The 46,771-nt window shown below is 72.1% G+C and carries 34 protein-coding genes and 1 pseudogene; 5 read left to right on the top strand and 30 right to left on the bottom strand.

Annotated elements, in window-relative coordinates:
- The 25 genes from ACTJKJ_RS26585 to ACTJKJ_RS26465 form a co-directional block, all read right to left on the bottom strand.
- A partial coding sequence (locus tag ACTJKJ_RS26585) for an NAD(P)/FAD-dependent oxidoreductase (RefSeq protein WP_440823125.1) occupies positions 1-656 on the bottom strand: 656 nt, incomplete at its 3' end.
- 16 nt (positions 657-672) lie between these two features.
- Complete coding sequence (gene dsbD / locus ACTJKJ_RS26580) at positions 673-2,604, bottom strand: protein-disulfide reductase DsbD (protein WP_440823123.1); 1,932 nt, start codon at positions 2,602-2,604, stop codon at positions 673-675.
- Positions 2,601-3,680 carry an FAD:protein FMN transferase gene (locus ACTJKJ_RS26575; RefSeq protein WP_440823121.1) on the bottom strand — a complete coding sequence of 360 codons (1,080 nt, stop codon included), beginning with the start codon at positions 3,678-3,680 and terminating at the stop codon, positions 2,601-2,603. Before ACTJKJ_RS26575 ends, dsbD begins: the two co-directional genes overlap by 4 nt.
- A 10-nt stretch (positions 3,681-3,690) precedes the next feature.
- Positions 3,691-4,917 carry a DUF3570 domain-containing protein gene (locus ACTJKJ_RS26570; protein WP_440823119.1) on the bottom strand — a complete coding sequence of 409 codons (1,227 nt, stop codon included), beginning with the start codon at positions 4,915-4,917 and terminating at the stop codon, positions 3,691-3,693.
- A complete protein-coding gene (locus ACTJKJ_RS26565) occupies positions 4,904-5,164 on the bottom strand; it encodes a DUF4266 domain-containing protein (protein WP_091734254.1) in 261 nt (86 codons plus the stop codon). The genes ACTJKJ_RS26570 and ACTJKJ_RS26565 overlap by 14 nt, the downstream gene beginning before the upstream one ends.
- A 133-nt stretch (positions 5,165-5,297) precedes the next feature.
- Positions 5,298-5,858, bottom strand: a complete 561-nt coding sequence (locus ACTJKJ_RS26560) for a TlpA family protein disulfide reductase (RefSeq protein WP_440823117.1) — start codon at positions 5,856-5,858, stop codon at positions 5,298-5,300.
- A gap of 41 nt (positions 5,859-5,899) precedes the next feature.
- Positions 5,900-8,011 (bottom strand): choice-of-anchor D domain-containing protein, encoded by a 2,112-nt coding sequence (locus ACTJKJ_RS26555; protein WP_440823127.1) that lies wholly within the window; start codon positions 8,009-8,011, stop codon positions 5,900-5,902.
- Between the two features lie 16 nt (positions 8,012-8,027).
- Positions 8,028-8,426, bottom strand: a complete 399-nt coding sequence (locus tag ACTJKJ_RS26550; RefSeq protein ID WP_440823115.1) for a CPBP family glutamic-type intramembrane protease — start codon at positions 8,424-8,426, stop codon at positions 8,028-8,030.
- A 205-nt stretch (positions 8,427-8,631) separates the two neighbouring features.
- On the bottom strand, positions 8,632-9,198 hold the full coding sequence (locus tag ACTJKJ_RS26545; RefSeq protein WP_183480014.1) for an eCIS core domain-containing protein: 567 nt from the start codon (positions 9,196-9,198) through the stop codon (positions 8,632-8,634).
- Between the two features lie 115 nt (positions 9,199-9,313).
- Positions 9,314-12,106 carry a hypothetical protein gene (locus ACTJKJ_RS26540; protein WP_440823113.1) on the bottom strand — a complete coding sequence of 931 codons (2,793 nt, stop codon included), beginning with the start codon at positions 12,104-12,106 and terminating at the stop codon, positions 9,314-9,316.
- Between the two features lie 5 nt (positions 12,107-12,111).
- On the bottom strand, positions 12,112-13,551 hold the full coding sequence (locus ACTJKJ_RS26535) for an ATP-binding protein (RefSeq protein WP_440823111.1): 1,440 nt from the start codon (positions 13,549-13,551) through the stop codon (positions 12,112-12,114).
- A complete protein-coding gene (locus ACTJKJ_RS26530) occupies positions 13,535-15,493 on the bottom strand; it encodes a contractile injection system tape measure protein (RefSeq protein WP_440823109.1) in 1,959 nt (652 codons plus the stop codon). Before ACTJKJ_RS26530 ends, ACTJKJ_RS26535 begins: the two co-directional genes overlap by 17 nt.
- Positions 15,486-18,221: a hypothetical protein gene (locus ACTJKJ_RS26525; RefSeq protein WP_440823107.1), complete on the bottom strand. Its 2,736-nt coding sequence runs from the start codon at positions 18,219-18,221 to the stop codon at positions 15,486-15,488. Before ACTJKJ_RS26525 ends, ACTJKJ_RS26530 begins: the two co-directional genes overlap by 8 nt.
- Positions 18,218-19,018: a hypothetical protein gene (locus ACTJKJ_RS26520; protein ID WP_440823106.1), complete on the bottom strand. Its 801-nt coding sequence runs from the start codon at positions 19,016-19,018 to the stop codon at positions 18,218-18,220. Before ACTJKJ_RS26520 ends, ACTJKJ_RS26525 begins: the two co-directional genes overlap by 4 nt.
- A complete protein-coding gene (locus ACTJKJ_RS26515; RefSeq protein WP_440823104.1) occupies positions 19,015-22,944 on the bottom strand; it encodes a hypothetical protein in 3,930 nt (1,309 codons plus the stop codon). The genes ACTJKJ_RS26520 and ACTJKJ_RS26515 overlap by 4 nt, the downstream gene beginning before the upstream one ends.
- A complete protein-coding gene (locus ACTJKJ_RS26510) occupies positions 22,941-23,366 on the bottom strand; it encodes a GPW/gp25 family protein (protein WP_091734236.1) in 426 nt (141 codons plus the stop codon). The genes ACTJKJ_RS26515 and ACTJKJ_RS26510 overlap by 4 nt, the downstream gene beginning before the upstream one ends.
- Before the next feature lie 70 nt (positions 23,367-23,436).
- On the bottom strand, positions 23,437-23,736 hold the full coding sequence (locus ACTJKJ_RS26505) for a PAAR domain-containing protein (RefSeq protein WP_099864373.1): 300 nt from the start codon (positions 23,734-23,736) through the stop codon (positions 23,437-23,439).
- A gap of 13 nt (positions 23,737-23,749) precedes the next feature.
- On the bottom strand, positions 23,750-25,543 hold the full coding sequence (vgrG, locus tag ACTJKJ_RS26500; protein ID WP_440823101.1) for a type VI secretion system tip protein VgrG: 1,794 nt from the start codon (positions 25,541-25,543) through the stop codon (positions 23,750-23,752).
- A gap of 1 nt (position 25,544) precedes the next feature.
- Positions 25,545-26,282 carry a CIS tube protein gene (locus ACTJKJ_RS26495; protein ID WP_183480000.1) on the bottom strand — a complete coding sequence of 246 codons (738 nt, stop codon included), beginning with the start codon at positions 26,280-26,282 and terminating at the stop codon, positions 25,545-25,547.
- 1 nt (position 26,283) lies between these two features.
- Positions 26,284-26,451 carry a DUF5908 family protein gene (locus tag ACTJKJ_RS26490; protein WP_183479998.1) on the bottom strand — a complete coding sequence of 56 codons (168 nt, stop codon included), beginning with the start codon at positions 26,449-26,451 and terminating at the stop codon, positions 26,284-26,286.
- A gap of 51 nt (positions 26,452-26,502) precedes the next feature.
- On the bottom strand, positions 26,503-27,015 hold the full coding sequence (locus ACTJKJ_RS26485; protein WP_440823098.1) for a phage tail protein: 513 nt from the start codon (positions 27,013-27,015) through the stop codon (positions 26,503-26,505).
- Positions 27,016-27,026: 11 nt separating this feature from the next.
- Positions 27,027-27,485 (bottom strand): phage tail protein, encoded by a 459-nt coding sequence (locus ACTJKJ_RS26480; protein ID WP_091734226.1) that lies wholly within the window; start codon positions 27,483-27,485, stop codon positions 27,027-27,029.
- Positions 27,486-27,559: 74 nt separating this feature from the next.
- On the bottom strand, positions 27,560-29,179 hold the full coding sequence (locus ACTJKJ_RS26475; RefSeq protein WP_440823096.1) for a phage tail sheath family protein: 1,620 nt from the start codon (positions 29,177-29,179) through the stop codon (positions 27,560-27,562).
- Between the two features lie 18 nt (positions 29,180-29,197).
- Positions 29,198-30,046 (bottom strand): hypothetical protein, encoded by an 849-nt coding sequence (locus ACTJKJ_RS26470; RefSeq protein WP_440823094.1) that lies wholly within the window; start codon positions 30,044-30,046, stop codon positions 29,198-29,200.
- A 17-nt stretch (positions 30,047-30,063) separates the two neighbouring features.
- The gene (locus tag ACTJKJ_RS26465; RefSeq protein ID WP_183491854.1) at positions 30,064-30,642 is read right to left on the bottom strand and encodes a DUF4255 domain-containing protein; all 579 of its coding nucleotides are present in this window, start codon (positions 30,640-30,642) and stop codon (positions 30,064-30,066) included.
- A gap of 322 nt (positions 30,643-30,964) precedes the next feature.
- Here ACTJKJ_RS26465 and ACTJKJ_RS26460 point away from each other — a divergent pair, with 322 nt between their 5' ends.
- Both ACTJKJ_RS26460 and ACTJKJ_RS26455 read left to right on the top strand, forming a co-directional pair.
- The gene (locus ACTJKJ_RS26460; protein WP_440823091.1) at positions 30,965-34,459 is read left to right on the top strand and encodes an nSTAND1 domain-containing NTPase; all 3,495 of its coding nucleotides are present in this window, start codon (positions 30,965-30,967) and stop codon (positions 34,457-34,459) included.
- The gene (locus tag ACTJKJ_RS26455; RefSeq protein WP_440823089.1) at positions 34,456-34,935 is read left to right on the top strand and encodes a hypothetical protein; all 480 of its coding nucleotides are present in this window, start codon (positions 34,456-34,458) and stop codon (positions 34,933-34,935) included. Before ACTJKJ_RS26460 ends, ACTJKJ_RS26455 begins: the two co-directional genes overlap by 4 nt.
- Before the next feature lie 14 nt (positions 34,936-34,949).
- Here the strand turns inward: ACTJKJ_RS26455 and ACTJKJ_RS26450 are convergent, their stop codons facing one another.
- The 5 genes from ACTJKJ_RS26450 to ACTJKJ_RS26430 form a co-directional block, all read right to left on the bottom strand.
- Positions 34,950-35,795, bottom strand: a complete 846-nt coding sequence (locus ACTJKJ_RS26450; RefSeq protein WP_440823087.1) for a hypothetical protein — start codon at positions 35,793-35,795, stop codon at positions 34,950-34,952.
- On the bottom strand, positions 35,786-36,472 hold the full coding sequence (locus ACTJKJ_RS26445; protein WP_183491851.1) for a response regulator: 687 nt from the start codon (positions 36,470-36,472) through the stop codon (positions 35,786-35,788). Before ACTJKJ_RS26445 ends, ACTJKJ_RS26450 begins: the two co-directional genes overlap by 10 nt.
- A 77-nt stretch (positions 36,473-36,549) precedes the next feature.
- Complete coding sequence (locus tag ACTJKJ_RS26440) at positions 36,550-37,482, bottom strand: sensor histidine kinase (RefSeq protein WP_440823085.1); 933 nt, start codon at positions 37,480-37,482, stop codon at positions 36,550-36,552.
- Positions 37,483-37,632: 150 nt separating this feature from the next.
- Positions 37,633-38,244: a hypothetical protein gene (locus tag ACTJKJ_RS26435; protein WP_440823083.1), complete on the bottom strand. Its 612-nt coding sequence runs from the start codon at positions 38,242-38,244 to the stop codon at positions 37,633-37,635.
- On the bottom strand, positions 38,241-39,242 hold the full coding sequence (locus ACTJKJ_RS26430; protein ID WP_440823081.1) for a DUF2272 domain-containing protein: 1,002 nt from the start codon (positions 39,240-39,242) through the stop codon (positions 38,241-38,243). Before ACTJKJ_RS26430 ends, ACTJKJ_RS26435 begins: the two co-directional genes overlap by 4 nt.
- Before the next feature lie 259 nt (positions 39,243-39,501).
- Here ACTJKJ_RS26430 and ACTJKJ_RS26425 point away from each other — a divergent pair, with 259 nt between their 5' ends.
- The 3 genes and pseudogenes from ACTJKJ_RS26425 to ACTJKJ_RS26415 form a co-directional block, all read left to right on the top strand.
- Positions 39,502-42,027: an RHS repeat domain-containing protein gene (locus ACTJKJ_RS26425; protein WP_440823079.1), complete on the top strand. Its 2,526-nt coding sequence runs from the start codon at positions 39,502-39,504 to the stop codon at positions 42,025-42,027.
- A 77-nt stretch (positions 42,028-42,104) separates the two neighbouring features.
- Positions 42,105-44,582, top strand: coding sequence for an RHS repeat domain-containing protein (locus ACTJKJ_RS26420; protein WP_440823077.1), 2,478 nt, complete (start codon positions 42,105-42,107; stop codon positions 44,580-44,582).
- 2 nt (positions 44,583-44,584) lie between these two features.
- Positions 44,585-46,771, top strand: a pseudogene (locus ACTJKJ_RS26415) (hypothetical protein); the annotation flags it as partial.

The following is a 46,771-nucleotide window of genomic DNA, read 5'->3' as shown; positions in this document are numbered from 1 at the left end:
ACGCCGCTGGCGTCGCCCAGCACCTCGTCCAGCGTGTGGAACAGGTGCAGCTCGATCTTGCCGGCCTGGACCTTGTCCATCAGCTTGTCGACCAGGATGGGCTCGGCGCGGAACTTGTCGCGGCGGTGGATCAGGTGGACCTTGCTGGCGATGTTGGACAGGTACAGCGCTTCCTCGACCGCGGTGTTGCCGCCGCCGACCACGCAGACCTCCTGCTCGCGATAGAAGAAGCCGTCGCAGGTCGCACAGGCGCTGACGCCGCGGCCCATGAAGGACTCCTCGGACGGCAGGCCCAGGTACTGCGCCGAGGCGCCAGTGGCCAGGATCACCGTGTCGGCGGTGTAGACGGCGCTGTCGCCGGTCAGCGTGAAGGGGCGCTTGGAGAAGTCGACGCTGTTGATGTGGTCGAAGACGATCTCGGTCTGGAAGCGCTCGGCATGCTGCTGGAAGCGCTGCATCAGCTCGGGGCCTTGCACGCCCATCACGTCGGCGGGCCAGTTGTCGACCTCGGTGGTGGTCATCAACTGACCCCCTTGCGCCATGCCGGTGACCAGCAGCGGCTTGAGGTTGGCGCGGGCCGCATACAGGGCGGCGGTGTAGCCGGCGGGGCCGGAGCCCAGGATGAGGAGGGCGGTGTGGCGGGTGGCGGTGCTCATGGGGTGTCCTGTCGATTCACAGCTTGGCGCGGTCCAGGCGCTGGGCGAATTCATCGGCCGGCAGGAAGCCGATCGTGCGCGCGGCAGCGAGTTCGCGGCCCTGGGCGTCGAAGAACAGGATCCCCGGCGGCCCGAACAGCTGGAAGCGCTTGAGCAGGGCCTTGGCGTCCGCGCTGTTGGCGGTGACATCGGCCTGCAGCAGGCGCGCCTGGCGCAGCCGGGCGGCGATCGCGGGATCGGCGAAGGTCAGGTGCTCCATCTCCTTGCAGGCGACGCACCAGTCGGCATAGAAGTCCAGCATCACCGGCCGGTCCGTCGAGGCCAGCGCCGCGTCCAGCTGCGCGACGGTGGTGATGCGCTCGAACGTGGGCGTGGCGGCGGCGGCCTCCGCGCTGGCCATCGGCAGCGCGGACCCGGTGCCGCGCGCCAGGTGGCGCAGCGGCTGCAGCACGCTGTCACCGCCCGAGAGCGCGCCGCCGATCATCGCGATGGACCACAGCGCCACCAGCGCGCCGCCCGCCTTCAGCGCGCGGGGCTTGCCGGCCTCGAACGCGCCCAGGCAGATCGCCAGGATCAGCGCCGCGGCACCGATCAGGAACATCAGCGCGCCGGTCGGCAGGACCGGCGACACCAGCCACAGCGCGACCGCGATCAGCACCACGCCGAAGAAGGTCTTGACGTGCTCCATCCAGCGGCCGGCGCGCGGCAGCAGCGTGCCGGCGGACAGGCCCAGCAGCAGCAGCGGGACGCTCATGCCGCAGGCCAGCGCGAACAGCGCCGAGCCGCCCAGCACCACGTCGCGGGTCTGGCTGATGTAGACCAGCGCGCCGGCCAGCGGCGCCGCGACGCAGGGGCCCACCAGCAGCGCCGACAGCCCGCCCATCAGGAACACGCCGATGTGGCGGCCACCCTTGAGCTGGTTGGACGCGTTGTTGACCTTGTCCTGGATGAAGCCGGGCATCTGGAATTCCCAGACGCCGAACATCGACAGCGCCAGCACCGACAGCAGCAGCGCGAAGGACCCCAGCACCCACGGGTTCTGCAGCGCGGCGGCGAAGCCCGACCCCAGCAGCCCGGCGACGACGCCGGCCGCGGTGTAGACCATCGCCATGCCCATCGAGTAGGCCAGCGCCAGCGTGAAGCCGCGGGCGCGAGAGACCGGCGCGCCCTGGCCGACGATGATCGACGACAGGATGGGCAGCATCGGCAGCACGCAGGGCGTGAAGGACAGCAGCAGGCCACCGAGCAGGAACATGCCGATGACGCGCAGCAGGCTGCCCGACTGCAGCGCGGCGGCGCTGCGGTCGACGGGCGCGTCCGCCGAGGTGGCTGCGGTGGCGGCCGCGGTGGCCGGTGCGGCTCCGGTCGCCGTCGCCGTCGTGGCGCCGGACGGCGCGGGCGACGCCGAAGCGGCGGGTGCGGCTGACGTGGACGACTCATCGACCGGCGCCGTCAGCGCATCGGGTTGCGACTCCCAGCGGGCCGTCACCGCGCCATCGCCGCCGCGCGTCAGGTGCACCAGCGCCTGCTGCGGCGGATAGCAGAGGCCGCGGTCGGCGCAGCCCTGGAAGCGCACCGTCAGCGACGCGGGCAGCGCGCCGGCGGGCAGCGGCTGCGCGATGCGGACCGCGCCGGCCCACAGCGTCATCGTCTTGTTGAAGTTGGGATCGAACTCGGCCTTGCCCTCGGGCAGGCGCGGCGCGGGCAGCGCCGTGCCCTCGGCCTCGATCGCGAAGCGCTCGCGGTAGAGGTGGTAGCCGGGAGGGACGTCGAACTGGACCAGCAGCGGGCCGCGTCCGGCGTCGTCGACACGCGCCTGGCCGGGGAAGGCCTGCACGACGTCGAGGAAGGGCGGCTGATCGGTGGCGGCGCGGGCGCTGCCCGGCGCGGCGAGGACCAGCGTGATCGCGGTCGCGGCGCCGGCGAGGAAGGAGGCGAGGAATCTCATGACGGCGTGGAGGAAGTGGTGGAAGGGAGGGAAGTGGCGTGCAGGGCCGGCGCGGACGCGGTCGATGGCGGCGTCGCCAGGCCCGCGGCCGGGGTGTGGAGGAGCTGCTCCGGATCGTGGGTGTGGCGGTGGCCGTCGGCATCGATCAGCAGGAAGCCCACGCCCGGCGTGCTCAGCCGCGTGGCGGCCGGCGCGCCGATCAGCATCGCCATCGTGGCCAGGGCGCCGGAGGCGATGCACAGCGGCGCGACCACGCTGACGGCCTGCCAGTGGCGCACCGGCTGGCCGGTGCGCGGATCGAGGATGTGGCAGCAGCGCCGGCCGTCGGCGGCGATGAAGAAGCGCTCGTAATCGCCGCTGGTGGCCAGGGCGCCACTGCCCAGCGCGATGCGCGCGCAGACCTCGTGCTCGCGCCGCGGATGCCGGATGGCGAAGACCCAGGGCTGGCCGTCCGGACGCGGACCGAGCACGCGCAGGTCGCCGCCCAGGTTCACGAAGCCATGGCGGAAGCCGAGCTCGCGCAGCACGGCGACGGCGCGGTCGGCGGCATATTCCTTGCCGATGCCGCCGAAGTCGATCTCCATGCCGGCCTGCGGCAGCGCGATGGCGCGGCCGTCCCACTGCACGCGGTGCCAGCCGATGCGCGCGAGCTGCAGGGCCAGCGCGTCGGGCGAGGGCTCGCGGCCGGCCTTGAAGTCCCAGGCGCGGCGCAGGCAGCCGCTGGTGAGGTCGAAGAGGCCGTCGCTCTGTCGATGCAGCTCGGCGGCGAAGTCGAGCAGGTGGGCGGTCTCCGCGTCGACGGTCACGCCGCCGCGGCCCGCGCGCGCGTTGATCGCCGAGATCACGCTGTCGTCGCGGTAGCGCGAGTACTTGCGCTCGATGCGGCGGACCTCGGCCTCGGCGAAGGCGCAGGCGTCGGCGGCCTGCGCCGGCGGGACGCCGGCCAGCACGATCTCGTTGGGCGAGGCCATCGCCGTGAAGGCGTGGCGATGCTCCTGTTCGGCAGGGCCGTCCGGCGGCAGGGGAGCCGCCGGGGCAGCCGCCGAGGGCAGCGAGGTCGTGGCGTCGCGCAGCATCGTCGTGGCCTCAGAACTTGTGCGAGAGGCCGATCTGCAGCCAGTCGGCCTGGAAGCGGTCCAGACCCGGCGAGCCGCTGCCGCCCAGGCGCCAGGCGGCGCGCTGCTCGTAGTGCTCGAGGCTGACGTCGGCGGTCCAGCGCGGCGCGAACTCGTAGGCGACCTTGAGCCCGGCGGTGATCGCGCCGAAGGCCGACAGGCGCTGGTCGCCGGACAGGTACTGCGGCGAGGTGGCGGTGTAGCCGGGCGGGAAGGGCGCGCCGAGCGCGGGGTCGTAGAGCGGGTCGTAATAGAACTTGGCCGCGCGCTGCGTCGTGTAGCGCAGCATCGGCGTCAGCGTCCAGCCGCCGGCGAGCGGCTGCACCCAGGCGGCCTCGACCGTGTTGGCGCGCACGCCGAAGCTGTCGGCGTAATAGCGCCAGCTGCTGCGCAGCGTCGCGCGCCAGTCGCTGAAGTGATGGTTCCAGCGCGCCATCACCGTGTACTGCTCGCGCCGGTCCGGGCGGCGGTCCGGGAACTTGTAGGGGTCCGAGTACATGCCGTGGCCCCAGCTCGCGCCCAGGCTCAGCTGCACCAGGTCCACCGCGGTCCAGGCCTGGGTCACGCCGGCGGTCAGCTGCGTGGTGTTGCGGCCGCGGCTGAGCGTCGGGTCGTTGGAGGAGCCGATCCAGTCGTCGCCGAAGGCGGCGCCGATGTTCCAGGTGGTGTTGTTGTCCTCGCTGGAGCGCCGGTAGTCGGCCGAGACCGTGCGCGAGCGGTAGTCGTGCTCGGTCGAGTAGGCCGCGCCGACGGACCACGCGTCGCGGTCGTTGTAGCGCGTGACGCGGATGTCGCCGGCCTTGCGTTCCTCGTCCAGCCGCGAGGCGCCCGAGACGGCGCTGTGGAAGCGCGGCGAAGCGCCGGAGACGCTGTCGGTCACCAGCGAGCCCTCGACCGACCAGCGGCCGGCCACCGGCACCATCAGGTAGACCGACGGCGCGGTCACCTTGATGCGGTCGAAGCCGGGCTGGCGGTCACGGTAGGACAGCAGCTTGACGGCGACCTCGGCCTGTTCGGGCGCGGTTTCGGCCTGCGCCGCCGGCTGCAGTCCCGGCAGCAGCAGCGCCGCGGCGAGCACGCCGCCCCAGGCGCCGGCGCGGGCCGCGGTCGTGTCGGCAGCGGGGCCGCCGGCATCGCGCGTCGCGGGCGCGTCGACGGCTCCCGTGGCAGGGGCGCGTTCGAACTCAATTGCAGCCACAACCGCCTCCTCCCACGCCATTGCCGCCGGAGGCGTTTTCCTTGCTGGTGTAGATGTGCTGGGCGAAACGGTCGCCGAGCACGTCGCCGCCCATCGTCATCTCGGGGCGGGCGAGCGCGCCCTTCTCCCAGGGCTTGGGGGGCTGGATCGCGCAGCCGGTGGTCGCGAACGCGAGCAGCGTCGCGCCGGCGACCAGGGCGGCCGTCGCGAGCGGGGCGCGGCGGCGGGGCGTCGGAGGCAGGGACATCGTGGGACTCCAGGGTGAAAGCAAGGGGGAGCGGCGGAGCGCGGGTGGGCCGCGCCGGCGGGTGTCGGGGCGCGGCGCCGGGTGGCGCCATCGCGCGATCAGGACGCTCGGGAAGCTCGGGCGCTCAGGGCATTCATGGCGCCTTCTGCGCCTTCAACGCCGCGGCGATGCGGGCCTCGAGCTCGGCCTTGTCCTCGGCGCGGAAGCCGGCGTGCTCCATCAGCACGCGGCCGTCGGGGCCCAGCACCACCGAGCTCGGCATCGCCCGCACGCCGACGCGCTGCGCGGAACCGCCCTTCGGATCGAAGGCCAGCGCGACCTTGGCGGGCACCTCCTTGAGGAAGGCCTGGGCGTCGTCGCGGCGGGCGTCGAGGTTGACCGCCACGATGCGCAGGCCCTGCGCGCCGTACTTGGCCTGCATCTCGTTCATCCACGGGAAGGACTCGCGGCAGGGGCCGCACCACGAGGCCCAGAAGTCGACGTAGGTGAGCTTGGCCTTGCCGTCGTACAGCGGCACCGGCGCGCCGTCGGCGCCGGGGACGCTCGCGACCGGCAGCGCCTGGCCCACGTCGGCGGCGTGGACCGGCGACAGCGTCATGAAGAGCGCGGCGCCGAGCGAGGCGATCGTGGTGAGGGCGCGCGACGACGCGCCGCGGCGCGCGGCATCGTGGGAGGAAGTTGGGCGAGTGGACATCGGGGCTCCAGGGCGTTGAGGGTGGGAGAGCGCGGCCGTGTTCAGCGGCGTGCGCGACGGCGCCACAGGATCAGTCCGGACAGTCCGGCCATCAGCAGCAGCAGCGGATCCGCCGCGCCGGTGCCGGCGCCGATCGTGCAACCGCCGCCACCGCTGTTGGACATCGCCGTGTTGCCGGCCGAGCCGCTGAGCGCGACGGTGGCCGTGGCGGGCGACATGTCGCCCNGCAGCGTCAGCGTGGCGGTGTCGGTGGCCGCGGCGTCGGAGGCCGCCGCGCCCGCGCCAAGCCAGCGCACGGTCACCTGGCAGTTCGCGCCGGGCGCGACGGTGAACGGCGCCGCGCCGCAGCTGCCGGTGCCGCTCGTGTCGATCGAGAAACGCGCCGTGCTGATCGCCAGCGAGGCGATGTGCAGCGCCGCGTTGCCGCTGTTGGTCAGCGTCAGCGGACGGCCGGCGGTGTCGGCCGCGCTCAGGTCGATCGAGGTCGCCGACAGCTGCAGCGCCGGTTGCGGCGCGCCTTGGCCGGTGCCGCTGAGCGCCAGCGCGGCGGGCAGCGTCGCGTTGTCGGCGACGACGTTGGCCGTGGCGGCGCGGGCACCGACGGCGCGCGGGCTGAAGCCGATCGCCAGGTCGCAGCTCGCGCCCACGGCCAGCGAAGCGCCGGCGACGCAGGTGGAGGCGGTGTCGACGCGGTAGTCCGCGGCGGCGGCGCCGGCCAGGCTGAAGCTGCCCAGCGTCGCGGCGGCGGTGCCGGTGTTGCTCAGCGTGAAGTGCTTGAGGCCGCCGTCGGCGCCGACGGTGACGGTGCCGAAGTCGGCGCCGGCCGCCGGGCTCCAGCCCAGGATCGCCGTGTTGGCGAGCGCGCCGGTGCCGGCCAGCGCCACGCTCTGCGGCGAGCCGGCGGCGTTGCTGGTCAGGCTCAGCGCGCCGGTGGCCGCGCCGGCGGCGGTCGGCGTGAAGGTGACCGACACGGTGCAGGTGCCGGCGGCGGGAATGCTGGCGCCGCAGCTGTGGGTGGCCGCGAACGGACCGCTGGCCGCGATCGCGCTGAAGCTCAGCGCGGCGCTGCCGGTGTTGGTGACGGTGAGGGTCTGCGCGGCGGTCGTGGTGCCGACCGTGGCCGTGCCGAAGCTCAGCGAGCTCGCCGAGAGGCTGGACACCGGCGCGGCGGCGATCTGGCCGGTGCCGCTCAGCGCGAGGTTCACGTTGGCGGCGGCGCCGCCAGCGGCCGGCGCGGTGGCGGCCACGGCGATCGAGGCGGAACGGGCGCCCGCGGCGGCCGGCGAGAAGGTCGCGGTGACGGTGCAGGTCGCGCCGACGGCCAGCGGCGTGCCGACGGCGCAGCTGCCGCCTCGCGTGAAGTCGCCAGCGTTGGCGCCGCTGACGCCGATGCTGCCGAAGTCCAGCGAGGCGGTGCCGGTGTTGGTCAGCGTGACGGTGCGCGCGGCGGAGGCGACGCCCACGGTCTGCGTGCCGAAGTCGACGCTGCTGGCGTCGGCGGACAGGCCGGCCTGCAGCGCGCCGTTGGCAGTGCCGCTGAGGGCGATCGGGATCGCCGTCGAAATGCCGTTGTGGGTGATCGTCAAGGCGCCGCTGCGCGCGCCGGCGGCGGTCGGCTTGAAGACGACGCCGACGGTGCAGCTGGTGCCGGCGGGGACGCTGGTGCCGCAGCTGCCGCCCTGGACGGCGAAGTCGCCGCTGGCGACGGCGGTGAGGCTGCTCAACGCGGCCAGACGGCTGGCGCTGATGGTGACGGTGGAGACGGCGCTGGTCTGGCCGACGGTGGTCTGCGCGAAGCTGATCGAGGCCGGCGAGTTGCCCAGGTAGGCGGCGATGTCGGCCAGGTCCGTGGCGCTGACGTTGCCGGAGACGGCCGCGGTCATCGCCGGGATGGTGTTGATCGCGTTCTGGATCATCGCGGGGTTGTTGCGCCCGCGGTCGACGACGGCGGTGGAGGCCACGGTGTGGCAGGCCGCGCAGACCTGCGAGAACCGGGTCTGGCCGGCGACCGGGTCGGCGGCGAAGGCGGGCGCCGCCAGCAGCGCGCCGGCGATGACGGCGAGCGTGGAGAACGCGGCGGAAGCTGGCGAAGCGGCAGAGGCGGCGACAGCGGAGCGGGCGCCGGGGAGGGCGCGGGAGCGGGGCAGGGTCATCATGGCGCGAGCCTCGTCAGGAGGTGGAGAGAAGCGGAAGGACCACGGGCGCCGCGAGCAGCAGCCAGCAGGCGTTGAAGAGCACATGCCAGGCGATGCAGCGTGGCAGCGAGCGATGGCGGCGATAGCCGTGGCCGATCCACCAGGCCGGTGCGGCGGTGGCCAGCGCGAGCAGCAGTGCGGGGAGCGTCGGCCAGGGGCCGGGCGCCGCGGCGACGAGCAGGGCGAGCGCGTGCGCGGCGCCGAAGGCGAGCGCCGTCAGCGTGACCGCATGACGGCGCGCCGCGAGGGCGCGGGAGTCGGCGAGCAGGTCCTGCAGGCCGAGCCGGAAGAGGATCTCCTCCAGACACGGCGCCAGCAGCAGCTGCCGCAGCAGCGTCTCCCAGGGGGGCAGTGCGAGGAGGAAGGTCGGCATGGACACAGGCGGAAGTCGGTGACGTTCTGCGTGTGTTCCGGGGGGCTCGAAAAAGGTTGTCGTAAAAAAATGAATCAGACGGCCGAGCGCCGCCATGCGGGCGACGCCGCAGTTCGCGTCGGCGCTCGCTGCGCGCTCGACGGCGTCAGCCGCGCGTCACGCCGCGCGGCGACCCGCGGAGTGGCCCGCCGGGACCAGCGGCGCGTCACCCGCCGTGTCGCAGCGCCTCGTCGCCCATGCGGTCCGCTTCGGCCTCCAGGCCGGCGTCGTCGTTGATGTCGACGCCGGCCATCTGCATCGTCGGCTGCACGCGGCCCTCGCGCTGCTGCACGACGTGCCAGGCCTCGTGCGGCAGGTGATGGTCCTGGCCGGGGCCGAGGTGGATGTCGTTCCCCTGCGCGTAGGCCAGCGCGTTGAGCTGCGCCGGTTGCGCCGAGTTGCGATGCACCCGCACGTCCGACAGGTCGGTGCCCGACAGCGCTTCGATGCCGGCCTTGAGGCCGTCCGGCATGCCGGTGCGGTTCTCCTGCCGCTGTACCGGCGCGGCCTTCGCCTGCGCGGTGCCCGCTTCGTCTTCCTCCAGCGCGTCGGTCGCGCGCTGCGCCACCGGCCCGAAGGTCGCGTCGATCCGCTGGCGCTGCGCCAGTTGCCGGGGCGATGCGTCGATGGCCTCCGACAGCTCGCCGCCTTCCATTCCGGCGCGCCGCTGCGCCGTCGTCGTCGCCGCGGGCACCTGCTCCCGCGTGCCGCTGTCCGTGGTCGAGTCCTTCATCGTCTGCTCCCCTTGAGGTGATCGATGCGCCGCCGGACGGCGCGCCTGGCGTGGTCGGCGTTTCCCGCGTTTCCCGTGTTTCCCGCGCTGCCGGCGCCCGCGGTGTCCGTCGCGCTCACGGCGGCTCCACCCGCGGCTTGAAGGTGACGACGAGTCCGCCCACCACCAGGATGAGGATGATCGCGACCAGCAGCGTGTTGCCCTTGCGCAGCTCGTTGAGCGACGGGTCGCAGGAGAAGATCGCGAAGGCCACCGCCAGCGTGGCGATCGCGCCGGCCCACAGCCCCATCAGGATGACGCGGCCCATCCGTCGCACCCGGCAGTTCCAGCCGTAGACCAGCAGCGCCGTGCCGACCAGCACCATCAGCGCCTCCAGCGCCAGCCGCAGCGGCATGCGCATCGGGCAGACGATGCGGCAGAAGCCGGTGTCCTGGTCCAGGAAGGACCAGAAGCGATGGTCCAGCGCCGTCAGCACGCTCTCGCCGGCGCCCATGCCCACGACCGGCAGCGGCCACAGCGCGACGCCGCCGAAGGACCAGCCGATGTAGACCAGGTCGCGGTCCAGCGACTCCTGCTCCTCTGGCGCCAGCGCCTCGGGCTTGCCGCCCGGGTGCAGCAGCACCGGCACCACGCTGCCCAGCACCGCCATGCGGTCCTGGCCGGCCAGCTCGTCATTGAAGTCGGTGCGCGAGCGCAGCTGCATCTTGCCGATGTCGGAGCCGGTGCCCAGCGGTGCGAGGAAACTCACCGTGATGTCGCTGGTGCCGACGTAGTCCGGCGAGGACTTGTAGGTCGCCGCCGCCGCGCTGCGTTCCTTGCGGCCGCTGTCGTCGCCGACGCCGCGCTGGCGCTCCGCCGCCTTCATGATGGCCAGCAGGTTCCTGAAGCGGAACGCGGTCGACGTCTCCCCCAGCAGGTGCTGCGGAATCACCAGGTTGAGGTGGAAGGCGCGCGTGCCGCGGGCCTGCATGGTCTCGGTCAGGCGATGCAGGTAGGCGAGCAGGAACTGCTCGAAGCGCGGGTCCGCGGCCTCGTCGTCGGTGGGTTCGAAGAACACGGTCAGGCCGTCGTAGACATGCGCCTCCTCGCGCCAGCCCGGCGGCAGCAGCGTCTCCAGCCCACCCTGCAGGTCGCCGTGGCGCAGGTCCAGCATCTCGCCGACCTGCGCCGCGGTGGTGTCCAGCACCGTCTTGCGCTCCTCGTCGGTGAGGCGCATCAGCGCGCGGAAGTCGCGGCGGTAGAGCACCAGGTCCAGGCCGACGCCGTGCTGGTCCACCCGCCGCGCGAAGCCGCCGCCGGGGCTGTCCCAGCCTGTCGGCCGCAGGTACTCGCCGTTGTTGCGCAGCAGGACGCCCATGTACTGCAGCCGGGTGAACTTGTCGAAGCGCACCGGGATGGGCGCGTCGGTCTCGCCGCCCATCCAGTAGGGCAGGAAACCGAAGACGTCGTTCTCGATGTCCTGCAGGCTGCAGCCGCAGCCATCGGGCTTGAGCCGCAGCGGCCGCGCCTGAGACAGCGGATGCTCGGTGCCGGCGACGTCGGTGATCTCCTCCAGCAGATGCGGCGGCATCAGCATGTCCAGGAAGGTCATCACCGGCAGGCTGCCGGGGGCGAGCGTCGAGGTGGGCGTGGTGGGCGGGGTGGGCTTGGCCGCCTTCGTCGCCTTCACCGTGGCGGCACTGCCGCTCGCCGCGAGGTGCGGTCGATCGGTCTCGGCGAGGTCCTCCCGGCGCGGGCAGCGACGGATCGCGTCCTTGTGCTGCTCCAGGGCCAACGCGTTGACGTGGCGCAGGAAGTATTCGCACTGCCGTGCCCGCAGCGAGTCCTGGAACACCGCGCGCGTCGGATGCTCGACGTCCTGCAGCGGCGTCAGCATCTCGCGCAGTTGGTCCAGCGTCGGGCCGAGCACCGGCGGCTTCACCGCCAGCGGGCGGGGCGCGGAGGCCTCGTTCCCGACGGCGGTCCCGTCGGCGGCGTCGGCCGCGTTGGCGGCATTGGCCGCGGTCATCAGCGACTCGCCCATCGAGGCCTCGGCGTTCTTGAAGATCGTCTCGAGCTTCGCGGCCGTCAGCACATAGGTCAACGGCAGCGGCGGATCGCGCGGCACGGTGAGGTTGGTCTGGTCCTCGGTCACCGACTTCAGCGTGTTGTCCGGCCGGCTCTTGGCAGGACGCGCCGCAGCGGCCGCCGGCTTGGTCGCCGGTGGCGCGGCAGGCGTCGCCGCGGCCGGCTTCGGATCGACGACGCGCAGCACGTACATCGCCTGGTCCAGGTGCGGCGGCCGCGAGGCGTCGCGCACCGTCAGCAGGAAGCGGAAGGTGCCGGTGGCAGTGGGCGTGCCGGCCAGCACGCCGTCCTCCTCCAGGAACATGCCCGGCGGCAGCGCGCCGTCCACGCTGAATCGATAGGGCGCGCGGCCGCCGCGCACCACGTCGCGGGCCTTGTAGGGCTGGTGGAGCCGGGCGTTGGGCAGCGGCACCGTCTGGTAGACCAGCCACATCAGGTCGTCGCGCGCCGGCGCCGAGGCCATCGCCGGGCTTGGCGCCGAGGCCTTCGCCGCTGGCGCGTCCGGCATGGTCGTCGCCGTCCAGGGGAGCACGGGGCGCTCGGGCAGCGGTCGTGGCGTCGCGACGTAGTGCGTCGCGTCGGAGGCCGATCCACCGGCCGGAGCCTGCGCCGCCGCGTGCAGGATCACGAGCCCCGCCGCGAGCAGCGAGCCGCCGACGAACCAGCGCAGCCGCGCGCAATGGCGGCAGGCCGCGCCCGCGGCCGGCGCGGTGCGTGTCGCGTCGACCGCCGCGTCGACCCTCGCGCCGAGGCCCGCGTCACCGGCGGCCTCGGCCCATTCATCGGTCGCGCGCCACGCGCGCGGGAGTCGCGGGATTCTGAAGAAGGAGCGTGTCCCCATGGCGGCTACACCGTGCGTCCTTCCTTGCGCAGTTCCTTGGCGATGCCCTTGCGCAGGTCGGCGGCCAGGATGCGTTCGCGTCCCGCCTGCATCGCGTTGATCGCGCCGAAGCGCACCACGTTGGCGATCGCGCCGCCGGCCAGTTCGTGCCGCTCGGCGAGCTCGCGCAGGTCCACCCCGGCGTCCAGCCGGCCGGTGTGCCGCACCATGCCTTCCCACAGCCGCAGGCGCTGCTCGGCATCGGGCATCGGGAAGTACACCGCCGACTGGAAGCGCCGCGCGAAGGCGTCGTCGATGTTGCCCTTGAGGTTGCTGGCCAGGATCACCGTCCCGGGGAAGTCCTCCACCCGTTGCAGCAGGTAGGAGACCTCCTGGTTGGCGTGGCGGTCGTTGCTGCTGGAGGTCGCGGTCCGCTTGCCGAAGAGCGCGTCGGCCTCGTCGAAGAACAGGATCCAGCGCCGGTGCTGCGCCTGGTCGAAGACCTGGGCCAGGTTCTTCTCCGTCTCGCCGATGTACTTGGACACCACCATCGACAGGTCGATGCGGTAGACGTCCGCCTGCACCTGCCGGCCGATCAGCGTCGCCGTCAGCGTCTTGCCGGTGCCGGGCGGCCCGAAGAACAGGCAGCGGTAGCCGGGCTTGAGCGACTTCTCCAGGCGCCAGTCGCGCATCAGCGCCTCGCCGTGGCGGGCCCAGGTCGTGATGGCCTGCACCTCGTCCATCACCTCGGCGTCCAGCACCAGGTCGTCCCAGTCCAGCCGCGTCTCGATCAGCTTGGCGGGGAACTGCGCGCTGTAGTCGGGCTTGCGCGCCTCGCCGGTGCACAGCAGGTCCAGCGTGTCGGCGCCGGCCACCAGCGCCGCGCCGTACCAGGGCTCGCCCGGCGATTCGTGCACCAGCCTCACCAGGCCGAGCCGGCGCAGCGGCGCGGCCTCGTCCAGCATGCGGCGCAGCTCGAAGCGCCGCGCCAGGTCCTCGCCGGCGACCAGGAAGGCCGCCGTCTCCACCGTCGGCAGGAATCCGCCGTGGTGCCGGCCCTTCCAGCCGCCGAATTCGCAGAAGCCGCGGTCCAGGTTGCGGTTGCTGACGAACAGCAGGTCCAGCAGCTGCGGCCGCAGGTGCGGCGCCAGCGCCAGCGCCAGCACCAGCCGCTCCGCCGGCCCGAGCCCGCCCTGGCGGATCAGGCGCGCGAGGTCGTGGTCGTCGGCCGCGCCGTCGCGGGGCAGGGCGGGAGGATCGGGCAAGGGCGCCATCGTGGCGGTCGCTCCGATTGCGCCGGTCGCGCCGTTCGCGGCGGTCGGGAGCAACGTCGCGCCCGCGGCCTCCTCGTGGCCGAAATGCCCGGCCAGCCGCAGCTGCAGCGCGCGGTCCAGCCAGCGCAGCTCGGCCTCCAGGGCCCGCGCGTTGATGGCCGCGCTTGGCGACGGGTCAGCGCCAGTCCACATGAATCACCCTTTCCATCCACGGATGCCGCAGCGTCGCGTAACCCCATGGCAGTTGATCGATCAGCATGTCGAAGGGCCCGGGCTCGACCGCGAGCTGCCAGGCGTCGTCGCGGCGCTCCAGGCGCGCGGCGCGGCGCAGGAAGGTGTCGCGCAGCCCGGCCGGCGAGGTCGACCCCAGGATCCGCCAGTGCTGGATCACCGCGCCGAGCAGGCCGTCGATCGCCGTGCGCTCGGCCTCGGTGAGCGTGATCTCGCGCGGCAGCGGCGCGTCCAGCGGCACGCCGCACAGCAGCTTGTTGAGCACCAGCGCCGGCTCGGGCGCCGCGGCCTCGCCGGTGGCGAGCGCCTGCAGCAGCAGCGCGGCGCGGGCGGCGGCCTCGGGCCCGGCGAAGGCCCGGTCGTCGGCCAGCGCCAGCATCGAGAACAGCCGCGGCAGGTAGGGCGACAGCAGCACGAGTCCGGCGTTGTCGACGGCGATCACTTCCGGCAGCGGCTCGGCGGTGGCGGTCGGGGGGGAGGCGGCTTGAGTCGCCGCCCCGGACGCACCGGCCGTGGCCGTGGCCGCGGGCGGCGCGGCCTTGCGCCAGGGCAGGCGCAGCGCGCCGAGTGCCGCGGCGAGCACCGCGGTGGCCTGGCGCACGACGCGGTCGTACCAGCGCACCGGCGGCTCGGTGCCGGCGCCGGCATGGCGCGTCAGGTCCTCGCGCACCTGCGTCTCGTAGCGGATCGCGTCGAAGCTCGCGGACGAATGCCGGGCGGCGTGGCCCAGCGTCGCCTGCCACAGGCGACGCCGCCGAGCCGCGACGACCGTCGCCGTGGCGGTCGCTGTCGTCGTCGCCCCGGCCGCCATCGTCCCGGCCGCGGTCCTCGCGGCCATCGTGCTCAAGGCGATCGAGGCGCTCGGCGAGCTCCCGTTCGCAGTTATCGCCGCGATGTCGCCGGCCGCCACGGCGGCGATCCAGTCGGTGACGGCGCGCACTTCGGGCTCGGTCATCCACAGAGCGAGCAGTCGCGGCAGCAGCGCTTCCGGCAACGCCTGCGACAGGCGCTCGCGCAGCGTCACCGTCTCAGCCGCGCGCTGCAATGTCGCGCGCAGCCAGTCCCGGTCCTCGCGCAGCAGCGGTGCCCAGGCATGGGCGACGCTCTGCAGCGGATCGCTGCCGGCCGTGGCGTTGCCGTCCGCGTCGAGCGCCGCGAGCAGTTGGGCCCGCAGCAGCATCAGCGCCGCCGGGCGTGGCGCGACCGCGTGGTCCATCGCCTGGCCGAGCACCGATTCCCACAGCGCGGCGAGCGTGCGCGGCGCGCGGCCGTCGCGACGCGCCTGGGCCACGATGGCCAGCAGCCGCGCCGCGGCGGCGGGCTCGCCGGGCATGCAGGCGTGGACCAGCGCGGCCAGCGTGTCCTCGTCGAATTGCGCGGCCAGTCGCCGCAGCAGCGCGGCGCGGTCCGGCGCGGCGCGCAGTCCCGCGGCGAGGGCGGCCGGGTCCTCGCGCAGCGCGTCGCGCATCAGCGCGGCGGGGTCGTCGCCGCGGCCCTGCCAGGGCAGGCGGCCGTGGCGCAGGAAGTGCAGCAGCGCGTCCAGCCGCGCCTGGGGCCGCGTGCGGACCCGCAGACCGGTCGCGCGGCCGCTGGCGCTGACGCCGCCCGGCGCGCGCAGCTCCTCCAGCACGCGGCGCAGGCGCTCGCGCAGCAGGCGCGGTGCCTCGGCCTCCCAGTCGGCGGCGGGCAACTCGCCCAGGTCGATCTCCAGTTCATCCAGCCGCCACTGCTCGTCCGGCGGGCAGCAGGCATCGAAGACCTCGTCGATCACGCGCAGCAGCGGTCCCTGGGCGCAGGCGACCAGGCGGGTCTCCGCGTCGCCGGGCGCGATGCCCGCGCCGAAGCCGGCGTCGACCGTCAGGCGCTCGACGAGGTGCGCGGTGGTAGCGGGCGAGTCACGCATGGCCTTGCACCACCGGACCGTCGCTGTCACTGTCGCCGCTGCCGCTGCCGCTGCCGCTGCCGCTACTCCCGTTGCCGTTGCCGTTGCCGCGCGCGGTGGCGGGCTTTTCATCTGGCGACAGCGGCAGGCACTCGATCACGCGGCAGGCCGCTTCGTCCGCGAGCGCCTGCGCCGATGCCGCCTCGGGCGACGCGACCCAGGCCATGCGCGCCTCCAGCCAGGCGGCATGAGCCTCCTCGAAGCGCTGCATCGGCGCCGCGTCCAGCCACAGGCAGCGCAGCGTCAGGTGAGCGGGGCAGCTGATGCGCAAGGTCTCCTCCGCGAAGTTCCGGAACGCCGGCTGCGAGCAGCGCTGCGTCCAGCCGGGCAGCACCACCGTCACGCGCAGCCGGTGGAAGTCCTCCGGCAGGTCCAGCCGCGCATGCGCCGGGCCGCCCGGCTGCGTCGGTCGCAGCAGCAGGTGCTCGACCACGTGCAGGCCTTCGCTTTCCTGGTCCAGGTGGCGCAGGTACAGGCGCAGGCTCGCCGCGCCGCGTCGCGCGGCGTCGGCATCCGGAAACTCGCCCAGCAACCACCAGCGGCCGTGCTCGTCAGGACCCAGCGCGAGCCGGCGCGGGCCATGCTCGCCGCTGCCGCTGCCGCTGCCGCTGCCGCTGCCGCCGACACCGTCGACACCGCCGCCCGTTCCCGGCAACAGGCGGTAGCGCGCGCCGTGCTGCCCGGCGCGCAGCAGGCCGGTCGGCAGCGGCAGCCGCAGCCAGGGCATGCGCTGCAGGTCCGCCAGCACCTGCGCCCGGTCGGCCGGCTGCACCGCCTGCCCGGCCGCCGGCGCCAGGCGCACCGCGTCCTCGTCCGCGTCGAGCAGCCAGGGCTGGTGCGCCGGCCCCGGCTGCTCGACGAGCGTGAAGCGCTGCTCGCGCAGCACGCGCGTCAGCGGCCGGTCGTGCCACAGGCGGAAACCCAGCAGCAGGCTGGCCCGGCGCTGCAGGCCGCCGCAGTTGTCCGGCGCGTCCCAGGACGGACGCCCCGGGTCGAACCCGCCGGCGCGGTCGCGCGTCAGCGTCACGATGTCGCGCAGCCAGGTGGCCTTGTTCTCGAGCAGCAGCGTCTCCGCCTCCTCGGGCCCGAGGTGGCCCAGGAACTGCCGCATCGAGTTCTGCGTGTAGGTCTCGCCATGCAGCGCGAGCAGGTGGTCCAGCGCCCGGTTCTTGCGCTTCGCGGAGCGGTCGAAGGGCCGGTAGACCGTGTCCATCACCGCCTGCGGCGGCTGCCGGTAGAGCCGGTCGATCGCCGGCACCGCGTCCGGCCCGATCAGCTGCGACCACAACCCCTGGCGCGCGCCCGGCGCCACCGAGAACAGCGCCCGCAGGTGCTGCAGCTGGGCCAGGCCCTGCGCGATCGCCTGCTCCTGCATCACCAGGTAGGCCTTGAGCTGCTTCGCGCGCGCCTGCCGCTGCGGCGGCGCGGAGGCCGGGACGCCGTAGCGGCCCAGGCCATAGATCGCCGGCAGGTGGTCCTGCACCGACACGTAGCTGTCCAGCCGCCGGTGCACGCCCAGCGGCAGCAGCGCCGCCGCGCGCGTCGCATGCCCGGCCTGGCCGCGGGCCTGGTGCGCGCGGCCGGCGGCGCGCAGGTCCTCCAGCCGCCGGCGCAGGTCGTTCCAGGCCACCGGCACCGCATTGCCGCGCCGGCGCACGGTGATCGTCGAGGGCTGGTCGCGGTCGGGCAGCCGCAGCGCCAGCGCCCAGTCCTCGCCGCGCCACTCGACCGAGCCCGCCATCGCCTCGCGCCCTTCGGCGCGCAGTGCGATCACGCGCGCGTCGACCACGCCCGGCACCGCCAGCACGACGGCGGTGAGGTCGGACAGGAACAGCCGCTCGGCCGCGTGGCCGGCCTCGGACGGCGGCGCGTCCTCGATGAAGCCGTGGCGCGGCGCCGGACCGGTGTAGATGTCCTCCAGCGACCGTCCCTCGCGCAGCAGCTCGTCCAGCGTGCGCGAGACGGCCGCCCGCGCGATGTGGCGCGCGCAGCGGTCGTAGACCTCGGCCAGGATGTCCACGCTGTCGCGCGGCCCGGCGATGTCGATGTCGGCATGCAGCTCGCAGGGCACGTCGCGCAGGCGCACGATGTCCGGCGCCAGGTCTTCGCCGAGGTTGCGACGGGCGAAGTAGGCCGCGCGCGCCGCCGCGATGCGGTCCGCGGCCAGCGACGGCGCCGCGCCGGGCGCGCCGCCGCCGTCCTGCGACAGCTTCAGCCGCAGCCGGTACATCCCGCTGTCCGCGTCCGGCATCAGCGTCGCGTCGTCCAGCCCGGGCACGGCGTCGAGCAGGTGGCGCCGATGGTCCGCCGGCGTCGTCGGCCGGCAGGGAAAGACCTCGGCCGGCGGATGCAGCGACAGGCCGGCGTAGTCGATCGTGCCGTCGGGCCCGGTCAGGTGGTCGGCCACCGGGAAGCCGGCGCGGTAGACCAGGTCGGTGAGGCCGAAGCACAGCTGCTCCAGCAGCGTGATGCCGGGGTCGTGGAGGTTGTGGTCGGTCCACACGCCGCCGCCGAGCGCCTGCAGCCACTCCAGGCCGCGGGCGCGCAGGCCGTCGAAGCCGAGCTCGCGCTCCTCGCCGGTCGGCGGGCTCAGCCGGACCGGCATCTCCGGCACGGCGGGATTGGCCACCGGCCCCGGCAGGTCGGACGGGAAGACCGGGTGCTTGCGCATCGCGCCGCCGCTGCTCATGGCGTGCCTCCGGTCATCTCGGGGTCGAACCACAGCTGCGTCACCGCGGCCTGGATCAGCTTGTCCTCGCCGTAGTCGCACTGCGTGCGGATCTGCAGCCGGTAGCTGGCACGCCGGCCGTGGTCGCCGGCCCAGCGCAACTGCAGCCGGTCGCAGCGGCGGCCGTACCAGGCGTGCTGGCTGCGGATGCGCTTGCGCGGCGAGAGGAACTCCAGCCAGCCCGGCAGCGGGTTGTAGGTGTTCATCGCGATCGCATGCAGCATCGCGAAGCGGCCGCCGTCCTTCTGCCCGACGCCGGCCATCACCTCGAAGGCCTGGCAGCCGCCCAGCGGGCCGGTCAGGTCGTGCCACTCGCCATCGGCCTTGAGCGGCTGGCCCTTCTGGTCGGCGCGCCGCAGGTCACCCAGCCGCCCGGACGAGGCCACCACGCCGGCCACCTCCAGCGTCTGGCGCGGCCGCGCCGTGCCGATGCCGACGCGGCCCGCGGTGTCCAGCGCCAGCACCGGCGCCTGCGCCGCGGCGGCGCGCGCGTCGCCGTGATGGAACATCAGCTGGTCGCTGTCGCCGCCGTAGTTCATCGACCAGATCGCCTCGCGGCCGCTCTGCTCGCGGTAGAAGCTCAGCAGCGCGTCGTGGCTGACCGGCGCCGAGACCTCCAGGCCGTTCTCCGGCGTCTTGCGGAAACCCTCGTCGCTCATGTTGAGCATCGAGTCGATGAGGTCGCCGAAGTGGTCGCTGGTGGGCAGCCGGCCCTCCTGGAAGAACTGCTTCAGCGTGTCGCGGTTGCGGGTCGTCATGGCGCGCCCCTGCCGATCACGAAGGCGGGGCCGGCCGGAACGCCCGAGGCGTCCTGTCCGGCCGGTCCGCCGATGACGAAGGTGCTGCCGACCGCCAGCCGGTCCACGCCGGTGGCGCTGGGCGCCACCGTCTGCGGAAAGCGGTCGACCGCGGTGAGGATGTGCTGCGGCATCGGCAGCGCGATGCTCCACGGCAGCCGCGCGTGCGCATGGGCCGCGCCGATGGCCGGCGGCCCGTCGGGCTGGTCGGCGCCCAGCGCCGCGCGCGCGGTGTCGGCCAGCGTGTAGACGCCGTGGTCGTCGCAGGCCACGGTGATCAGCGACAGCCGCGTCACGAAGCTCACGCCCTCCAGCCCGCGCAGCCGCGCCTCCAGGTCCTCGCTGCGCACCAGCCAGTCGAAGCGCGGCCCGTAGCCGTCGTCGAACCAGGGCGAGAGGAACTCGACGATCTCCTGGTTCACGCGGCGCAGCGTGGCGCCTTCGTGCGCGCCGCGCGCCAGGCCGATGGTGGCGCGCAACTGCAGCCGGTCGTAGGCCGGGTTGCGCACCTGGAAGCGCGAGAAGGGCGAGCCGATCTCGCGCAGCGCGCTGGCCATGCGGGCCAGCTCGATCGCGTTGAAGCGCGGCGCCGCGCAGGCGAGGGCGGGCAGGTTGCGCGGCAGCGTCGGGAGGACCACCGCCGTGACGCCGCCACTGCCGTCCTGGGCCGGCAGGCAGCGGACCTTGAGCACCTCGGGGAAGCGCGCCAGCAGCAGTCGCTCGACGTCCCAGCCCAGCGAGGCGCGACCCTTGTGCTGCAGGCGCTCGCCGGCGCGGGTGATCAGCGCGCGCTCGTCCTCCGCGGCGCGCAGCCCGAAGGAGCGCCCCACCTGCGCGACCGACGCCAGCCCCGCCAGCGTCGCGGTGGGGCGGGTGATGACGCCGTCCACCAGCGGCTGCGGCGGCGCGGCCGGCGCGCCGGTGGCGCGCGGCGGGGCGCCCGCGTCGTCGGGCAGCTCGCGACGCAGGCGCAGGCCCTGCGTGCGCACCGAGACCAGGCCGCCGAAGCCGTCGAAGTCGCTCGTCGCCGAGAGCCGCAGCCAGTACAGCCCGGCCGGCATCACGGTGTGGGTGGTGCTCATGTCGCGCGGCAGGTCCAGCGTGACGATGCCGGAGGTCAGGCCGCCGTGCGTGGTGTCGCCCAGCACGCGGGTCGGTGGCAGCGGGCGCCAGTCGTCGTCGGCCAGCGTCCACCACTGCAGCGCGCGCGGACGGGCGCCGTTGAGGGGGCCGCGCGCGGAGGACTCGCGCAGCTGGAACAGCAGCGTCAGCACGCCGCCCGGGTCCGAGCCGCTCAGTCCGAGGTAGAGGTTGCCGTCGGCGCCCAGCCGCGGCAGCAGCCCGTGTCCGCCGCCGGAGACGGCCGAGAGCAGCGTCTGCAGGCCGAAGGGATGCAGGTGGAAGAGGCGCTCGCCGTCGATGCCCTCGGGCGGGTCGTCGTCGCGGTCCAGTGCGATGACGCTGGCCGCCTCGTAGTTCAGCGAGAGCCGCTCGATCACCGGCGTGTAGGGCGGGTTCGGCAGCGGACGCGGCCGGCGCGTGCGCGCGTTGGCGGCCACCGTCGCGCCGAGCTCGATCGGGTAGGCGGTGTGCCCGAAGGCGGCGCGCGGGCCGCTGAGCTGCAGCCGGCACAGGCCGTTGCGCGGCATCGCCATCGTCGACCAGTCCTCCTCGGTGGCGCGGCTGAGCTTGCGCACCGAGCCCGGATCGAGCTCGATGTGCTGCGTCGCGATCAGCTCGCCGGCGGCATTGGTGCCGGCGAACAGCGGCTGCCGGGCGGAGCGGTTGGCGCAGTCCTGCCACTGGCCGTCGCGCAGCCAGGCGATCTCGACGCTGAACTGGCCCTGCCGCAGCTCCTTGCCGGCCGGGCCGGCGTAGCCGGCGTAGTGGGTGTCGAAACCGCCCGGCTCGTTGGGCAGGCCGCCCCATTCGAGGTCCAGCGAGAGGTGGTCCAGGGTCTTGCGCGCGGCCTCGGGCGAGCCGACGACCAGGTAGGACGACAGGCCCGGCAGCGGGCCGAAGGGCGCGAAGGCCTTCGAGGGATCCAGCCGGCCGAGGTTGTTGGCCAGCCGCACGTCGCGCACGCCGCGCGCCTTCACCCGCAGGTCGACCTCGGCCAGCGGCAGCCGGGCCAGCAGCGAGTAGGGATAGAGCCGCGCCTGCGTGGCCAGCTCCAGGCGCAGCACCGGCAGCCGCGTGGGCCATTCGGCGCCATGCACCACCGGGTCGCAGCCGGTCACCGGCGGCGCGTCGGCGCGCAGCCGGATGAACAGCGACAGGCCGGCGCCGGCGGCGCGTTCGAGCCGCGCCTCGACGGCGTGCCAGCCCGACGGCGTGCTCAGGCTGACGCGGAAGGCGCCCTGCAGCAGCCGGTCGAAGACCAGCGCGCGATGAGGCCGGCCGGGACCGTTGAACAGCGCCGGCAGGCCGTTGCCGGTCAGGCGATGCGCGGTATGGCGCAGCGCAGTCCAGTCGGCCTCCGACAGGTCGTCGACGTCCATCTCGATGCCGCTCACGCCCGTACCGGTCGTGGCGCTCGCGCTGCTCGCGCTGGCCGCCGGGCTGTCCGCGCCGTCGGCCAGCAGCCATTGCGGCAGCAGGTCGCCGAAGGCGTCGCGGAAGGCCGACGCCGACTCGGCCCGCAGCGCCGCGTCGCGCAGGCCGCGCAGGTCCGGCGCGGCGCCGGAGGAGGTCTGGCGCAGGATCACGCGGATCTCGCGATCGCCCTCGCGCAGCGCCAGCAGCGGCGACGCCACCGCCAGCCCGATGCGCGCGTCCTCCGCGCCCGCGCCGCCGGCGGCGCCGAAGAGCGGCCAGACGGTGCGGCCGTCCGCGACCGGACGCGCCACCTTCGCGCGGGTGACGTAATGGAGGTCGCGCTCCGGCGCGATCAGCGGATCCCGCTCCAGCCGCAGCGTGCACAGCGCGGCCACCCGCGTGTCGGTGACGGCGATCGGCGCCTCGCTGACGAAACGCACCGGCCGGCCCGCGGCATCCTTGCCGGCCTCGAAGGCGGTGCCGGTGGGCAGCGTCAGGTCGCCCGGCGCGCGCGGGTCGCGCTGGCAGGCCAGGTGGACGCGGTCGGCGTGCGCCGGCGCCGGGCCGAAGCCCAGGCAATCGCGGTAGTAGAAGGCGGTGTGGCGCGCCGGCAGGCGGTTGACCTCGCGCTGCGCGGTCTCGCAGACCTTCAGGAAGGCGATCAGCAGCGCCGCCGCCGGCTCGTGGTTGGCGGTGGCCATGCTGTCGGGCAGCAGCTCGCGCGCCAGCCGCCGGACCTCCTCGACCGCGCTGAGGAAGGCGAAGAAGCGCTCCCGCAGCCGCTCGCGGTCCTCGCGCTCGGCGGCGGCATCGGCCGCCGGCTCCTCGCCGATCGTGCGATGCCACATCCGCGAGAGGTCGCGCTCCACCGGCCCGGTCGGCCGGCTCGCGGCCGCCTCGTCGCCGCGCCGCAGGAAGCGACGTTCCACCCAGCGCAGATCGGCAGCGAGCTGCTGCTCCACCAGCTGCTGGATGCGCTCGCGCAGCACGCGCGGCGCGTCGTCATGGATGCCGGCCAGCGCGCGCCACCAGTGGTCCAGCCGCGCCGCCAGGCCCAGCACCTGGCGCGCCAGCGACTCCAGCGGCGCCGAGTCCGCGTCGCGTCCGAACTGCTGCTGCAGCGGCCAGGGATCGAGCGCCGCGACGCCCGCCATCACCAGCGTCGGGTCGGTGGCGAAGAGCCCGCGCCAGTCGCCGTCCTCCTGGTCGTCGAGGTCGATGAAGCGCAGTTGCTCCGCGAGCCGCGCCATCATGTCCACGCGCTGCTCGAAGCTCAGGTCGTCCGGCCGGAAGTAGCCGGGCTCCAGGGCCATCGGGAAACGCTCGCGCTGTTCGGTGCCGGTCGTCATGCGGGTTCGCTCCCCAGCACCTCGCCCTCGCGCAGGTAGAGCGGGAACACGAGGTTGTGGCGGCTGTTGCTGCTGCGCAGCGTGTAGTCCAGCCGGATGCGCAGCACGCCGTCGTACAGGCCCGAGGTGTCGATGTCGACCGCGTTCAGCGCGATGCGGGCCTCGAAGAACAGGATGGCCTTCTCGATCAGGCTGCGGATCTCGGTGAGCGTGCTGTCGTTCATCGTCTCGAAGACCATGCGCCGCAGGCCGCAGCCGTAGCTCGGATGCATGACGCGCTCGCCGGGCGTGGTGGTCAGCAGGATGCGCAGGCTCTCCTCGACGTCGGCCACGCCGGAGACCATCACCGCGCCGCGGGTGCGCCGGTCGAAGGCCGGCGGGAAGGCCCAGCCGGTGCCGAGGAAGTCGAGTTCGCCGTCCATGTCGAGGTCCGTGAGGGGTGGGGCGGTTACGGGGCGATGAAGGGGCGTCGAGGGCGTCGTTGGCGGCGCGTCAGCCGCCGATCAGCACCGTCGGCAGGCCGAGCGCGACGTTGCCGCCGTGCGCGGTGGCATCGCCGACGCGCGCCGCCGGCCGGCCACCGATGAGCACCGTGGTGGAGCCCATCACGATCGCGTCGGGCGGCCCGACGCAGGTCGCGTTGTCGCCCTGCACCGCGGCGGGCAGCAGGCCGATCAGCACGGTGGGCACGCCCGGGCCGATGACCGGTCCGCCGACATGCGGCACCGGCGGCAGCCCCGGCGTGACCATGGGGCAGACATGCAGATCGGTGAGTCGGGCGGCGGGGGGCATGGCAGCTCCTTGCTCAATTGATCATGACCATCGCGCCCTTGACCACGGTCTGGCCCGAGGCCGAGAGCTCCGCGGCGGCATTGCCCTTGGCGGTGAAGCCGATCCGGGCCTCGCAGTTGACGTTCAGGCCGGTGGCCTGGACGTCGGCCTGCGAGCTGATGCTCACCGCGCCGACCGCGTCCAGCGCGATGCGGCCCTGCGCGGTGACGGTGATGTCCTTGGGGCTGTCCAGCGCGATGCCGCCGGGCTTGAGCTCGACGGTGTTGCCGTTCTGGTCCTCGAGCCGGATGGACTTGTCCTTGTCGCTGAGCACGATGCGGTTGTTGGCCGGCGTGGCGACGGTGATGACCTGGTCCTTCTCGTCGAACTCGAGCTTGTGGCCGCAGCGCGTGACGAAGGCCTTGGTGTCGTTGGGCGCGGCCAGCGCGTAGGGCGGCGTGCGGCCGCTGCTGTAGAGGCTGCCCAGCACGACCGGGTGCGAGGGGTCGCCGGCGAAGTAGCCCAGCACCACCTCGTCGCCGACCTCGGGCAGGAAGAAGGCGCCGAAGCCGCTGCTCGCGTGGCCCTGCAGCAGCCGGGCCCAGACGCCCTCGGTCTCGGCCTGTAGCACCGGCACCTTGACCTGGATGCGGGGCTCGCCGGTGGGGTCGCCGTCGAGCTTGAGCACCACGCCGACCTGCAGGCCGGGCACCGGCGGCAGCAGGCCCGCCGCCGGCTGCGCCGGCACGTCGGGCCGCGCGCTGAACCAGTCGGGATCGAGGCCGAACTCGGCCTCGGTGGTCCAGGCGCCGTCCTCGATGTGGTGGCGCAGCCCGGTGACGAAGACGGTGCCGCTGAAGCGGGCGCCAACGCCCTGCAGCGCGATCAGCCCGCCGACGCGCGCCTTGGCGCTGCCCTGGAACTTCAAGTGGCCGCGCATCCGCGCCAGGCCGGACTTGACCTGCTGCGCCTTGGCCCACTGGGTCAGCATGTCCTTGGACTGCGGCGCGCCGGCCTGCAGCCGGAAGCTCTCCAGGCCGACGACGGCCGACAGCGTCGCGCTGTCCAGGTCGCCCTGCGCGGGCAGCGCGGCCGGATCGGCGGCGCTGCCTTCGAGCGCGGCCTGCGCCTTCGGGTCCCAGGAGACCGCCATCGCGCTGCCGTACTGGTGGCGCGCGTCGACGTCGCCCTCGAAGTCGATCAGGTCCATGCCATAGGTGACCGCCAGGGCCGGTTCGCCCTCGGCCGCGGGCGCGGTCACCGCCAGCGCGCCGTCGGTCGCGATCACCAGCAGGCCGTTGGCGTCGGCCCGCGTCAGCAGGAAGTCCCAGTCGCTGCAGAAGTGCTGGACCAGCTCCGGATGGGTGACGGTGGTGGCGTCGACCTGCGCCGACAGCCCGTGCGCGCCGGCCAGCGTGCTCATGATGTCGCTGTCGAGCTGGTCGATGTAGTTGGCGTTGCGGCGGCCGATGGTCATCTTCACCGCCGCGTCGCGGCAGTCCACGACCAGGCGCGCGTCGTTGTCGCCCTGCACGCGCAGCCCGTGGCGCACGACCAGGCCTTCGAAGATCGTGTCCTCCTGCTGGCCGTAGCCGGCCCGGATCGTCAGCCGGGCGCCGGGCTTGAAGTGCGCGGAGTCGCTGAGCGGGAAGTCGCGGTCCGGCATGTCGCCGTCGTTGAACACCAGCCGCGCCGAAGGCACGGTGTTGGCCGCGCGCCGGATGGTCACGGACATCAGGTCGGCGCTGGCCTCCAGCCGCTGCCCGTCCGCGAGCACGGCCAGGGTGACGACGCCGACGGTGTCCTGGTTGGGGGAGACGCCGGGCATGTCACTTCTCCATCGGCGGGAACCGCAGCACGGTGCCCGGCGGGATGTTGCGGAAGTCGGTCAGGCCGTTGAAGCGGGCGACCTTCATGAAGACCGAGGGATCGCCGTAGATGCGCTCGCAGACCTGGCCGATCGATTCGTTGCCGTACATCCGCACGGTGCGCGTCTGCTCGGAGGTGCTGGCGCGCTGGGTGACGCGGCGTTCCTCCTCCTTGCTCATCGCGCCGACGAAGCTCAGGTCCACCTTGGCCCGCAGCGGGTCGCCGCCGGGCTTGAACAGGGTGTACTGCGCCTTCAGCGATTCCAGCCGGCCGAAGAAGATCAGCGTGCCCCACAGCACCCGCACGTAGGGCGGCTCGCTGCGCAGGTCCACGTATTCGTAGACCACCTTGCTCAGCTGCGCCAGCTGGCCCTTCACGTCGGGCGGCTGGCCGGGCACCGGCGGCACGACGCCGGTGCCGTCCAGCACGATGTTGAAGGCGACGCGCTCGTCGTCCATCGTGCTGAACTTCGGCTCGACGCCGGACGAGCCCTGCGCCTTGGTCTTGTCGTAGCGGATGCCGAAGCTGTGGCTGAACTCGGCCGGGTTGATCTGCGCCTGGAAGCTGGTGGCCTTGTCCAGCTGGACCGTGCCGGTGCGGCTCAGGCTGTAGCGGGTGAGCAGCAGCCGGGTGAGCTCGGTGGAGGCGCCGTCGGCGCCGCCGCCCGAGGCGGAGGGGGAGGAGGACGAGGCCGGCATCTCAGCGCTCCCGCTGCGCGTGCAGCCGGTCGGCCAGCCAGGCGCGGCATTCGGCCAGCAGCTGCTCGCGCAGCCGCAGCAGCTCGCGCTGCGCCAGGGCGGGCGCCGGCGGGGCCGGCGCGGGCGTCACCTGGGAGCGGATCAGCAGTTGTCTCACTTCGATGCTCATGCTCGTCGTCCTCGGTCCTGGTCCCGTCCTGGTCCTTGTCTTCCGCGACGCTCACACCAGCCGGCTCGATCCCGCGTAGGCCAGCTCGATGCGCTCGATGGCGACCTCGTTGCGCGTGGCCTGGAAGGCCTCGACCGACCACTTCACCGGATACGCGTTGCTCACCGCCCAGACCCGCAGCGGGGCGCCATCGCCGTCGAGCAGGAAGACATGCAGCTGCTGCGTCGCGATGGGCTGCGCGAAGCCGCCCTCCAGCACCGCCTGGCACCACAGCAGCAGCCGCGACTCCATGGTCGCGATGCCGCGCGAGAGCACCAGCTTGGGATGCTTCGCGGCCTTGGGCAGCAGGTGCACGAAGGCGTTCTGGCCGCCTTCGACCACCGTCTCGGTCTCCAGCTCCGGGCCGAGCCCGGTGACCTCGCGGAAGGCGCCGTCGCGGTCCTTCGCGTTCGACCCGAAGGTCACCGCGAAGTGAAAGGCCGGCGGCGGATACAGCAGCTGCGCCCGCAGCGCGTCCGGTGCCCGGGCCGGGCCCGGGGCCGGGGCCGACGCGGAATGTGGCACGGGCGGCGGCATCAGGCGTTGGCGATGGTGAGGCCTTCGTGCGCGATGACGATGGTCTCGATCGCCACCTCGTTGCCGGTGGACTTCAGGTCGGTGCTGGTGATCTTGGTCGGCCAGGCGTTGGCCAGGGTCCAGACCATGGTCGGCTTGCCGGCTTCGTCCAGGAGACTGATGGTCACCGGCTTGCGCTTGATGGTGTTCATCTTGATCTCGTTGAACCAGTCCCAGAACTTGTTGTCACCCTTGAAGACGCCCTTCTTCATCGTGACGTCGCTGTACTTCTTCATGCCCGGCATCTTGAGCACCGAGAACGCGGGGCTGTCCCCGTGCCGGTACTCGATGGGCTGCGCTTCCACGTCCAGGCCGGACACTTCCTGGAAGGACATCACCGCCGAGTCCCACTTCACTTCGAAGCGGAACTTGGGGAGCGGCCACACCGTGGTCGATTGCGCTGATCCGTCGTCTGCCATTGCCTGCCTCCGCGAGGGTTATGGATGGAAATCGGGGTCGTGGGTCGGGATGCCGGCCGCGGGCCGGACCGGCCTCACGACTTCTGCATCTGCTGCTGGAAGGTGATCTCGATGAACTCGGCCGGGCGGCTGATGGCCACCAGCACGGTCACGCGCAGGACGCCTTCGAGGATGTCCTCGGGCGTCATCGTCTCGCCCAGGCCGACGTGCACGCTGAAGGCGTCGTCGGGGACCGCGCCGGCCAGGCCGCCGCGCTTCCAGATGCCGGTGAGGAAGCTGGCGATCATGCTTTTGATGGTCACCCAGGTGTTGGCCACGTTGGGCTCGAAGACCATGGCCTTGGCCGCCAGGCGGCAGGACTCCTCCAGCATGATCATCGTGCGGCGCACGTTGATGTAGCGCCAGTCCAGGCTGTTGCCGTCCAGCGTGCGAGCGCCCCAGACGAGCACGCCCTCGCCGATGAAGGAGCGGATCGCGTTGATCGACTTGCCCTGCGTGGTGACGTTCAGGTCCTCCTGGTCCTCGTGCGAGATCGACACCTGCGGCGACACCACGCCGTTGAGGCTGACGTTGGCCGGCGCCTTCCAGACGCCGCGGCTGTTGTCGACCATGGTGTAGACGCCGGCCATCGCGGCCGAGGGCGGCAGCAGGTTGAGCCGGTTGCGCGCCTCGGTCATCACCGCGTTGTAGAGCGGGCTCATCGACACCAGGCTCTTGTGCAGCAGCGACTTGTGCGTCTCCACCGCGACCGCCAGCGCGGCCGGCGTGAGCGCCTTCTGCTTCTCCTCGTCGGTCTTGGTCGAGGCGTTGACCAGGCCGGTGACGTACTGGGTCCAGTCGTCGTCGGTCTTGAGGATGTCGGCCACCGCCTGGGCCTGCTGCGCGATGCGCGGCGGCGTGGTTCTGGGATCGACGGTCTCGGGCAGCGACAGCTCGGCGCGCAGCAGCGTGGCCAGCAGTGCCGGATTGGCGATGCGGGTGTAGTCCAGGTCCTTGTCCTGGACCGCCGTGGTGTTGACCCACGGGTAATAGGCCGCGGCGAAGTCCAGGTAGTTGACGCCCAGGTCGTTGCGGAAGGCCTCGACCGGATCGCCGGACGGGTCCTTGCGGTCCAGGTAGCCGCCCCAGACATCCAGGATCGCGATGCGGTTGCGCATCTTGCCGCCGCAGTGCTGCAGCATCGCCTGCTGCACCGAGACGCAGTCGGCGCGCGGCAGCAGCACCGCGTCGGGGATGACCAGCATCGTCGGTTCCTGTTCCTTGATCAGGGCCTCGATGCCGCCGGCCAGCGCGGGCGCCTCGACCTGGCCGCCGTAGCCACCGACCGACACGATGTAGCAGGGGCCGCCGCCGTTCTGGAAGAAGTGCACCATCGCGCGGTACAGCAGGAAGCGGCCGCCGTCGGCGCCGTCGGCCTGCGTCAGCGCGTAGTCCTTGCCGTCGGCGCGGAAGTCGGACGGGGCGGGGGCGGGCGCCTCGGTGATGGTCAGGCGCGGATCGGGCCCGTGGCCGAAGTAGGTGTGGTACTCCGCCATGGAGCTGATGCGCCATGGCTTGTTGAGCAGCGACTTGCCGCCGTTCTCGGCGCGACGCGTGTAGCCGACGAAGGCCGGCACCGCGGTGGCCACCTCGACGATCGAGTTGGGAAACGCATTCTTCTCGACGATATAGACACCGGGTGTCTTCATAGCCATGGCGGCCTCCTCTGCGGGTTATCGATGCACGTGGATCTCGGAGACGATCGTCGGTAGGCCGTCGATCGTTTCGCGGGCGAGCAGTTGCGCCGCCGCGGTGGGCAGACGGCGGATCAGCACCTTGGGACTGCCGGCGCCGTCGGGACGGCTGCGCAGCTGGAAACGTCGCGGCGAGCGCTGGGCCAGCGGCAGCCGGACGCGGGAACGGATGGCCAGCATCGGCGTGCCGTTGTCCAGGCGGTCCGGGGCGGGCGCGCTGAACTCGGTCTCGCCGGCCAGGTCGACGACGGCGAGCGCCGGTTCCGGCCAGTCGCCGAACAGGCAGTACTTCCAGACGGTGGCGCGCGGCGCCAGCGGCCAGCGGCGATGCACCGGCCAGGCGGTGGCGTTGTCGGCCGGGCCATGCGCCGGCAGGCTGGGCAGCGGCAGGTGCAGCAGCGCGAAGGGCGGCAGCCAGCGGTCGCCCGGCGCGAGCAGCGCCGTCACCTCGGGCGCGTCCAGCGCCTTGGGCGTGGCGACGAGCGTCGCGTCGTCGTCGCTCGGAGCTCCGGGCGCGACCCACAGCAGCTCGCGCGGCCGGTCGGCGGGGTCCTCGGTGCCGCAGGCGAAGTCGTCGTCGGTCGCATGCACCAGCCAGTCCAGTGCGGCCTCGCCGTCGTCGGGATCGGTGTCGGCACGCAGTCGCTCGATCGCCTCGGCCGGGCCGTGCACCAGCAGCGTGCCGCCGTCGGCCCGCACCAGCGCGTCGGCGCGGCGCAGCCGCTCGGCGGTGGTGCCGGCGGGGACGAAGCGCAGGCCGCGGCAGCGTCCGTCGGCGTAATAGCCGTGCTCGACGTCGATGCGCAGCAGGGGGAGGTAGGGGCCCATGAGGTGCTCCTTGACGGTCAGCCGCGGGCGCCGACGCCCACGCCCGGCGTGCGCACCGACGGCAGCTGGGCATCGGACTGGCGGGCGTCGATGGTGAGCAGGCGCACCCGGTACAGCACCGAGGGCAGGTAGCGCCCGCCGAGCACGCCCCACAGCGTCGCCATCTCGTTCAGGTTCAGCGGCTCGATCGACAGCGTGAGCTTGTCCAGGCGCGGATCCATGCCGGGCGAGTTCTGCGTGTCCAGCACCGGCGTGGCCTGGAAGCAGGCGATGGTGCTGGCGATGAGCTTGAGCGCTTCCGGGTAGGTGGTGCCGCCGTAGTTGGCGGCGAACATCACCAGCAGGTTCAGCTGCACCGGCGGGGCGGAGCGGGCCAGGCGCTCGCCGCTGCCCAGGGCCTGGGCCGGCAGGCTGGCGACCGGGTCGCGTTCCAGGTTCACCAGGAAGGCCGCGAGCCGGTGCGAGGCGCCGGCCGCCGGTCCGCCGTCGGCCTCGTGCAGCGCGGTCACCGCGACCAGGTCCTCCGCCGACTGGTGCGAGCGGCGCAGCACGGCGTTGAGGTGGCCGGCGAGGTGGAGGAGGACGGCGTCGATCATGGTGGGGCCGAGGGCGGGTGGGAGGTTCGGACGCCGCGAGGCGCCGGAGGGTCGATGGGATGAACGATAGGAGCGCGCCCCGCCGCGGCCCATCCGGCGGATGCGGATGTTGGCCGTCCCGATTGCCGAGATCCGCCTCGGTGTTGCGCATGTCGATGCGGGCGCGGCTGTCAAGCTGTCAACCCTGCCGGGGCGCAGGGGCTGACGCGCGCGGCCGGCGCTCCTAGACTCCGCGCCATCACACGCCCGCAGAGGCGTGTCGCAGGGAGCAATCACCATGGACAGGAGCAGCGGCGGGGGCCCGGTGCCCGAGATGCCCGCCATGCCAGCGTTGGCCGCGCCATCCCGGCCGAAGGTCGCCGGTGCGGACGGATCGGTCGCCGGCGGCGTGCTTGTCGCCGCGCCGCGGGAGTTCCTGCTCGGCGACTGGCACGTGGAGGTGCGGACCCGGCGGCTGAGCCGCGGCGACGAGACCGTGGTGCTCGAGCCGCGGCCGATGGCGGTGCTGGTCGCGCTGTGCCGCCAGCCGGGCGAGGTGGTGTCCGCCGAGGCGCTGCTGCAGGACTGCTGGCCCGAGGCGACCACGCTGGGCGACAACCCGGTGCACAAGGTGGTGGCCGGCCTGCGCCGCGCGCTGGGCGACAGCGCCGCGACGCCGCGTTACCTGGAGACCATCCGCAAGGAGGGCTACCGCGTGGTGGCGCCCCTGGGCGTGCTGTCGGCACAGGGGCCGCGCAGCCATGCCGGCGGCTGGCGCGGGCAGTCGCCGTTCCGCGGCCTGGAGCCGTTCGATGCCGCGCATGCGAGCGTGTTCTTCGGCCGCGACGAGGCCGTCGCCGCGCTGCATGCGCGCTTGACGCGGCAATGGCGGCTGGGTCATCCGCTGGTGGTGCTGCTGGGGCCGAGCGGCTCGGGCAAGACCTCGCTGGTGCAGGCGGGACTGGTGCCGGCGCTGGCGCGCCCGGCCGTCGACGAGGATCGCGGCAATGGGAACGGTGATGTGGACGGCGATGTGGACGGCGACGTCCCCCGCCTGCGCGTCTGCGCCGCAGCCAGCGTCGACCTGGGCGCGCTGGGCGGCCTCGATGCCTGGGCGGGCCTGGCCGGCGCGATGCTGGACTGGGACTGCCAGGGCGTGCCGCTGCTGTCCGGCCACAGCATCGACACGCTGTCGGCGGCGTTGCGCGAGGCGCCGGACGAAGTGCTGCGTCAGCTCGCGATCGGCCTGGACGCGACGCGTGCGCTGCGCGGCGGTGCTGAGGCGCCGCCGCTGCTGGTGCTGGACCGGCTCGAGGCCCTGCTGCAGGAGGACGACGCGCGCACCGCGGCCTGGTTCGACGCGCTGGCGCGGCTGGTGCGCAGCGCGCGGCTGGTGGTGCTGGCGGTCTGCCGCAACGACTTCTACCCGGCGATGGCGCGGCGACCGCTGCTGATGCGCGGCAAGGAGAGCGGCGCCCACCTCGACCTGGCGCCGCCCGCCGCGTCGGCGATCGCGCAGATGATCCGGCTGCCGGCGCGCGCCGCCGGGCTGAGCTACGGCACCGACGCGAGCGGGCTGAACCGGCTCGACGACCGGCTCTGCGCCGACGCGATGCAGGCGCCGGACGCGCTGCCACTGCTGCAGTACACGCTGCAGCAGCTCTACCTGCACCGGGCACCGGGCGAGGTGCTGGCCTGGTCGGCCTATGAGGACCTGGGCGGCCTGGAGGGCGCGATCGGCCGCCGCGCGGAGGCGCTGCTGGGCGAGCTGCCGGCGGACCAGCAGGAGGCGCTGCCCCGGCTGCTGCCGCGACTGGTGGCGCTGGCCGGCGAGGAAGCGTCGCCGACCGGCCGCTGGGTCGCGGCGGCGGAGTTGAGCGACGCGCCCGAGCGCGCGCTGGTCGCCGCCTTCGTCGAGGCCCGGCTGCTGGTGGCGGACCACGCGGGCGGCGTCAACGGCTACCGCGTCGCCCACGAGGCGCTGCTGCGGCGCTGGCCGCGGGTCACCGCCTGGGTGGCGCAGCACCGCGCCGCGCTGGCGGCGCGCGACGAGTTGCGGCCCTGGGTCGCGCGCTGGCGCGAGGCGGGGCAGGCCAGCGCGCTGCTGCTGCCGCGCGGCACGACGCTGTGGAACGCCGCGCGCATCCTGGCCGAGGCGCCCGGGCTGCTCGGCGACGAGGCCCGAGACTTCATCGCGCGCTCGCAGCGCCGGCTGCGCCTGCGACGCTGGGGACTGGGCGCGGCCAGCGCCGGCGCCTTCTTGCTGGCGGCAGTCGCGGGCGTGGCGGCGATCGGTTACGCGCGGCAGGCCGGGGTCGCCGCGGAGCGCGAGCGCCAGAGCCGGCAGCTGGCGTCCTTCATGCTCGGCGAGCTGGCGGACGGCCTGCGGCCGATCGGCAAGCTGGACCTGCTGGGACGCATCGGCGAGCAGGGTCTGCGGCTGCTCGGTCCGGCTGAGGGCGGCGAGACGGAGGCCGAGCTGGCGACTGCGGCGACCGTGGCCAATGGCGCCGACACGCTGGGACGTGCGAAGGCGCTGGTGGTGATCGGCGAGGTCAACAGCAGCCGCGGCAAGGGCCGCACCGACATCGCCATCGACGCGCTGAACGCGGCGCTGCGCCTGCTGGCGCCGCTCGAGCCGCTGGAGCGCGTGCCGGGCGTCAGCGCCGGCGACTACTACCGCACCCTCGGCGCGGCCTCGTTCTGGCTGGGCCAGATCGCCTTCGACGCCGGCGACTTCGACGCGGCGGCGCGGGCCATGGACCGCTACCGCATCGCCAGCGAGCGCTGGCGGCAGCAGGCGCCCGAGGACGCGACCGCGCAGGGGGAACTGGGCTACGCGCTCAACAGCCTGGGCTCGATCGCGTTCCGGCGCGGGGCCTGGGAGGACGCGCAGCGCTGGTTCCAGGCCTCGCTGGCGCTCAAGCTCGAGGCGCTGGCGCGTTCGCCCGCGGACGCCGACCTGCGCGACGGCGTCGCGACCTCCCAGACCTGGCTCGGCCTGGTGGCGCATGTGCGGGGCCGGCCGATCGAGGCCCTGGTGGCGCTGGACGCCGCGCGCGCCGAGCGCCTGGCGCAGGCGGCCGCCCATCCCGACGAGCAGCTGCGCCTGCGCGACCTGGGCACGCTGGAGCTGCGCCGCGCGGAGGCGCTGCGCGCGGCGGGGCGCCTCGACGAGGCGGTGGCGACGATGGCCGAGGGCGTCGCGCGGCTGCGCCAGGCCGAGCGGCACGATCCGGAGAACCGCTACTGGCGCGCCGACCGCCAGCACGCCGAGGGCAGCCTGCTGCTGGCGCGCCTGGATGCCGGCCAGGCTGTCGACGCGGCGCTGGCGGCCTTGCGCGATCAGCTCGCTGGCGAGCCGGCCACCACCGGCAGCGATCCGGCGCGGGACTTCCTGCGGCGCGAGGCCCTCATGCGGGTGGCGCTGGCCGAGGCCGGGACCGCCGCGCGCGCCGGCGACTGGGCCGGCGTGCGCACGCGGCTGGCGGCCAGCGAGGAGGCGATGGCGACGCTGCTGCGCCTGCGGCCGCAGCACTGGCAGAACCATGAACTGCAGGCGCGCCGGGCGCTGCTGGGCCTGCGGGCCGACGCGGCCGGCGCAGCGCCCGATCGCGCGCGCTGCGCGCGGCAACGCGACCAGATCCAGCCGGCGGTCGACGCCGGGCAGGCCGGGCTGGTGCTCGAGGCCTGGCTGGCCTTGCGCGCCTGCGCGAGCCCGCAGGCGCCGGACGACGGCTGGACCCGGCGGCTGACGGCGGGCGGCTATGTGCCGGCCCACGCGGCCCTTTTCGCTGATGTCCCAACTCCCTCCCTGAAAGGAAGGCGACCCTCATGAACGACCTCACTGCCGCTGCGCTCGCGCGCGCCGACGCCGAAGAATCGACGCTGTACTTCGTCGTGCCCCTGATCGGGCCGGCCGACAACGTGATTCCCTGCGCCTACTTCAATGCGCGCTGGGAGCGCATCCCGAGCCCCAAGCCGCTGGATACCGTCAACACCAACGCGATCATGTTCGCGCAGCAGTCCGTGGGGCTGTCGCCGGACGTGCTCGTGCAACTCGGCAACAGCAAGCCGGACACCAGCGTGACGCTGTTCGTCGCGGTGGCCAAGACCCTGGAGAAGCCGAGCGGGCTGCCCAACACCTTCGTCGCGACCGGCCTGGATCAGGCGACCACGGTCACCGTGCCGGTCGGTCCGGGCACGCGACGCGGCGTGGTGCTGGTGTTCCGCCGCCCGGCCTCCGGCAACGCGCAGACGCTGATCGCGACCTCCGATCCGGAGATCCGCAACGGCAGCAGCAGCGACGACTGATCGTCGCGCGGCCATCAGCGCAGGGGCGCCGCGCCGGGCCGCGACGGCGACGACGACGACGACGGGGCGTCGGCGATCCATCGCGTGTCCCAGCGCTGCATGTGGGCCAGCGCGTTCTCGATCGGCGCCGCGCTGACCCGCCCGGCGCCGAGGAAGGGCCGGTCCATCGCCACGACGACAGGCAAGACCAGGCCCGGCACCAGCGCCAGCACCACGATCGCGCCGCGGCTGCAGGCGCTGACCGGCAGCGCCGCCACCGGCGCCAGCGTCAGCAGCGAGCTGGCCAGCACCACCGCCCACAGCGTCGCCGGTACCTGGCCGCGGGCGGCCAACAGCCGCGCGCGGCGCTGGCTCAGCAGCTCGTTGGCCTGGGTCCAGATCTGCGCGAGGAGGGCGCCCTCCGACGCCGCCGCGGGATGCAGGTCGCCCAGCGTGCGGTAGAGGTCGTCGAAGGCATCCAGCGTCGGCAGGCTGGCTTGGTCCCGCTGCATCGCGATCCATTCCTTGCCGATCACGCTGCGGCCGTAGCCGCGCAGCCGCTCGCGCGCCAAGCGCGACTCGGGCGTGCCGTAGACCGCCAGCGAGCGCGCCAGTTGCGCCATCGCGGTGGCCTCGCGCTCGACCGCCTGTTCGGCGGCGAAGGCGTCCCGAACCGACACCGCCGAGACCGCCAGCAGCAGCGCGTTGACCGTCGCGATCACGCCCAGCGACGCGAGCGCGACGCGGTGGTCGGTCGCGGTGGCTCGTTCGCGCCAGCGGCGCGGGAACAGCGCCTGCGCGCCCAGCCCGATCGCCATCCAGGCCAGCACCAGCGCGCCGCCCAGCACCCAGGCCGGCCACGCGTGGACGATCAGCGGCATGACCCGGCTCCCTGGGGCGCGCCGTCGCTCAGGCCCTCGCCCAGGGCGTAGCGGGTGATGCCGGCGACGCCGCGCACGCCCAGCTTGCGGGTGACGTTCTCGCGGTGGGTGGCGACCGTCTTTGCGCTGAGCTTGAGGCGGTCGGCGATCTCCTGCGTGCTCAGGTCCTCGGCGAAGAGCTGGGCGATCTCGCGCTCGCGCGCGGTCAGCGCGGGACCGGCCGGCGCGGACGCGGCGCCGTCGGGCAGGCGCTGGCGCGTGCGGATCTCGTCGACCAGGCCGCCCATCAGGCCCGGGCTGAGGTAGATGCGGCCGGCGGCCACGTCGCGCACCGCGCGCAGCAGTTCCTCGCTGGACGCGTCCTTGAGCACGTAGCCGGAAGCGCCGGCCTGCAGCGCGGTGACCACGCTGCGCTGGTCGCCGTGCATCGACAGGCAGATCACCTGCACCGCCGCATGCTGCGCGCGCACGCGCCGCGTCGCCTCCAGGCCGTTGAGGCCGGGCATGGCGATGTCGGTGATCAGCAGGTCCGGTTGCAGGTGGCGCACGAGCTTGACGGCGGCGGCGCCGTCCTCGGCCAGGCCGACGACGTCCAGCGCCGCATCGCGGGACAGGAGCGCGCGCAGGCCTTCGCGCACGAGTTGGTGGTCATCGGCCAGGACGATGCGCAGGGACATGGGGGTCTCCTCGGTGAATGGGGAAGGCAGGGGATGGCGACGGGGCGCGGGCGTCGTGGCCGCGCCCGGCGGTCGCCTCACTTGGGTGCGAGCGGCAGCAGCAGCGTGGCGCTGGTGCCGCGGCCCGGCTCGGAGCGCAGCACCAGCGCGCCGCCCATCGCCTGCAGCTGCGCGCGAGCGCCGCCCAGGCCGAGGCCGTGGCCATCGGCGGCTCCGTGCCAGTCGTCCTCGCGGGCTTGCTCCGGACGGTGAGCGCCGCGCGGCGCGGCCGGCAGGCCGCGACCGTCGTCCCGCACCCGCACGCTCAACCAGCCTTGCCGGATCTTGGGCGTGATCTCGATCCGCGTCGCCCGGGCGTGCTTCTGCACGTTCAGGCAGAGCTCGCGCACGACCCGGCAGGCGGCGGCGCGCTGCGCATCGGGCACCTCGGCGATGTCGGCCGCCGACAGCGCGCGGCCGTCGATGCGCACCTCCAGGGTGCCGCGCAGGCCCAGTTCCACCGCCACCGCTTCCAGCGCCGTCGGCAGGTCGCCGTGCCAGTCCGGCGGCGCCAGCGCGAAGGCCAGCGTCCGCACCGTCTCGGACAGCTCGCCGAGCAACTCGCCGAAGCGCGTCGCCGGGTGCGACTGCGTGGCGTCACGGCCGCCGAGGCCGCCGAGGCCACGGACGGCGCCCGAGGCCGCGTCCGCTTGGGAGCCGGCGTCCGAGCCCGAGCCCGAGCCGGAACTCGCATCAGCACCGACTCCGTCCGCTTGCGTCCTGCGCCAGTCGCCCAGGGCCAGGCGCAGGCGGACGATCAGTCCACCGACCTGGTCATGCAGCAGCTGGGCCATGCGCTCGCGCTCGCGGCGCTCGGCCTCGGCGTGGGCTTCCGCGAGCGTGGTCTGCAGCCGGGTGAGGCGCTGCAGCCGGTGCTCGGCGGCCAGCCGGGCCGGCAGGCCGCCCTGGCGGGGCCGGCCCGCGGGCGGCGAGGCCGGGGGTGGAGGGCAACGGTGCGGGGTGAGGTTCATGGGAGCTCCCTGTGCGCCATGTCGGCGTCGTCGTGTCGAAGGGGCGATCCGGGGATCGGTGCCGTCAACGGTAGGCGGGACCGGGGAGCGCGACCTTCCGGAAACCTTCCGGAGGCCGGCGGACCGCCTCGCCGCGTCGGGCGCGACCGCTCAGGGCGGCGGACATCGCGCCATCTGGTCCGGATGCGCGCGGCTGAAGGCGTAACAACGCTTCAGATAGACGATGTTGGCGCCCAGATCCGGCAGCGGCCGTCCGGGACCTTTCCAGTGATCGGCCAGCGCCTGGCGCAGCGGCTCGACGGCCGCCAGGTAGTCGTCGGGGAAGGGGATGACCTCGTAGACCAGCGGGAACTCGATGTACTCGAGCTTCACCAGCGCGCCGAGCTGCTCGTAATGGAAGTGGACGGCGGCGTAGTCCTCCATGTCCTGGCTCAGGTAGAGGTCCTCGCCGGAGCCGGCGCGCAGGATCAGCTCGTCCAGGCGCGGCAGGATCTCCGGCAGTCGCTCCTTGAGGAAGGCGCGGGCGCGCAGCCGGATGCGCTCGTCGCGCTCGAGCAGGTGGGCCACGTGCTGCAGCGACTGCAGGCGCCCGGTCAGGTTGGCGCGTTTGCTGTCGTCGACCCATTCGACCAACTGGGTCACCGAGATCAGCACGCCGGCGATGACGCTCAGGCCGGTGGCCAGGCCGACCGTCCCCTGCCAGAAACCGAGCACCGCGGCCCGCCGCCCGCGCGGAGCCGGGCCGTCCAGGGCGGCGCTCATGGCGGGGCTCCCTTCTGGCGCAGCACGACGGTCCAGGGCCGCTCGGGCGTGGGCACCAGCCGGCCGGCGGCGTCCAGCGGCGTGCGGGTCCAGGTGACGCTGTCGCTGACGTTGCCGCCGATGGCGCCGAGCTCGGCACCGTCCACCTGCACGACCAGGTCGCAGTGCCAGGGCCAGGCGCGGGCGCGCAGCGGGCGGGCGAGGGCGCTCCACTGGGCGAATCCCGATGGCGCCTCCGGGGTCGCGTCGCGCGGCGCGCAGATCAGGTCGCCGGGGCGAGGGGCGGTGGAGGCGGCGTCGCGGGCCTCGAAGCCGGCGCGGACGCCGTGGTCCAGCGCGGCGCGGATGTACTGCCAGTGCAGCTCGGCGGCTTCGAACTGGCGCTCGCCGAAGCCGGCGCCGCGCATCAGCCAGGAGATGAAGACGGCGCTCCAGGGGCGCAGCGAGCCGTCCTCGTGGCGGGTGCGCTGGACCGGGAAGTCGCCGCCCTTGACGCCGAGCCAGTACAGCAGCACCCGGGCGTGGAGGTAGGGCTCGGCTTCCTGGCCGCGGGGCTCGTCGAGGCGGCGTTCGGTGAGGTTGGTGGCGGCGTCCCAGCGGCCCCGGCCCCAGAGCTGCCATTCCTGCAGCGCCAGCGCCAGCAGGCGCTCGGTCGAGGCCGGGTCGGGCGCGGGCTCGCCGCCCAGGCCGGGCGCGGGGCGGATGTCCTCGACGGCGTAGACCGGCGCGGGATCGGTGGCTGGCCATCGCTCGGTAGGCGGCGGTTGCAGCGCCGCGCAGCCGGACAGGATCGAGATGGACAGCGCGGCCAGGAGCCGCAGCGTCAGGGCGGCGATGCCGGGGTGATCAAGGAGGCGAGGGAAGCGAAGGATGCGCGAGGATATGCGGGCTCCTGCGCCCGCAAGGGCGGGCGTGGAGCGCTCATCGTCGGGGCGCGGTGGCGATCGGGGCATCGGCGCGGGGCTGAGCTTGGGGGGAGGAATGTCGGAGGCGGTCATCGTGCTTTCGCTGGCCGGTCTGGTCCTCGCGAGAGCTGCATGTCTGTGATGCCGTGGTGAGACCTGCAACTGTCCAGAGCGATTCCTGCAATCGACATCTTCATCATGGAGAATCGCCGCCCTGAATCAGGGAGTGAGACCGACCTGGCATTGAGCGCGACAGACGCTTGCCGGTTGGACCATGGTGTGGCCGCAGGCGTTTCCCTGAGGCGTGTGCGACTTCCTGATGGCTTGCCAAACTACATCAGGGAGTTCTCGCGTGAGCGACCCGACGCATCGATTCATTGCGACCCGCAGCCCGCTGGGCCATCTTCTGATCGCCTTCGGGCTGAGCCTGTTCGCGCTGCCGGCGATGGCCTCCAAGGACTGCTGGTCCATGTGGACGCCCCGCGGCCCCATATCGAACTACCTACAGACCAGCACGCCCGAAACCATCAGCGTGTATCAGGATTGCCGCGACACCTATGGCGATGTGGCGGCAGCCACGTATGCGGCAGTCGCGCCAATCGCGCAGAAGCCACGGGACTACTCGGACTTCACGCAGACCACGGAACTGTTCCCGGAAGGGTGCACTCCCGGTGAACATGCGGGACGGCCAACCGCAACGTGCTTCTACAAGTACCGCAATACCTACGTTCGCAAGCTGCCGCCCTACGAAGTCAGTTACTCCGACGGCGAGGACTTTTTCGAACTGTTGATGACGTGTGGAGAGAAGTTCCGCACGAAGCCCCTGACCAAGGCCATCGATAGTTGCAAGCCGATCATCGACAGGAATCTCTTCGTCGGTGGCAGTTGTCCTATACGGCGGGGAGTTGGAAATCCCATCGAGCCGCTCACCGGTCTGAAGCAGCAGCCCGAGGACATCATCGGTTGGGGGCGCGGTCACGCGCTCAAGATGAACTACCTGAGCCTGCTGATGCCGGAGAGCGGGACGATCCACGAGGGGGGCTCCAACTCGTTCGGCCGCTACTGGTTCAGCAACCTCCACAAGCAGTGGATCAATCAGGGCAACCCCAAGCGCATCTATCTGTTCCAGCGCGGCCTGGGAGCGTGGAAGTCCTTCGGGGATCAGGCGGACCCCACGGAGCGGGATCCTTGGCCTCAGGTCGGCGGTCAGCAGACGCTGTACTTCGACCCGACCGAGCGCGCGATCGAGGTGTATCGCGCCGACGGTACGTTGGCGTCCATTGCCTACATCGACGGCCGCCGGCTTGATTACACCGTCGTCGCGACTCCAGCGGGCGCGGAGTATTCGGAGAGCCGCAATCTCGTCAGCGTGATCCGTGATGAGGCCGGCCGGCAGATCGCCTTCCAGTACAAGGCGGTCGATCCGAAGTACGCAGCCATCCAGAGCATCACGGACCCTGCGGGCGTCGTGCTGCCGCTGACGTATGACGATGCAGGGAACCTCACGTCCATCACCTACGCGGACCAGACGACGAAGCGCTTCCTGTACGAGAACACATCGTTCCGTCACTTGCTGACGGGTCGCCTGGATGAAGGCAACGGCCGCATCGGCACCTATCGCTATGACGACCAGGGCCGGGCCATCTTCTCCCAGACGGGTTCGCTCAATGGCTGGACGATTACCTGGCCGAGTCCGCCGAAGTTCGTGCTTCCGACGGAGGTCTACGACCCGGATCTCGACGCGTTCGTGCGCCTTCACGTGCGCATAGACAACACGCCGATGCAAGCGCTGGTCACGGCACCGGATGGCCGGCAGTCCACCTGGGATGGCACGGTGGTGGGGAACCTGCAGCTGCTTGGCGCGCAGAGCCAGCCCGCCGGTGCAGGATGTGCGGCGTCGACCTCGGCATCAGCCTTCGATGCTGCTGCCAACGTCACGCGCAGCGACGACTTCAATGGCAACCGCAGCTGCATGACCTATGACGCGGTCCGCAAGCTGGAGGTGACGCGAATCGAAGGTGTGTCGTCGGCAATGGCGTGCGAGTCGGTGACAGTGGCGTCGCTGCCGGCAGGCGCACGGATGATCAGTTCGCAGTGGCACCCCGATTGGCGCCTGGCTATCCGGACCGCCGAGCCGCGCCGCATTACGACGCTCGTCTACAACGGCCAGCCCGATCCCTTCAACGGCAATGCGGTGGCGAGCTGCGCGCCGGCCAGCGCGCTGCTGCCCGACGGCAAGCCCATCGTCGTGCTGTGCAAGCGCGTAGAACAGTCAACGACCGACGAGAGCGGTGCGCAAGGCTTCAATGCGACGCTGCAGTCCGGCGTACCGGCCCGCACGACAAGCTGGACCTATGACGCCACCGGCCAGGTGCTCACCGAGACCGATCCGCGCGGCAAGGTGGTTGTGACCAACGAGTACTACACCGACACAACCGCCGAGCACACCAAGGGCGACCTCAAGTCCTCAATGAACAGCGCAGGGCACCTGACGCAGTTCCCGCGCTACAACGCCTACGGCAAGCCGCTGGAGGCCATCGATGCCAACCTGGTCTCGACCACCTACGCCTATGACGCGCGTCAGCGCCTGACCTCGGTGTCCACCGGGGGATCAACCACCAGCTACGAGTACTGGCCCACCGGGTTGCTCAAGAAGACGACACAGCCCGATGGCGCGATCGGGACCTACGAGTACGACGACGCGCATCGCCTGACCGCCGTGGCCGATGGCCAGGGCAACCGCATCGAGTACACGCTGGACCAGAGCGGCAATCGGACCGCGGAACAAGCCAAAGACCCGCAAGGCACGCTCAAGCGGAGCATGAGCCGCGTCTTCGACGCGCTGGGCCGGGCACAGCAAACAACAGGCAGGGAGTGAATGATGGAAAACAACAGCGTGCGGACGAGAGCCGTCACATCGGGAGGGATTGCGTGATTGTCGAAACAAGAAGTCTGTTGACCTCCAAGTGCCTTCGCCATCTGCTCATGGCGGCCGTCCTCGGTTGCTTCTCGCTGCCGGCGATGGCAGCCAGGGACTGCTGGATCGTCTGGGAGACAGAGGGCATTCTTCGATGGGCGGACGATGCGCTGAACCCGCTCCACTTCGAATGCAAGGATTCCCCTGCAGAGGCGGTTGCGCCGGTCCAGTCGATTGCCGAACCCGTTCTTGCCTCGGTAACGGAGCGGTATAGCTCCGTGTACGCGCTCAGCTTCACGGGCTGCGTCAGCAGGGGCTTGTGGGGCAGCAGTCCTTGGATGACTTGCAAGTACAACTACACCGCGACATTCCATTGGAACGACGGTCGGGTGACCTCGGAAACAGGCGAGACGTCCGTGAACTTGCAGATGCCTTGCGGCGCGGCGCTCAACACGACGCCTATCGGCTCCTCGCCAGCGACTTGCAAAGGCATTCGCACGAAAACGCCGCCTGGTCCGCCAAGCTGTCCGCGGTTCGGCAATCCCATCGAGCCACTCACCGGCATCAAGCGGCAGCATGAGCCGTTGCTGACCTGGGGCCGCGGGCATTCGCTGTCCTTGACTTATGTCAGCCGCCCCAAGCCGGAGATCAATCCCATCGAGGACGCCGGCGCACAGTCCTTCGGACGTTGGTGGTCCAGCAATCTGCATCGTCAAATGATGGCGTGGAGAACCGACCCCTCGCAGCGACTCTTCCAGCGCGGGGACGGCGTCTGGAAGCGGTTCCCGAGCAACGGACCTAGTACCGACCTCAGCGAGCGGGATCCGTCTCCACAATGGGCCGAATCTTCTCCGTACACCCTGTATCGCGACGAGGCCGCGAGAGCCATCGAGATGTATCGCGAGGACGGCAGTCTGGCCTCGATCGTCTATGCCGATGGGCGTCGGCTCGATTACGCGAGCGTCGCCATGCAAGGCAATGGTTACCCGCTGGCCTATGGCCGGCAGGTGAATGCCATCCAGGACGAGAGCGGCAGGATCGTCTCGTTCGAGTACACGAAGATCGACGACAAGTACATTGCCATCCGCTCGGTTACTGATCCTGCGGGGCGCGTGCTGTCGATGGACTATGACGCAGGCGGCCACCTGGAGACGTTGACCTTCGCGGACCAATCGAGCGTCGGGTTCGTTTACGAGGATGCGCAGAGGAAGCATCTGCTGACGGGCCGCATCGATGAATCGGGCCGGCGGGCGGGTACCTACGCTTACGACGATTCGGGGAATGCGGTGCTCACCCGGACAGGCTCCCTTCCCGGATGGACGGTGAAATGGGAAACGGAGAGGCCGAACATCGCGCCCAGCGAGTATTACGACCCGCAACTCGATGTCGTGATTCGCGAGTACCCGCGGCCTCTGCCACTTCGTGCGCGGGTCACCGCACCCGACGGACGGGAGATGGACCTGGACAGCGTCGTAGTGGGCAGTTCCGCGTACCTGGCTGCGAGTTCGCAGCCCGCTGGCGCGGGTTGCGAGCCCGCGACGTCGACAGTGGTCCACGACGCAGCAGGCAACGCGACCCAGCGAGACGACTTCAACGGCAACCGCAGCTGCATGGCATATGACCCGGCGCGCAACGTGGAGACGCAGCGCATCGAAGGCCTGTCATCGGCAACAGCGTGCGAGACGGTTTCGGCAGCGTCCCTGCCGACGGGCGCTCGGATGATCAGTTCGCAGTGGCACCCCGATTGGCGAATGTCCACCCGGACCGCTGAGCCTCGCCGCGTCACGACGCTGGTCTACAACGGCCAGCCTGACCCGTTCAATGGCAACGCGGTGGCGAGCTGCGCGCCCACCAGCGCCTTGCTGCCCGATGGCAAGCCCATCGTCGTGCTGTGCAAACGCGTGGAGCAGGCGACGACGGACGACACCGGCGCGCAAGGCTTCAATGCGACGCTGCAGTCCGGCGTACCGGCCCGCTCGACAAGCTGGACCTACGACGCCACCGGCCAGGTGCTCACCGAGACCGACCCGCGCGGCAAGGTCGTCGTGACCAACGAGTACTACACCGACACGACGGCCGACCATACCAAGAGCGACTTGAAGTCCTCGGTGAACAGCGCCGGCCACCTGACGCAGTTCCCCCGCTACAACGCCTATGGCAAGCCGCTGGAGGTGGTTGACGCCAACCTGGTCTCGACCACCTACGCCTATGACGCTCGTCAGCGCTTGACCTCTGTGTCCACCGCCGGATCGACCACCAGCTACGAGTACTGGCCTACCGGGCTTCTCAAGAAGACGACACAGCCCGATGGCGCCGTGGTGACCTACGAGTACGACGATGCGCATCGCTTGATCGCTGTGGCCGACGGCCAAGGCAATCGCATCGAGTACACGCTGGACCAGAGCGGCAACCGGACGGCCGAAGCGGCCAAAGACCCACAAGGCACGCTCAAGCGGACCCTGGCGCGCGTGTATGACGCGCTGGGCCGGGAACAACAATCGATAGGCAGGGATTGAGATTGATCCGCGTCGATAAGAAGGGAATAGCAATGGCGAGATGGTTGAAGTGGGGGACAGTGCTGCTGTGTTTGCTGGCTGCTCACTCTTCCTATGCGGAGGATTGCCACAAGCTCTACAACTCCTACGACTTCGTCCACCGGGCGTTAAGCCCGGCAGGCGGGGTGCCGGGTTGCTACCCAACGGCGGACGCCTTGAAGGAGGCGTTATGGGCAAAGGTGAGGCCAATCATTGAAGCGCCCATCGACTACCCCGAATCTGTAGAGACCAGCGTCGCCAGCCCTGGGCGCTGTTTCCCCTCTGGATTCCATGACGTGCTTCCTTATCCGATCCACAAGTGCACGTACACCATCAACACCACGTTGCGCAATAAGCGAAACGGAGAGACCTCCTCGTATGTCACCAACAGCTACTTCGATGTGTTGATGGACTGTGGGGGATACCTGAACTCGGACTGGCGACCCGAGCTCGGCCTCTGCATGAGGTTCCGCGATGAGCGTCCCGCCCCAACATGCACGCCGAATCGGGGGAATCCGATCGGTGTGCTGACTGGCCTTAAGTCGCAGCGCGAGCGCATTGTCGGATGGGGGCGGGGGCACGAGCTTGTCCTCAGCTATGCACCGCGGGATGCCGCCATGAGCATCGATCGGTATCCAGGCGGACCGGCCACTTTCGGAAGGCTTTGGCAGGCCAATCTTCTCAAGCGCGCCATGATCAATGGTGATCTCTACACGCCGGTCTTCATGCGCGGCGACGGGACGTCGAAGTCGTTCCAGTCCTTCGGCGATTCGGCGTCGACGCCGCTGGAGCTCGACAAGGCGACCTTCACCCGAAGCAATGCGGGCTGGAACTACTACGACGTGACGGCATCTGCCGTCGAACGGTATGTCGGTGATTCGAGCCCGGAACTCACGCGTGTGCATTTCGCCGATGGTCGATATCTGGACTATCTCTATGGCGACGTGCTTGCCAAGGAGGAGGGCACGATGCGCGTGCGCGTGATCAGCGCCGTCCGCGACGAGACGGGGAGGACGCTGGGCTTCGAGTACGAGCCTGATCCGTTCTATTTTTCGACCGTTCGGGTCAAGGCTGTAAACGACCCGGGCGGCCGTCGTCACACGTTTCGGTATGGAGGCTTTGGCGGCCTGAGCGAGATCGGTCATCCGGACGACACGTCGCGGCGCTACGGCTATGAGAATGCCGATCAGACCTGGGCCATCACGTCGTTGGTCGACGAAGGAGGTCAGGTCCTGGGTAGGTATGAGTACGACTCGGAAGGTCGCGCCATCACGACGGCCACGGGTAGCAACGGTGAGCGGTGGCACGTGGAGTGGCCGGCTCCCCCTCGGTGGACGCTGACGCTCACCGACGATGTTCCCAACTTGCGGACCACTCGCCGGCTGGATGTGCTGCAAGCTGTGAATGCCAGCGTGACAGGTCCTGATGGACGGGCACTGGGGTTCACGAGCCAGCAGATTGCAGGCTCCACACTAACGAAGGAACAGTCGCAGCCGGCGGGCGCGGGATGCGAGGCGTCAAGTTCATCGCTGGACTACGACGCCGAAGGGAATGTCAGCCGCAGGACTGACTTCAATGGTGGTCAAACCTGTCACAGCTATGTTGACGTGCGGCATCTGGAGTCGTCACGTGTCGAGGGCCTGACGGCGGGCGCGGCTTGTGCGCCGGTGTTGAGCGCGGGGGCAGCTTTACCCGCGGGCGCACGCAAAGTGAGTTCTCAATGGCACCCCGACTGGCGTCTGGCCACCCGGACGGCGGAGCCGCGCCGCATCACGACGCTGGTCTACAACGGACAGCCCGATCCCTTCAACGGCAACGCGGTGGCGAGCTGCGCGCCGGCCAGCGCGTTGCTGCCCGACGGCAACCCCATCGTCGTGCTGTGCAAACGCGTGGAGCAGGCAACGACCGACGAGACCGGCGCGCAAGGCTTCGATGCGACGCTGCAGTCCGGGGCGCCGGCTCGCACAACGAGCTGGACCTACGACGCCACCGGCCAGGTGCTCACCGAGACCGATCCGCGCGGCAAGGTCGTGGTGACCAACGAGTACTACACCGACACGACGGCTGACCACACGAAGGGCGACTTGAAGTCCTCGACAAATAGCGCCGGCCACCTGACGCAGTTCCCGCGCTACAACGCCTATGGCAAGCCGCTGGAAGTCATCGACGCC

Origin of the sequence: Roseateles sp. 22389 (assembly GCF_052044995.1) — a bacterium.
Taxonomy (GTDB): domain Bacteria; phylum Pseudomonadota; class Gammaproteobacteria; order Burkholderiales; family Burkholderiaceae_C; genus Roseateles.
Note: the sequence above shows the minus strand (reverse complement) of the source record. Positions and strands in the feature narration are given on the sequence as shown.

Excerpts from the sequence above, each read along its gene's own strand:
- dsbD (WP_440823123.1), bottom strand. The coding sequence starts at position 2,604 with ATGAGATTCCTCGCCTCCTTCCTCGCCGGCGCCGCGACCGCGATCACG.
- ACTJKJ_RS26575 (WP_440823121.1), bottom strand. The coding sequence starts at position 3,680 with ATGCTGCGCGACGCCACGACCTCGCTGCCCTCGGCGGCTGCCCCGGCG.
- ACTJKJ_RS26565 (WP_091734254.1), bottom strand. The coding sequence starts at position 5,164 with ATGTCCCTGCCTCCGACGCCCCGCCGCCGCGCCCCGCTCGCGACGGCC.
- ACTJKJ_RS26560 (WP_440823117.1), bottom strand. The coding sequence starts at position 5,858 with ATGTCCACTCGCCCAACTTCCTCCCACGATGCCGCGCGCCGCGGCGCG.
- ACTJKJ_RS26550 (WP_440823115.1), bottom strand. The coding sequence starts at position 8,426 with ATGCCGACCTTCCTCCTCGCACTGCCCCCCTGGGAGACGCTGCTGCGG.
- ACTJKJ_RS26545 (WP_183480014.1), bottom strand. The coding sequence starts at position 9,198 with ATGAAGGACTCGACCACGGACAGCGGCACGCGGGAGCAGGTGCCCGCG.
- ACTJKJ_RS26540 (WP_440823113.1), bottom strand. The coding sequence starts at position 12,106 with ATGGGGACACGCTCCTTCTTCAGAATCCCGCGACTCCCGCGCGCGTGG.
- ACTJKJ_RS26535 (WP_440823111.1), bottom strand. The coding sequence starts at position 13,551 with ATGTGGACTGGCGCTGACCCGTCGCCAAGCGCGGCCATCAACGCGCGG.
- ACTJKJ_RS26530 (WP_440823109.1), bottom strand. The coding sequence starts at position 15,493 with ATGCGTGACTCGCCCGCTACCACCGCGCACCTCGTCGAGCGCCTGACG.
- ACTJKJ_RS26525 (WP_440823107.1), bottom strand. The coding sequence starts at position 18,221 with ATGAGCAGCGGCGGCGCGATGCGCAAGCACCCGGTCTTCCCGTCCGAC.
- ACTJKJ_RS26520 (WP_440823106.1), bottom strand. The coding sequence starts at position 19,018 with ATGACGACCCGCAACCGCGACACGCTGAAGCAGTTCTTCCAGGAGGGC.
- ACTJKJ_RS26515 (WP_440823104.1), bottom strand. The coding sequence starts at position 22,944 with ATGACGACCGGCACCGAACAGCGCGAGCGTTTCCCGATGGCCCTGGAG.
- ACTJKJ_RS26510 (WP_091734236.1), bottom strand. The coding sequence starts at position 23,366 with ATGGACGGCGAACTCGACTTCCTCGGCACCGGCTGGGCCTTCCCGCCG.
- ACTJKJ_RS26505 (WP_099864373.1), bottom strand. The coding sequence starts at position 23,736 with ATGCCCCCCGCCGCCCGACTCACCGATCTGCATGTCTGCCCCATGGTC.
- vgrG (WP_440823101.1), bottom strand. The coding sequence starts at position 25,543 with ATGCCCGGCGTCTCCCCCAACCAGGACACCGTCGGCGTCGTCACCCTG.
- ACTJKJ_RS26495 (WP_183480000.1), bottom strand. The coding sequence starts at position 26,282 with ATGCCGGCCTCGTCCTCCTCCCCCTCCGCCTCGGGCGGCGGCGCCGAC.
- ACTJKJ_RS26490 (WP_183479998.1), bottom strand. The coding sequence starts at position 26,451 with ATGAGCATCGAAGTGAGACAACTGCTGATCCGCTCCCAGGTGACGCCC.
- ACTJKJ_RS26480 (WP_091734226.1), bottom strand. The coding sequence starts at position 27,485 with ATGGCAGACGACGGATCAGCGCAATCGACCACGGTGTGGCCGCTCCCC.
- ACTJKJ_RS26475 (WP_440823096.1), bottom strand. The coding sequence starts at position 29,179 with ATGGCTATGAAGACACCCGGTGTCTATATCGTCGAGAAGAATGCGTTT.
- ACTJKJ_RS26470 (WP_440823094.1), bottom strand. The coding sequence starts at position 30,046 with ATGGGCCCCTACCTCCCCCTGCTGCGCATCGACGTCGAGCACGGCTAT.
- ACTJKJ_RS26465 (WP_183491854.1), bottom strand. The coding sequence starts at position 30,642 with ATGATCGACGCCGTCCTCCTCCACCTCGCCGGCCACCTCAACGCCGTG.
- ACTJKJ_RS26460 (WP_440823091.1), top strand. The coding sequence starts at position 30,965 with ATGCCAGCGTTGGCCGCGCCATCCCGGCCGAAGGTCGCCGGTGCGGAC.
- ACTJKJ_RS26455 (WP_440823089.1), top strand. The coding sequence starts at position 34,456 with ATGAACGACCTCACTGCCGCTGCGCTCGCGCGCGCCGACGCCGAAGAA.
- ACTJKJ_RS26450 (WP_440823087.1), bottom strand. The coding sequence starts at position 35,795 with ATGCCGCTGATCGTCCACGCGTGGCCGGCCTGGGTGCTGGGCGGCGCG.
- ACTJKJ_RS26445 (WP_183491851.1), bottom strand. The coding sequence starts at position 36,472 with ATGTCCCTGCGCATCGTCCTGGCCGATGACCACCAACTCGTGCGCGAA.
- ACTJKJ_RS26440 (WP_440823085.1), bottom strand. The coding sequence starts at position 37,482 with ATGAACCTCACCCCGCACCGTTGCCCTCCACCCCCGGCCTCGCCGCCC.
- ACTJKJ_RS26435 (WP_440823083.1), bottom strand. The coding sequence starts at position 38,244 with ATGAGCGCCGCCCTGGACGGCCCGGCTCCGCGCGGGCGGCGGGCCGCG.
- ACTJKJ_RS26430 (WP_440823081.1), bottom strand. The coding sequence starts at position 39,242 with ATGACCGCCTCCGACATTCCTCCCCCCAAGCTCAGCCCCGCGCCGATG.